The organism is Gluconobacter albidus, from assembly GCF_002723915.1.
In the GTDB taxonomy this organism is placed as follows: domain Bacteria; phylum Pseudomonadota; class Alphaproteobacteria; order Acetobacterales; family Acetobacteraceae; genus Gluconobacter; species Gluconobacter albidus.
In genome coordinates this window covers 114,025-168,941 of the sequence record NZ_BEWL01000006.1, presented here as the reverse complement: position 1 = coordinate 168,941, position 54,917 = coordinate 114,025, and the positions used below count along the sequence as shown (strand labels likewise).

Below are 54,917 nucleotides of genomic sequence, written 5' to 3'. Positions count from 1 at the left end.
TAGATACCAGCAGCCCCAAAGCCGCCACCGATACCCGCCTTCATGACGCCACTGGCACCTTGGGTGCAGTAGAAGCCGTTATTAATGACTGAACAGTTGTTGGGAGATGCAAGCCAGATGCCAACACCCAACGCGCTGGCACTTCCACAATCGCCAATGATGTTGTTCTGGATCGTCACAAACGACGAAACACCATCTACGAAAATTGAATAAGACGGGTCTGTTCCGGTGCCGTTAGACCCGTCGCCAAAGATCATATTTCCATCGATCAATACGCCCTGAGCGCCAACAATGCCAATGGAACCACCCCCGCTACGGCCACCCGTATTGTTGTTGGCAAGAATATTTCCAGCCACAATGACCCGCTGCTGGAGCAATACGGGATTGCTTCCGCCAGTCGTGAGGCCGATCCCACTGTCCCGGTTATTGTAGACAATATTGCCTTGGATAGTGACGAACATATCTGCCGACATCTGGTCGTTGTCGCAGTACACGCCAATACCGTCATGACAGTCATGGATAATGTTTCCGGTCGCTCCGCAGTGACGATTGCCCTGATAAAAAACAAAGCCACCGTCTGTGATATCGTAGACGTGGTTGTGATTAAACCAGCAGTTGTCTGCGCTGAAAATAAACTGTGGAGATGACATGCTGTCATAGAACGTGCAGCCCTCCACCCGGCAGTCAGAAATAAACCCCAGACTGATCGGCCAGTTGAAGACGCTTTTGATTTTCAAATTTCGGATGCGGATACTGCTGATCGCAATGGGGTCGGCAGGAGGCAGGGGCATTGCGGCGCTGGTAGTTGTGCAGTTTGCCGTTATACCTGCCAGAGCAGTGCCTACACCACCAACCTGTCCGGTACGATTGCCATCAAGAATACCAGTCCCAAGGCCATCAATCACAATGTTACTGGATTGAAGCTCGATGATGGAGGCGTTCGTGTCGCGTGCCAGCATGATTGTCCCCGCCAGTTCCAGATGGATCGGAACCTTGAAGATCATGGGGTTCAGCACGGCGGTGATATTCTGTGGGTGATGAAGTCGCGCCTGCCCGCTGGTCATGGTGATGGCGCTGAGATAAGCGATCGAATTTGCGGTGACATTCTCTCCGTTCGGGTCATGCACGACACCGAAGTCTGTCACCATGACAAGCTGCTTCATCTTGCCGGCCAGGGTGACGTTCAGCCCCAGAGACGGGACAAGCGCGCTCAAGCTGCCGTCGGCATTGATCTGAAGCGACGACTTGCCCTGGCTGACTATGGAAATCGAGCCATCTTCGTTCCGGCACAAACCAGATGATTGGTCATTCGCAAACGCCACTCCGGGAGCAGACAATACCCCATCGGGAGCATTTTGCAGCAGAACGTTTAGGAAGGATTTTAGCGACGGAAGAGATACAATCTTCTCCAGAGCGGGGAGTGTCATAGTCTCTGGATCTCCAGACCGGGCCAATAAAATGGATTGTTGATTGGAGTGAGGATTGAGGGCATCCCGAGCGTCGGTACTTGAGTGTTTGACGCTCTGATCGTGGTGAGTGCAGCTTTGGCATTCGCTACCACTGTCGGACTGGCTTCCTGCCCATAAGACGGAGCCATTCTCGCCGCGAGCGTCCACATAATCGCGTCCCAATATTCAGGAGGCAGATTAATGGCGTCCGTGAGCGCGACACTTGAAGGCAAAGGAGACTTGAAGACGATATGGAATTCCCAAATATCTGGCGCAGAAATAGGCCAGGGTCTGAACTCACCCATTGGAAACGCGGGATTATAATAGGCGTAGTTGGGCCATGATCTGAGTGCCTTGAGGCCGAGACCAGCATAATCCTCGTAGGACTGGATGATTTCTAAGCCGTAATCGATGGGCTGGACGCCTGCATTCAGACCGTCTTCAGAAACGAGAAAATCTCCGTCGAAGTCTGATTGACTAAACTGCCCACTTACGGATTGTGGGGCGCCATTCAGCAAGCGCGCATAAGCCGCTTCGATCTTGTCTGGCCGTACCGGAATATCGAGGTCGCCACCAGGCCCAACGTAATAGACGCTTTTGCCAGTCGACATGAACGCCCGATCGATGAGGTTGGGTACCAGCCAGCGTTTCCGCTGCCACTGGGCCAACATCATGTTCAGATGCATGACACCGTCACTGAGATCGGGAGCGCTGGCGGTTGTGCCCATTGCGCCTATGCCAATCTGACGAAGGGACATGCTGATAAGATCGGAAACGAGGTAGCCTGAAGCTCCGGGCGTCCCGTTAAGACTTCCTGACATTGGGGGTACGCCCTTTGCGTCTCATAACGGGCTTGGGCGGAGCGTCTTTGCCTTCCGGTTCAGATTGCCCCGCAAAACGGGCACGAACCCGCGCCTCCTGTTCCTCGTTCTGGACAGTCACTGTCGTGTAGCCGTTTGGATCAAGGAGAGTGCGCGGGTAGTGCTTCATTAGCCGACCAGCTCAGGCACGATGACGGCCCAGTCAGGGCGCAGCATTCCGATACCGTACAGCACGTCGAGACGCGTTGCGCGGGTATCATCCGAGCCGTTGTAGTACGTCAGCGTACGCAGGCTAATGCCGTCGAGCGATGCGCGGCCGCAGTCCACAACACCACGGTCCACCATTTCCAGATCAACAGTCGCGAGCGTCATAGCCCGCTTGCTGTAGAGCATGTTGCGGCGAATGATGGAGTTTGCCGGGGCCACGAGCGTAATGGCCGCATCAGCAGCAGGAGCTGCGTCAACGGTCTGATACGGGACCGGACCATTCGCACCGGGCGGGATGATCGCCGGAGAGAGCGGGATCGACGTTGCATCCGACGCGCAATCAGCCAGAACAACGAACTGCTGCGGAATGTGCAGGCTCTTCTTATTGATGCGATTGATGCGGTTCACACCGGCAATCGTGATGATGTCGCCCGCCTTGAGCGTGCCGTTGATGGCGGAGACAGTCAGAACGGACGAATGCGGGGATGCGCTGGACGAGATCGTCGTAACGGGCGCGCCATTCGGTGTGTAGTTGCCGTATGTGCCCGTCGCCGTGGCCTTTCCGTCATACGAGCCAGTCTGGCTGATCGTGACGGTCTGGTCCTGCATCCATTCTCGAACGCCAAGGATCTTGGAGCCCATCTGGCCATCAGTCGTCTGCCGGGAGACAGTATTGCCAGGGTTGAACATGCCCATCATACCCGAAACCGTGTTGGCGTCGGTCATAGGGTCCAGAACGGCGAAGCGGTCATCAAGCGGCGCGTTGCATGCCGTCAGGATTGCTTTGGCCTGAAGCCACGTCTGCGAGGAGGGCGCGATCAGATTGCCGTTGTCGTCGGTATTGACCACCATGTTCGACGCCTGAAGAGCGAGCGTCATGGCGTCAGATGCGACCTGACCGACGAGAGCGTTCACCGCAGGCGCGATGTAGCGGCCCGAGAAATCGTCCATGTTCAAGGTCCGCTCCTGCGTGGAGAAGGACATCGGGACGTTCTTGCGGAAGTTGATCGTCAGCGGAATTGAGCGCTCAGCGGTCGCTTCCGGGTTCACGGTCGGGCCGTCCTGAACGACATAATCGTTCGGCAGGCGGACGTTGATCGTGTCGCCAATCTTGGCGCCACGCTGCGCGAACTGATCCTGATATTCGCGCGAGACGTTCTGAATGAAATCGTTGGTGTTACGGCGGAGCATGAGCGCTTCGCGCGTGATCATGCTGTTGTTGATCAGATTGTTTGCCACGGGTAGGGCTTTCACACATGGCGCTCTTGCGCCTCATGACCCGCTCTCGGCATTGCCAGAACGTGTGCCGGTTACGACCGGAAACCACCCGTGGCTATCGCGCCAGTCAGCGCCCGGTTATGTGACACCGGGAAACGCCAGCTTAGAGCCCTTCGGCTTACTTCTTGGATCTCAGCTTGATGTAGTCTTCCATGCTGAGATCGCCATCATAAATCGAGCGGCTTGAGGTCGCCCGTCCAGAACCAGACGTTGCAGCGACAGGAGGTGGCGCTCTCGAGATGGCCGGTGCGGTCCGAGGAGCAGGTTGTGCAGCCTGTTCCTGTTCCTTTGCGGGCACCTTGTCAGCAAACCTCTGGAGCATGGCGAACTGCTTGCGCTCGGGAGCTTCGAGTAGTTCACTTGCGGCATCTGGATCGTTGGCGAGAGCATAATACACCGCGCCACTGTTCGGCAACTCCGATATGTCGCGAATGATCTGCTGGTGTGACTTATTATCGAAGTCGAGACCGGCGCGCTCAACAAGGGACTTCGTAGCTGTTTGGATCGCGCCCGTTCCATGTATTTCCGTCAGGGATTGCGCGACCCGCTGCGTTGCTGTGCCAAACTCCTGCGCTTCGGCTTGCTGCGCTTGCTGACGTGCAAAGCCATCACGCTCCTGCTGACGGATCTGGTCAGGCGTTAACTCTGGTGGGCGCTCTTCTTCACCGCGAGAGGCGGCGAGGGCGCGCTTGTATTCTGCAAGCTCCTGCTCGGCGCGGGATGCGCGTTCCTCGGCCTCTTTACGCTTAGCCGTGACGCTGCCGATGCGCTTGACGTACCAGGTCGGCTCTTGAGGCTCGGCTTTTTCTTCCGGCTCAGGCTTCGACTGTTCACCCCCTGGCAGCTCCGCGGGCAGGGTTGGCGCGTCGGTCTTCGTCTCGCTGCCGAAATCCACGCCCGCAAAACGGTCAGCAGGAGCGTCGTTCGTCTCGACAACGGGGGCTTCGATGGTGTCGCTCACTTGCCGGTCTCCAGATAGATTTCGATGCACTGCGCCGCTTTGATCAATTCATCCACGCCACCACACCAGTCGTTCTGTCGGAACAGCTCTAAAGCTCGATCAACAGAAAACTGGCGCCGTTCTTCCACTCTGGCTTTGACTCGATCCGTATGCGCTTCTTCTCGGATTTCGTTCTTCAGTCGTTCGGTCTTGCTCATGCGTCAACGGCTCCTGTCACTGGATTGGGGGCGTGGATAGGGCCGCCCGGGGGATTGGTGGAGGGAAGGCGGCGCAGGTCTTCTGGCGCTGCGTTCGGCTGTGCTGCGGGGCCGTGATAGCCCTGCTCCTGAAGGACCTGCCGGACGAGTGCGGCCAGCACTGGCTTAAGCTCGTCTGGTGCAATGGAGCCAAGAGCGGCCATGCGGTCCGTGTCGGCCTTGTCGCGGTCGGAATGCGCGTCCATCAGGTCAATGACCTGCTCGTGTCGCTGTTTGCTGGCCCGCAGATCGAAGTCCTGCTGCTTGTCGTTCAGCCTCTGCGTGAGCTGCTGCAACTGACCCTGCAATTGCTGGATCATCTGCTCCGCCTGTCCAAGACGCGGATCATCAGATGCGGGTTTGAGGCGATCAGCGATCTCATCAGCAAGCGGGAAGTCCGCAGCCTTGAAGAACAGATCCCCGATCTGCCCCATGATGGCGGGATTAGCCTGCAACACCTGCATCAGGGAATTGAACGTGTCCTGCCGACGCGTTGCAAAGGCGGGGCCAACGTCTGCTTCGACATCATAGCGCCCAATCGTCGGGTTGACCGCAAGGATCGCGCCGGCCTGTGCAAGCTGCTGCTCGAATGTCAGGTTCTGCTGGGGTTGAGTGGGCTGCCCATCTGGCCCGGGCGGCAGAACAACCTGAGCGGCCTGAGGTGATTGCGGATCAATAATCGCGCTCGACTGCTGGCCATCCATACCGAGGACCTGAACAGCGCGGGCCGTGTCGTACACAAGCGGAATGGCGGCAATCAGGATGCGGCCCAAGAGACGGAGCGCCATGCCCTGATTGTCGGTGTAATGATAGTTCGCTGTGTCGGATTGTCGCTGGCGTTCGTTAATGGCGCGGCCTGATCGCTCATTCCCCGGCGCGCCCATCTCAGCCTGATATTGACCCGTGACCATCTGCATTTGCAGATCGGCGTTCTGCATGGCCTGCATGTGGCCCGTGCTGCCGGTCGGAGGGTCAAGACGCTGCGGTGGCTGCAATGCTTCTGATGTATCCGGATCTATGGAGCGATACGGCAACCATGCCTGATTGGACGTGTTCGCGTTGGCCCACTGGTTCTCGTAGCCCTCAATAGACCGCTCATCGACCAGCCAGGGCGATTTCGTCTGTATGGCGATACTCTCCACGAACGCCGACGCGCTGTAGTTGAACATGCGCTGTGGATCGATGAGGGAGCGGACCAAGCCACAGCGGTCAAGGCGGCCATCGATCACGCTTTCGACGCCGACGAACGGCACCAACGGAATATGCTGGAACACGGTCAGGCCGGAAGAAATGACCTCATTCCCTGCGATCAAGAAGAACTCAACCTGCGGGCGCGTGATGGAACGTGACTGCGCCTTCAACCCCCGGCACATTTCCACCATTTCAGGCGGCATCTCGCTCTCGCGCATCGGCTGCGTGACGACGGAGCCATCCGGCCGCGGGATCGGACAGGCCCAGAGCGTGTCTTTCTCTTCGCTCTTTCGATAGTAGCGAGACACCCGCACAACATCGCGCTCGATCGCATCCGTCCGGTCATCGCTGTCCGTCGCGATGGAGAGCGGAGCGCCCTTGATGTCGTCATGCCCGGGATACAGCCGCTCGAACTCAGCGCGCGGCATTTCCTCAACGATCATCGCCCACTGCATATCCGAGTGATCGGGCTCTTGCGTGTTGGGGTCTGAATAAACAGATCGCGGATCAGGCACGGACTTGATGAAGAAGTCTTGGTCGAAGCTGTCTTGCCCACGCACGTAGTCTGTGACGACATGGACCCAGCCCATGCCTTGGCGAACCTGCCCTTGAATGGCGCAGTTATAGGCGTTCTGCTGAGCATTCGACTGGTACTCGATATGGCGAATAATGCCTTCGATCACGTCAGCGGCTTTTTCGGTCGAGCCAAAGCCGGTCGCATTGACCTTCATGCCCATTTGCGACTGCCGCGCGTCGTTCTCGATTTGGAAGACGTGCTGCTGAACTTTGTTGATCGTCAGACATGGGCGAGGGGAGCCACCAAACGTGCCGGAACGCGCCTGATAAACGGCACTGTCCCATTGCGCGTGATTGTAAGCATCCGCATGGAAGAACCGCAGATCCTCAAGCGCACGCTTGCGCCACTGAGCCTCGAAATCGCGAGCTGCTTCAAACCGCTCTTGGACTTCGTGGAGAACGTCATTTGTTTCTTGGAGGCGTGCGCTCATGAGGTATTTAATTACCACATGAGATTCCGTCAGTACAACCAAATTTAATAGGCTAAGACGATTACATTCCCATCCATCCGCCAGAATTTCCTATAAACGATGGACGCGCGATCGGTTTGCGTTCTGCTCGTGGTTTCGGGTCATTGATCGCCACTGCCAACTGACGGAATGCGTCGGCCCCGTGGGACGCATCATCGTGCAGCGGCTTCTTGCTGAACTGCCCCGTCTGCTGGTCCACGTCATAGCGATAACGCCGCAGCGCGTTCATTCCGTCCGCTGTAGCTTGCTCATCAAACCACACGCGAGGGAACAGAGTTCGAGCCGCGCTTATTCCGGCTGAAATAGGGAGCTGAGGAAGAACTGTGATCGGCATGGAGCGCGCGCGCAGTTGGGCCGCAATCGTCTTACCGGCTGCTGACAACTGCCCTTGATTGGCGTCATGTGGAAGGAAATGCCGTTCGTACTTGTAGCCGCGCCTTTCCAGCACACTGACGTAATGATCAAGCCCCTCCATCCGGTTCTGATAGAAGTCGATCACTCGGATATCGAAACCAATCTTCTGCCAGAACCAAATGCTGGTCATGTCTGACCATCCCAGATCCCAAGCCGTGAAGACAGGTGCAGACGGGTCATATTCCACGCGGCAGATGCGCTGCTCGTCTGTGGCCTGCCGTATCTCGCTCGCATAGATCGCGCCCTCAAGAACCTGCTTCGGATTGCCTTGCCAGACGTTCAGCCAGGCATCGTAATCCGTGGCCTTGAGCTGCTCCATTTCTTCGCGCAGCACAGTAGGGAAGAACGGGTTCTGATCCCAGTTCACCTTCCGAACAATGGCATTGCGCGGTGGGTTCAGAACGAACCGTCGATAGACCTCATCCTCAGCAAGCTCTGGGTTGAAGCCAAGCCAGATCTCAGAGCCTTCCTTACGGATCGTCGGGATAAGGACGTCGAGGCTACCCTTGGTGATCGTCTGAGCTTCTTCGATCCAGCAGCGGTCTATACCTTCGATGGACTTGATCGATGCGATGTTATGGCGAAGGCCTGCGAAGATGAACTCCGTCCCGTTGCGCCCGATGATCGTAGTGTTCTGGACCGTGTAGAAACTCGCCAGGGCGGGATTACGCGCAATATGGTCAGCTAGCAGCGAGTGAACAGAGTCAGAAATGGACTTCTGAAACTCACGCGCACACAGAACGCGGATCGGTTTCTCAGCACCTTGAATCAGCAGAGCCAGCGCCATGCCCCAAGACTTGCCCGACCCTCGGCCACCATACGCGACCTTGTAGCGCGCAGGCTCGAACAGGAAGGCGAGGCTCTCAGGGAACTGGACCTCACTCACTCGGTCGAACCACGGTCACGACAAGGCCGAGCGGGGCGCCATCCTGTCCGCTGATCTCGACAGTCTCTTTCGCTTTGCCCCATGCCCGATCAAGCAGAGCATTGGCAGCGGATACACGGGCACTTTCAGGAGAGGCGGGACTGCCCGCAATTTCCGCCAGCGCTTCGATGGCAGTGACGGTGTGAGAGCGAGCGAGGGCAATGACTTCGCGGAGGTCTTTTGGAGTTCCTCCGGGGTTGCCGCTTTGCCCTTTTTTGAATGGTCGGCCAACAGGCATTTTTTTTCGCTGAAGGCCGCTGCTCTGAGGGGCTTTTGTCATAACCCCAACCTATCATCAGCCCCCGATCAGTACAAGCAAAACCGGTAACGGGATACCACCATGAAGAAATCAACAGCCTTACGCTGACGATCGAAAATCTTAGCTTTGTCTGGAATGAATGCCGTTTTTTGGAGTGGAAAGTCGGCAGATGGTGTCGCCGAGTCCGGCGCGGGATTTAGCGGGTCTGGGCATTGGGGAATGTTAGTAAGAGAAGAAATTTGTACAACGAAAAAGATATGGATATGTAATGAATAACAAAGATAAGGGCGGGCAATGAGCATCGGCACAACATTTCATTCGATTTACGAAAATTCTCTGCATCTTGGAGCAATAATTTCGGGAGTTATTGGACCCACTGCTTTGGTGTATTATGCTGGAAGTGACTGCTGGGAACGGTCGAAAAAACTTGATAATAATGGGCGTATATATAAAATATTTTCAATATGTTTAGTGTTTGCTGCAATGGTGTATGGTCTAGGGTTATATATATCTAGTATATCTAGATCTGTGAGTCTTAAACATAGCTTAATTATTTCGATTTTTTACTTCATATCCATGGGTTCACTATTTTTATTTTACCGCTATGAGACACGGCCATACGAACCAATTCAGATCTCACACCTCCCAATTCAGTCCGATGAGCCTGCGCAGAGCAATACGGCCGCTGCTCCTTCTAATTGCGCAGGATGGAATGACTGGCTGGCTGTATTGCTTTGCGCGGGCTCTATTATCGTTGCTTTTCATGAAGCCTCGGAGCTTGTTGCGGAGCCAATTCCAAATCTTGTAGCTAAGGTAATGCCTCCACCACAAATATCATCCCCCACGCTCCCTCATTCGAAGTGAAGTCGTAATAGGCCGTCAACATTTTAGCAGGCCAAAAAATTTTCTGCAGGTTGTTAGATAATCTGCGGGCCTGCTTTAAAAATGCAATTGCCACTAGAATCTCTGCACCCCCGCCCAAGGGTTCAGCCACCAGAAGCGGGTCATGCCGTCGTCTCCAATTTTGACATTTCTTCCACTCGCTTGAGCCATTTTTCTTGGCGCATATCACGCACTTCTTTCCGTAGGTCATAAATCTCTGCCATCTGAGCGCGGACCGTTCCTTCCGCCGTGCGCAGACGGGTATTCATCGCGCCCGGGTCGCCAAGACGATGCAGGAGATTGGCCAGCATCAGCGTTTCGCGGAAGGTGTCATGCTCATGCGCATAGTCTGCCAGTGCGTTCTCATAAGCCGATCCCCATGCGGGTTTGATGAATGCTGGTCCAGCCAAAGGCGTAACACAATTGCGGGCGCCAACGTGCAAGAGCCCCCACTTGTCTGGCAGTTCGTCCGGAGAAATCAGTCCTTCCGGGCACATGAAGTATCGCCACTTCCCCATGCCGCCAGTCTGGCGGTGAGGCTTTTTGCGGTCAGCGAGGAAGTCTGATCGACTAACCTTGCATTCCACGATAGTTGAACCGCCGTTAATCATGTCTGAAACGCGGTAGCCGATAGCGTCCGGGCTTTCGCCCCTCATGAAGCTGATCCGAGGTTCGATGAATGACACTTGGCAACCCATACCGCGCTTTTGCGTCGATCGTTTGAGCCAGTGTGCCGCGATCGTGCAAAGGGAAGCATGATCCATCCCCCTCACTCCCCACTCAACCCGAGATCGCCCTCGGTGTTTATTGTTCCACAATTATCGAACAAAGACGCAGAGGCATTGCCATCCCCGCCAGACGTTTCCATCTCATTGTGTATGGTCTGACATTCCGCACCGCACTCAGCGATCAACGGTGATACCTCTCCGCGCATGTCTGCGAGCAAGGCGCGACCGTGAGTGCCGATATCGCATCCAAGCCGCGCCTGAGTGGCTGCACAGGCTGCTGCCCAATTCCTGGGCTGGGCCAGTCCCGCCGCATGTTCGCCGATGCAGTCAGGCCAGTTGTTGGATTGGTCGGTCACGGGTTCATCCCCTCGGCAGTTGCGGCTTTCAATTCCCGGATCACGGCATCGGCCAGAGCACCGGCACGGGCCAGTTCCGAAGCATCAGGCCGCTTGCGTTCCGGCGCACCCGGCTTTTCAGCCATGGCGAGGATTTCCCGCAGGCCAGTGACCTCGCTCCGGATCTGCTCGGCATAGGACCGGAGATGCGCGTAGAGCTCGCCCGGTGCGGGCCAGCGAGAGCCGACGGGATAGCCGTTGCGGTCAGGCTGCCGGGTCCATGCGATGCGGGTCTGAGGCGTCCAGGCGCCAACCGGAATGTCCGAACAAACCTCAGCGAAGATCGCCGCCTGAGCTGATCGCGCTTCCGGAGCGGGGGCATTGGTGACGAACTGCGCCAAGTGGCCGAGCCAAGTCTTCACGCCGAGCAACGGGCATGGCATGGCGGCCGCCTCGGCTGCTGCGAGTTGCTGGCGCACGGCTACGATCCGATCGGAAGTCAGGTCACTGCGCCAGAGATACCCTTCGCGCTTGGCCGAGATCAGGGCCCGGATGTCGCCGCTTGCCGGGGTGTATTCCGCGTCGGGGCGCTTCGAAGCAACGGCGGATGTGCGGTGAACGATCTGGTTCATGATCAAAATCCTTCCAGCATTTCGCCTTCGAGCCATGCGGCCTTGTTTCGAGTGCGTTCGGCATCTCGGGGCGATCGACCGCTGTGCTGCCCAACAGCGGCTTCGATCCATGCCACTGGCTCAGCCGGTCGCAGATCGGCGGCATCGAGGATGACCCGGTTCAGGATCGAGGCGTCGTCGCCGCAGGCCTTGAGCCATTTCCCGATCAGGCTCCGAGACTGCGCCTCGGATTTCCCGGTCAGGCCGCGAACGGCCTTGAGCCCGAGCTGGAACAGCGCAGTCCGGGCATCGGGCGGCGATGGACGGGCAGGGAGGGTCTCAGCGACGGTCTCTGCCGGCTCGACTTCGGACGCCGACGGCTCGGCCGGCGGCACGAACGAAGTGAGTGTTTCTTTCTTTTTACTCTCCCTCTCCCTCTCCCTCTCTAAGGCATTGCCGTGGGACGTGCCGTCGCTATGCCGTGGCATGTCGTTTTCCGATGCCGTGGCATTGCCAGTATCCTCGTCTTTTTTCTGCCAGCGCTTTGCCGCGCGCTCGCGCTGAGCAGTGCGGGCTTTCCATGCGTGGAGCGCTTTCTCCGCTACCGTGGGATGGTACAGGCGGCCGTCCGCACACTTGATCCACCCGCGCAAAGCAAGGGATTTTACCTTTTTCCAGCGTGATCCAGCGGCTGATAAATGCGCGAGAACGCGATCATCATCCGGCAGGCTTGCCGCAGGAACTTGCAGCCAACTCTTGCACCAGAGTGCAACAGCCGCCTTGAATTCTTCACCAGTCGAGAGCGCAAAAAGATCGCTATCGATCAAACGAACCACGTCCAACTGCATGAATGGCAATCCGCGCAAATCGCAATCGTTTGGCGTCATTGGTTCAGGAATGCTCATGCCATCACCTCTGCGCGCACTGACATGCCGACTGAGCGCAGGAAATCGATAACCTCATCGAGAGACCGGCAGACGCCAACCTTTGCGCCAGCCGCGCGAAGCTCAGCATGCTTCGCCTTCTGCTCCGGAGACAGGCGCCCTTTCGGCGCCTTGAGCTCGATGTAGTAGGTCCGCTCATTCCAGACGATGCCGAGATCCGGCCAGCCTGGGAGGCAACCGCGCGCCTTTCGACGCGCGCCCTCTCTGACTCCGTTCTGGCGGTTCTCGAAAGATTGGGGGACCGCCCCCACGGGCAGGATGAACTGGAGAGCGTTCCAGATATGCCGGTGCAGGCGGTCTTCAATGTGTGCATTCATGCCTGATCTCCCATTCTCTGGGGAGGCCAGGACATTGCGCTGAGGCCTTTGACGGTATCGGCATTCCGCCAGAGCTTCGGCACTTCCATCTCGGGAGGCGGCATGGTCGCCGAAAGCACCGACGCGAAGATCGTGCAGGGGTCATCGATCGGCAGATTCATGCGCGGCCGCACCACGAGTGTCCGCTTCACGCCTTCCATCAACTCCCGCAGGAGCGCGGGAGAAGCGCCATCAGTGGCTTCGGCAAGAAGGTCGAGGTCATCATCATCAAAAGCGAACGGCATCCCGTAACGCTTGATGATGGCGAAGCGCTCCTGGAAGCCCGGCAAGGCAATGCCGATCTGCATATTGAACCGACGCCAGAAGGCCGGGTCGATACCATCGGGCAGGTTCGTGGCAGCCATGAAGTAGCCGACATTGAACTCTTCCATCTTTCGGAGAAGGACGGTCAGAGCGCTGTTCTTCTCATCGTCGCACTGGCCACCTGTTCGACCTGAGCGGCTTGCGCCGACGGCCTCCACTTCATCCATGAACAGCACGACAGGCGTTTCAGCGGCAGCAAGTCCGTCGAACAGCTTGGCCACGTTCTGACCACTCGCACCAAGAATACCGGCGATCAGATGCTCAGACCCCACAACGACCATCGGCAAGCCCAGACGCGCCGCAAAGTGATGGGCCAGCGTCGTCTTGCCGCAGCCAGGCGGGCCAAAGAGTAACGCATTGGTTCGAGGCTTTACGCCAACCGATTTGAGTTCCTCGGCCGCGCGGATCTCTGCCATCCACTGGAAGAGAGATGCGCGGACCGAGGCGTCGAGGATGGGTTCTTCCGCATCTTTGGGAGACCGAACGTCAGCAGTCTTTCCGAGGCATGCCTTCAGACGCTCAATCGGATCCTCTGCGGGTTTCCGCTGGATCCTTGTCGGCTGCATGTGCTGCTCGCGTCTCATGCCTCGTCCCCTTTCTCAGCCTTTTTCGGTGAGCGGCGCCACTCAGGAGGAATGTCCATGCCGTCGCTGCCAGCCTCCGAGCACCAACCTTCATCCCAAGACGCACGGGCCGGATCACCAGCAGGGAAAGGATTTTCGGTGACGCGCTTGCCCGATCGAAAGGCTTCCGCGCCCTGGCCTCGCGCCTCGGCCGGAGATGCTGCCGGTTCGGGCTCCGGTGTCGGGTCGAACATGTCATCGACGCCAGCTTCCCGGTCATCCTTTTCGTCGCGGGACATGTGCCGGCGAGCGTTATCGCTCATCGGCGTCCCGTCCAGCATACCAAGCGTGGCCCGATACAGCTCGCAGAGAGACTGCCATTCTTCACGCTCGGCCTGGGACATGGCGCGCTCACGGATCATCTGCATAATGACCTTGTTATCGAAGCCTGCCGACTTGGCCTCAGTCTTGATATCCGAGATGCCTTCGTTGATCCCCTTGCGTTCTTCCAAAAGCGTTTCGATACGCTGCACGAAAGAGAAGAGGCGGGCCTGGGAGTTGTTGAGCGTCATTTCCGGAGTTCCTTTCGTGCAGCGCGGACGTCATCCACCAATTCAAGAATTGAAGTGGCAAAAGCCTCATTCGCAGCCATTAATTGGATGACCGAATCAGCGTTTGGCATATTGGTTTGCGCGAGCCAGTTCTTGGCAGTGCGCGGCAAAGTGCATGCATCCTTAGCGATGCGATCACTTGCTTTGCGCAAGTCTGCATATTCATCAGATATCGCCTCGTAGATACGCTGCTGAATATTTATTCCATGGCCCTGAATTGCCGATTTTGTGGTCTTGTCTACTTCTAGCCCATCAGGAATTTTCACCGTTTCCATGAGCGGCGAGTACTTGAACCACTCCCCATGACAGCGGTTCTCCTTGAATTGGGCATGAAACCACTGCTCAAGAATTCGATTTCCAGGGACGGCTCGCAGCAGCTTCAACTCATCAGAGCCGGTCGAAGATAACCGCCGAATGCGCTCGCACGTCTGACGAGAGTATCCGATCTTCACAAGCCCAGTTTCTTTGCCTTGAGCAAGGTACACCGTCATGGCTGTCCCCCGATATCTGCTATGCGGCGCTCGAGCCGGTCTGCGATGGCCGTGAGGCGGTCTCCAAGATGCTTGAGGGCAATGGCTGCACGGATCGCATATTCTGCTCTCCATCGGAGGCAGTTAATGCGCAGGCGTAGGTATCCTGTGCGCATAGTTCATCCCATTCATGGCTAAGAGCGCGGTAGATGGCGGCTCTGTGCTCTGCCTGTCGTGCAGCGCGCTCTAGGTTGCTTCGGTATGCCTCGGTCAGCCGCAGATAGACGTAGGCCGGCAGCCTCTCCCACTCCCCGTAAAACAGGGACTTGGCCTGACGTTCCGTGATCTTCAGCAGCCGAGCGAGGCGGTGCAGGACTTCCTTGACGCACAGGCCGGGGCCGAACGTCTGAGAAAGGGTTCGGGCCATCGACTGGGCATCGCGGGTCACGCTCTCAGGAGAGGCGGTCATGCGGTTTTCCAATCTGGCGGAATACTTTTCCGGTATTTTGGACACGGGTTTCTCCATTCTCTGCCGTGTCAGCGAGCAGAGAAGGAGCAACCACGATGGAAGGAGACGCGCCCCGGACACCACAATTCGAGATCGATGCGGACACGCCGCACCTTGCCGTCGCACTGTGTCGGGATGCCCAGATCTGGGGCGCCCTGCACAGGCGGCAGCCGCAGGAGGTCAAGGACCACCTGGCGCTCAAACTGGCGATGTTGATTGGAGCGGACATCTGGGGCTGACGCTCAGTGCAATCCGCGATCCCGACCGAACGCACAGTCCGGAACGGGCGGGGGATTGCCGTCGAACAGAGCACGCCACGACACGTCCGAGAACGGTTCAAGCGGCAGACGCAGGATCGGCGGCGTGCGCTCCTTCTTGGGGTGCGTCGCCTCCTGTCGGGCCTTCTTCCATTTGGTGCGGATGGCTTTCGGAACCTGCCGCTCCATCGCAGCGGACAGCGAAGCCGGTGAGACACCAAGCTTCTTTGCGATGACGGTCGCACTTTCGACGCGCTCCATCATTTCAAGAAGAGCAGGCATCAGCGGCGCCCAGTCGATGCGGTTATGCGTGTTCTGCGGAGACGAGCCACCCGTTGCGCTCCCGTTCGGCGACAGGCCTGCAAGGCCCTGACGGCCGATCATCGAAGAGAGGGACGTTTCCTTCACCCCAAGGTGCGTAGCGATCTCACGGCGGGTCTTTCCAGCCCGCAGCATCGTCTCGACCTCGGGGGTGTATGGGGTCCAGTCGTGGCGGGCGGTCATTGTGCGACCCTCCCGGCAAAATGCGCCCGGATGAACGCGGCAAAGGACAGGGCGCAGAAGGCAATAGAAGCGAAATCAAACATCGTCCCAGACTCCCTTCTCGGAAGTATCGGGCGTAGCGTCATTGCGGGGATCGGCGGCAACCGAGTCCCCGATTTTGTTTTCCATTACATTGGATGAATTTGATGTCTGTTCGTAAAATTGTTTCCCTACAAACTCAGCCTGTTCAGAACCAAATTCTTGGTCGCTCCGAACACGAAGTGCGCGTCGTACTAAATGTCTCAGGCGTGAATACACCCGGTCAACCTGTGTACCCCGACAATGCGTTGATAACTTTGGAGTTCCGCGTTCAGGATCTTCCTGCTGTTGCGTTCTCTGATGTGGAGAAGTGGGTTTCGTCTGTACTGCAATTAACTGCTCAATAGCCTGCCTGCCTGTTTGCCACATAAAGGGGCGAACAATCCCCTCGATGCCGGGCACGATGCGATCCAGCCTGGCATTGAGGGTTCTAAGCTCAGCCAAGATGAGGCGATTAGTTTCGTCTCCCATCACGCCACCTCCTTCCGCTTGGCGCGGGTGGGGAGGGCGGCCGCGGCAATACGCTCCACAACGTCAATACGGGGAGAAGTCGTGCCTCGTTTCCATCGTGTCCAAGTGCTGACCGCAACTCCGGCGTTGGTGCAAACATCTCTCATCGACCTGCCGGAGGATTTCGCAGCAGCTTCGATTTCCGTGGGTGTGGGTATTTTGGTCATGCCGGATCATATGCGCAATAATGCGCAATCTACAAGCGCAAAAGTGCGCAGGGACGTTTTTATATTGATGTGCGAAAATGCGCATATGAATAGTAAGCCCACCATTCCTGATGTGCGCGAAAAGCAGCGCGCCTGGATCAATCAGATCCGCGACAGGTTTGGTGAGACCTATGCGGGAATTGCGCGGAAGAGTGGGATGGCCCCCTCAACTGTCGTTCGGTTTATGAATGATGAAACCGCCACCCATAGCCTATCTGCAAAAACGGAAGCCAAAATAGCGGCAGCTTTCAATGTGGAGCCTGCTGCTAAGCCTGCCCTTGAGCCGATTTCTGACTTTAATCGCGTACCCGTGATTGGTTACGTTCAAGCAGGCGTGTTTCAGCACGGGTTCTCGCAAGACTATTCATCGGAATATGTCTCCGTTTCTCCGGATCATAGATACCCCAACCTCCCACGCGTGGCCTTTCGCGTGCGCGGAGATTCCATGGACCTTCTGTACCCAGAAGGAACGATTGTGCTGGCGGTCCGGATCAACGATTTAGCGAGAGCGCCGAAGACCGGAGAAAAGGTCGTCGTGATCCGCCAGACCAACGGCGACCAGGAAGCGACAATCAAGCAAATCGAGATCAAGGAAGACGGTAAGGTCGTGCTTTGGCCTCGCAGTTCAAATCCTGAATTTTCGGCAGCTATCGTACTCCCGTCGATGGCCGATCTTGTTGAGATGCCAGACAACGGATGCCGACCGGAATACTGGATCGAAGGCGTGATCATTCAAAGCATTCGCCCTGAATGATCAGCGTCGTTGGGAAGTGGACTTGGAAGTGAGGATTTGAATCGTGGCAAAAGATATTTCTAAAATTCCCGATGAGAAACAGGAAGAATTGATTTTGGCGCACTATGAAACACCAGAGTGCACCACAGACTTCCATATAGGCGAGGACGGAGAGACAGTTTGGGCAACGCAAAGCCAAATTGCTGAAGCCTTTGATGTATCTGTCAGAAATGTGAGCGAGCATCTTCAACACATCTTCCGCGATGGAGAACTAGAAGAAAATTCAGTTGTCCGGAAATTCCGGATAACTGCCAAAGATGGAAAGAATTACAACACCTTACACTACAACCTCGATGCAATCCTAAGCGTGGGATATCGCGTTAGTGGACCCAAAGCGACGGCATTTCGCAAATGGGCAACGCAGGTTCTCAAAAGCTACATCACGCAAGGCTTTGCTCTTGATGAATCTCGTTTAAAACATGATCCGAATGCCCTTCAGGAATTAGCTGCAAAAGTTCGAGGGCTTCGCTCCGACGAGCAGAATATTTATCGGAGTGTGAGAGATGTTTTTGCATTCGGATCCAGTGATTATGACAGTAAAAGTCCTATCGTAAGATCCTTTTATGCGCGTCTTCAGGATAAATTTTTGTATGCAGTCACAGGCCAGACTGCTGCTCAAGTAATCCTTGAAAGAGCCAATGCAAAATCTCCAAACATGGGGCTAACCAGTTTTTCCGGAAGCAAAGTTAGAAAAGTAGATATAAACACTGGGAAAAATTATCTTCAGGATGATGAGTTATATCTTCTCCATATACTGTGTGAGCAATTTCTTCTTTTTGTGGAATCATCTGCCCTTCGCGGTAAGAAACTTACAATGTCAGAGCTTGATAAGAAGTTCGATGAGCTTCTTCGGGTGCAAGATCAAAAAGTTCTGACTACTTATGATGGCTTCTTCAAGGGAAGAGCTAATCAGCATGCCGAACGAGAATGGGCCCGTTGGCAAACAGAACGGCTTACAAAATAATAATCCACCCGGCTCCGGCCGGGTTTCTTTTTGCCCAGACCGAACCCCCTACGTCAGACAGGCATTGAATAATCGTCACCCGTCAACGGAGATGATCATGCTTCATACTTATGCCACCTGCGGACTGCCTACGCCTTATCCACCGCCACCTGTTCAGCCTCCTCCGCTTCCACCCCTGAGTGACGAGCCAGAGCCCATACAAGAGCCCCTGAACCGCTGAACTGACAGAGATCCGGTGAGAGCAGGGCTTTTTTATTAATTGTGCGCATTTTTGCGCTTGAAGAATGCGCAATAGTGCGCATATATTCTCCCTACACCGCACAAAGCGGCGAGGGAGAACCACAATGGCGAACCTGCCTGACAATTTCTCACAGAGCGCACGCGACAACGCTGAGCCTCTGTTGAGCGACTTCGGATTTCCACTTGTCCGGACCATCAATTTCGAGAAGTGGATCGCGTTGTATCCTGGCCCATTCGGCACGGTCCGCGAGCTCCACGACACACCCCACTTTGCAGTGTTCGAAGAACAGACGGGCCTCGGAATTTACGAGAAGATGGCAGACGGCCAACTCCGCCGAGGCCAGATTGCACGTCATAGCAACAGCGATGCGCGGGCCCTGGAGTGGTGCAAAGATTGGGTCGCAAAATATGAGGCAGTGATGTGATGCCTCATATCACCGCCCATGATCTGTCCACGGCTGCGGCCCTACTGCTGAAGGTTCAGGAAATCGCATATCGGATCAGTGACGATCCGGGGGCGGCAGAAGAACTGAGGCGACTTTCATTTCAATGCGGGGAAGTAGCGCGAACGCTGAAATATCCTCTGCATCAGATCAACCTACCCATCGCTGCCTGACCGGCAAGTAAACGACAGGAATTTCTGAAATGCGTGAAACAGCAAACGCCCGAAGTGCGTCTGGCGAACTGGAGTTCTTTCTGCCTGCGGTGCGGCGAGAGATCATGAACCTTGAGAGCCTGATCACCTACCACAGCAATCAGGCGATCATCGCACCGATGGAGAATGACCGGCGCGTAGCTCGGGACGTGAAGACGTCTGCACTGACCCGGCTGAACGAGATCTACGAGCGCCCCGACGTGAAGCAGATCATGCGGACGCTCGGCGCGGTGCAGGCCGGTCTGGCCTTCATCATGATGGAAACGCGGGGGGTAGCATGAGCGATAAAGAAATTACTACAGCAGCGCGTTACGGTCGTCTTAATTCATACGACTTGCGGCGCGCGCTTATGTGTCTTCCCAAGGATGTCCTAAATGTCATCAAGGATGGGAAGTTATTCTTGGCTGGCGGATACCTTCGTGCCTGCGTTGCCGGGGAGCCGATTTCAGATATTGATATTTTGTCGCCTAACCGCACAACAGCTGAAAAGTGGGCACAATATCTCTCAGGAAGCCGGGGAGGACGCGAACCGTGGCGCACCAAGAATGCTATTACTCTCTCCGAGGTTGGCAAGACCCCAGTTCAGTTCATCCACAGATGGACCTTCAACGCTCCAGAAGAGATCATAGAGAGCTTTGATTTCACGGTTGCGCAAGCCGTCATTTGGTATGATGGCGCGATATGGAAATCTCTTGTCTCTTCTGATTTTTATCAGGATCTAGCGGCAAAGAGGCTTCGATATACCTTCCCAAATCGCCACGAAGATGCGGGCGGAAGCCTTCTGCGCGTCCAGAAATTTCTAAAGCGCGGCTATGATATTTCGCCCGAAAATCTAGCCAAGGTTATTTCGCGCCTGATTGGTGGTGTCAGGGAAGATGCGCCGTTTTGGCAGGGCACCGAGGAGGATAAGGCTACGATTTTAGCCTCTCTCCTCCGCCAAGTTGACCCGCTTCACATTATTGACGGGGTCCCGTCAGACGATTGCCTTGAGGATCCAAGGACGCCCGAACCTACTGAGTTTGATGCGACAGGAGTGCCGCTGTGAGCGCCCGCATAGAGAAGCCCGGCATCTACGATATGCCAGAGGCTGTTTATCACTCAGACCCATGCTTGGAGCCGAGCCTTTCAAACTCGATCGCTCGCGTCCTGCTGGATCAGAGCCCGATGCACGCCCGCTACGCGCATCCGCGCCTCAATCTCAAACGTGAACCGTTTGAGGTCACGGCAGCGATGGACTTCGGGACGGCTCTGCACAAGCTACTTCTCGGCAAGGGGGCCGCAATCGTCGAAGTGAAGGCGGACGCCTATCGTTCGGCTGCGGCGAAAGAGGCTCGGGACGCCGCGAGAGAAAGCGGCTTCGTACCGCTTCTCACGGAAGCTCATGATCGCGTTTACGAGTGTGCCGGCGCAGTTCTTGAGCAGATGAAGCAACGCGAGGATTGCGCTGAGTTCTTTGCGCCAGGTCGCTCGGAAGCCGTGATGATTTGGAAGAAGGGCGACATCTGGTGCCGGGGAATGGTCGATCGGCTCCCAGATGACCCGAAGGCTCCAATCTTCGACGTGAAGAGCACCGGCATGAGTGCGAACCCGACCGAATGGGATCGGCGCATGGTCAAAGCGTATCGCACACAGGATCGGTTCTATGCCCAAGGAGCAAAGATCCTTCGCGGCGTTGAGCCTCAGCCGATGCGCTTCATCGTTGCAGAAATGAAAGCGCCGTTTGCTGTCTCCGTTCTGACGCCAGCGCCAACGCTGCGCAGTTTGGCCGAAGACGACGTGTCTCGCGCTCAAGGCATGTGGAGCAATTGCCTCAAGCGCAATGAATGGCCCGGCTATCCGCACACCGCACACATCGAAGCCCCGAACTGGCTGCTTCGCGAGGCTGAAGAACAGGCCATGCGCGATGATGCCCTGGAGTACGCACAATGACTTTCACTATTCGCCCCGCTGTTCGCAGCAAGATTGGCCTCCTGTTCGGGATCGCTGGCGCATCGGGCTCTGGCAAGACCTTCTCAGCGCTGACGCTTGCGGAGGGGATCAAGGGCAAAGACGGGAAGATTGCCGTCATTGATACTGAGGCCGGCCGTGCGCTGCACTATGCACCCAAGCCCGGAGATAAAGCGAACCCGGCCAAGGGCACATTTGAATTCCTGCATTTGGATTTCCCGGCTCCTTTCACGCCGTCGCGGTACGTCGAAGCAATCAAGGCTGCTGAGGATGCGGGCGCGACAGTGATCGTCATCGACAGCATGTCGCATGAATGGGACGGGGAGGGCGGCTGTTCCGATATGGCTGAACAAGCCGCCATCGCTGCGGCGACGGATCGGAATGGCATTGTTCAGGCCTGGAAGGTCGATGCGATGACCGCGCCAAGCTGGAAAAAGCCCAAGCAGTTGCACAAGCGTATGATGGCCAAGCTGATCCAGACGCGCACGCATCTGATTTTCTGCCTCCGCGCTCAGGAGAAAATCAAGTTCGAGAAGGTTCGCAACGAGCAGACAGGCAAAGAGCGTAATGAGATCCGCCAGCTTGGCTTTATGCCGATCTGCGAGAAGTCATTCATGTTCGAGCTTTCCGGATCCATGACGATGCACCCGGAGACACCGGGCCAGCCGCGTTATGATCTGCAACGCAAGCTGAACCACGATCTCCAACAGATTTTTCCGCACGGCGAACAGATCACCATCGAGAAGGGCGAACGTCTGCGGTGCTGGGCCGACACCGGAGAGGATCGACCGCCCGTTGATCAAGACGCGGAGGATGCAGCAGGGCTGATTGGTTACATCCAAGACGCCCACAATGAGGAGCGTTTGCAGACCATCACAGGTTCACCGAAGACAGTTCGATTTCGAAAGCATCTCGCAGAAAATCGTCCAGATCTTGCAGATCGTGTCACCGACGCCGTGAACGAAGCCTTGGCAATTTTCAACCAAGAGGTCGCGGACGAGGGAGAGGCGGCATGACCCACCCCCGCGAGATCAACGAAGACCTGAGCGACGTGATTGCGCGCTCACTCCTCATGGAGCGGATCGAGCGTGCAGCGGCCCTGCCGTGCCTTTCCGACCTCCGCCATGACGACAACGAAATCCGCCGTGAGAGCGGCCTGCTGAATGCTGAGAAGTGGAGCGCGTAATGGCTGATTTTATTCTGATTTACCCTGTTCATAAAAATGGATCCGCTGAGGCAATTCTGCTGCCCGTCATTGAAGTAGGGCCTGCATTTCCAGTTATGGGCAGCGGGGACATGCGTGGGATTGGATCGTGGCTTCATGTGGCCGAATACATCAGCCCATCCGGCCGCATGTTGGTCCACGGCACGCCCATGGAAATTGCTGAGGCGATTGCTGCTGACGGCCGTGTCGCCGCTCTGACACCCAAAGAGCAGACGTCCGAAGAGGTCGCAGCATGACCGCCCAAATTCCCACCCTGATCGAGGCGCTGGCCCTCGTGATCCTGCTCCACCTTGCGGCCGGTTCGCGGCCGGGGAGTGTTTGAGATGATCCGGCTTCTCAAGAAAATCCGCCGGTTCTTCACAGAGCCAGACGCGGGCCATGACGAAAATTTCGACGATTGGGCACAGAGGATTACGTGGTGATGACCCAGAAAGACCCGACCAATCACCTCGGCCTGAACGATGGCCGCTGGCACGAAGTCCAGTCCCACCATGCCGGGCTATCCGCACCGGACTACGAATTCCGCTGGTCAGGCACCGGACGGCAGATCCGTGACGTGGCAGCCAGCCGGAGTGCAGCAGAATGACGCAGGAACAGAACGTGCGGACGCGGGATGAGCAGGTGATAGCCTTGGCTAAGGCTATTGGTCCGGAAAGGATTTTCCATCTGCTTAACCAATCCTATCAAGAAGAAATCTGCCAAAGGGCTTGGGCCCACATTGAGGAAGCCGAAGCCCGAGGCGCGGAAGAAGCGCGGCGGGTGGATGCGGAACTGTCACGGGCACAGATGTTTTGCCGGGACCAGAAGGACGCCTCTGACCGTATGCCGGAACGGGAAGACGTGGTGCAATGGCAGAAGGACCAGAACGAGTTCTTCCTTTCCACGGTGCTTGAGGTTGTTACCGAGTATGCCGTTTGGCGGGACCGAAAGGATGCGGAGAGGCAAGAACCGGTTGCGTGGCGCTGGACTTGGAAGGCCGATACGGCCGCCTGTAAATTGTGGCGCTTCGACGCTGATTTACCAACGGGACCGGGGTTAATTGAACACTTCGATGCCCTCTACACCCACCCCGCCAACGTCGCCGCGCTGGAGGCGAGGGTGAAGGAGTTGGAAGATGCCATGTCTGGGATTTCGCAATACTGCGAAGACACCCTTGATGGCCCGGTTAAGGGTGATGCGGATATGGCTTGGCATCGTGAAGGTGTTGAGGAAATCCAGAAGCGCGCCCGCGCCGCCCTCACACACGAGGGAGGGGAGTGATGGTCGAGGAAACAACGCCGGACGGGTACCACACCGGGACTATTTCTATTCGTAAGAAGATGCCCGGTTTCGTGGATATTGAGGGGAAGTCTTTCTCTATCCGCCTTTCCGATGAACAGGCCATGGATGTCGCATTTGCGATTTCGTATCAGGCAGCTTTGTTGAAACCCGCAGGAGATCCGGCATGAGCGGGTGGACGGATACGGAGCGGCTGGATTGGATGTCGATGGATACGGCACCGCAAGATGGGTCTTCTTTTCAGGCACGAATACCGGGACATGGAGAAGACAATGTAATTCGATGGGATTGTTCCATAGAACATGTGGACGGCAATGAATGTGGGACATGGGCTTTCGCATCAGAGCAAGAGCCGCCCGATTGCTGGACAGATGGATGGTGCTGGAAGTCTAACGAATACGGCGAACAGTCGGTCCTACCAACGCACTGGAAGCCCCTTCCGGACGCCGCCATGGACGCGGAGGAACGGGGATGAGTGAGGCGTCGCAGCTTTTGACCGTAAAGGAAGTGCAGTCACGCCTCGGCTGGAGCCGGGCGACGATCTACCGGCACATGAGCGCAGGCCAATTTCCGAAGCCGCACCGTTTGTCAGCCGGCTCGGTCCGGTGGGATCAGCACGATATTGAGGAACTGATCCGCATCGGAACGGATGCGTGGCGCAAACAGCACGAGGGAGCCCTATAAGGAGCGGGCCTTGCGGCTCGTGCTCACCAATTCTTTGAGGCTGGCCTGCTTCTCCAAAATAAGGTCGGCCCAGATCTGCGCCAACTCACGGCGGCGCGAAAGGAACAGGGCGCGGTTGTATGCGCCCTCCACTTTGTCTTTCATGACATGGGCAAGCATCAGGTCAATGGCCTGCCGGTCTTCCGGGAACCGTTCATTCATCGAGCTTGAGAAGGTAGCCCGGAACCCATGCGGAACGTGACGTTGATGGTATCCAGCCCGGTTCAGCAGATATCCGATCGCGTTCTCACTCATGACTTGCTTCGGGCGGCGAGCATTCGGAAATAGATGCGGCCAGCGCCCGGACAGAGGGCGCAACGCTTCGAGCAGTTCAACCGCCTGGCGTGAGAGCGGTACCAGATGCTCCCGTTTCTTCTTCATTCGAATTGCCGGGATACGCCACAGCGGCTCGGGGCCGTCCAGGTCCTCGAACTCGTCCCACATCGCATAGCGCAGTTCACCCGGCCTGACGGCGGTCAGGTACAGCAGCCGCAACGCGAGGAGCGTGACCGGGTGCGCGTCTTCGCCTTCGGTCTTGCGGATCATGGCGCGGGCCTCATCCAGATCCGTGATGGCCGGCTGCCTGCCGCGAACCACGGGACGCAGGGCAGGGGCCACAATGGCAGCCGGGTCTGCTGCTCCATAGCCGCAGGCAATGGCATGGACGAAAATGTCTGACATACGCTGGCGGGTGCGATGAGCAGACTCTACCGCCCCGCGCGTTTCGATCTCTCGCAGGACAGCAAGCACGATCGGGGGCGTCAGGTCATTGACCGGCATGTGACCCACAAAAGGCAGCACATCGCGCTCCAAGCTGCGCCACACATCCGCAGCATGTCGATCGGTCCAGAGATCCTTCCTCTGAGCGAACCAGTCCCGGGCGGTCGCAATGAAGGTCTGGGCGGGATCGACCTTGCCAATCGCCCTGAGCAATTTCTTCTCTTTTGCCGGGTCCCGACCGGCCTGCAGGACCTTGCGTGCCTCATCCCGCTCCGACCGGGCATCAGGCAGCCGAACGTCCGGGTATGATCCGATCGTGTAGGTCTTTTCCTTGCCCTCAATCTCATAGCGCCAACGCCAGTGTTTTCCTCCCGAGGGCGTCACCTGGAGATACAGGCCCCCGCCGTCCGTGAGCTTGAAGGCTTTGTCTTTTGGCTTGGCCGCACGGACCTGCGAGTCTGTCAGCATTTGGCTCTACCCGGTCTCTTCCCAAATTATACCCGCCGTCTACCCGGTCCGGAACGAGACAGGATGAGACAAAACGAGAACGAATGAGGCAAGAGAATGGCGCAAAACACTGGATATACCAAGGCTTTGAGACAACATGAGACTGATTGGGAAGGGGATCTGGCGGAGAGAGTGGGATTCGAACCCACGGTACGCTATTAACGTACACACGCTTTCCAAGCGTGCGCCTTAAGCCGCTCGGCCATCTCTCCTGTCGAGCGAGACGGTGTTTACGAAAGGTTTGACGTCAGATCAAGTCCCTTTCGGGCATTTGCGACAAATTTTTCAATCAGTTCAGCAGATTTGCAGCCGGGGGACGATTCAACCCCTGAAGAAACGTCTACTGCCGGGGACTGACTTTCCTGAATCGCGTTCTGGACATTCCGGGGGGTCAGGCCGCCGGCGAGCATCCAGAATGAAGGAGGCGTCCAATTCTGTGTCAACGACCAGTCAAAGGTGCGGCCGAGCCCGCCCGGACGGCAATCCTGTGGCTGTTTCGGGGCTTCAATAACATATCCTGACAGTTTCGGATCTGTCGGCAGGTCAGAACGTGAGGCAATACCGCAGGCCCGCCAGACAGGACATCCGAAGCGGGACTGGATTTCGAGCGCGCGGTCAGCAGTATCGTAAATCTGAAGGATATCGAGTGGAACCGCCTGAAGAACATGTTCGATCAATCCGTCATCTGCCTTGACGAAAAGGCCCACTCGCAGCGGACCGTTTTCCTTCGCAGATGGTACACTTTGATGCAATCGTGATGCCTGATCGGCAGTCACAATTCTGGGGGAGGTTTCGCAGAACACGAATCCGACCCAGTCCACTTTCAGACGGGTACAGAGTTCCATCGTCTGGACATCACGGATGCCACAGATCTTGATGCCCGTCATGCGCTGGCGAGGTCTGCCATGATGGCTCTGGCGGCCAGAACGGGATCGGCGGCTTTCGTGATGGGCCTGCCTACGACAATCCAGTCAGCTCCTGCTTTGGCGGCCTGAACGGGCGTCATGATCCGTTTCTGATCGTCCGCTGCGCTACCCGCAGGACGAATGCCGGGGACAACGAGGATGGGGTCATCACCCAGGGCATCGCGCAGAGGGGCTATTTCGTGTGCGGAGCAGATCAGGCCATCTGCTCCGGCCTGAATAGCCAGTTTACCGAGCCTGAGCACCTGTTCCTGAGGCGTCGCATCTACGCCGGTCTCAAGCAGACCTGCGGCATTCATGCTGGTTAGGACGGTGACCGCGAGCAGTCTGGGGCGCTGTGCCTGTTCGTGAAAGGCGGCTTCCAGAGCGTCTCTGGAACGCGAAATCATTTCCACCCCACCACTGGCATGGATGGTCGTCAGGGTCGGTTTCAATGGAGCAAGTGCGGAAAGGCCTGACGCGACCGTATGAGGAATATCGTGCAGCTTCAGGTCCAGAAACAGCCGATGTCCCTCGGACACTGCCTTTACGGCGTCCAGCCCGCAGGCATAGGTGAATTCGAGACCGAGCTTGATGGCGTCGACGTCATTTTTCAGGGTATCTGCCCAGTGCTGGGCCTGAGTGCGCGAGGCGGTATCGAGGGCTGCGATCAGTCGTGTGCGGCGTGACATGCTGGAGATCAGACCTTTGGCTCTGAAGAAACGGCAGAAGCGCCGGAAGAGGAGAGGGGGGCTGTCGGGTTCTGCAGACGGTCGAGACGCTGATGAAGCTCAACCAGCTGGCTTTCCAGTGTGCGGACATGCTGCTCGGCCCGACGCGCGCGTGAACGCTGCTGCATGTCGCCGATAAGGCCAATCAGGAAGCCGAACAGAAGCGCGATTACGCCTACTCCGAGGACCAGCGTTCCGATCGACAGATGCCAGCCAAAAGAGACCAGCCAGATGGGTTCCAGATCCGTATTGCTCAGGGCAAAGACGATCAGGACCGCAAGAAGAATAACGAGAATGAGCAATCTGAGCATGAACATGGTCCTATCGTGCTGTCTGCAGCGCAACAAGGCGTGCGGGCTGGAAGAATGTTTCCCTGTCAGCAGTCATGATGTCCTGTCGCGGCGTGCATCATGCGCCAGTGCTGACCTTGTGCAGGATGGCGATATCATTCCCAGCATATCGCAGAAGATCCATGACTGCACGAGTGAGGAAAGAAGGCCTTCCACTTTTTCCGGAAACCCGGTGTTTTTCTGGAAAGAATACTCTACTCGAAAGGCGCCTCTAAAATCGCCCCGCTGGTCAAAACTGAAACATCGTGACAGAGTGCCGGGTGCCACATTTCATTGCATTTCAGTGCAATACGGAATGAATCAGATGATGACCGCATGAGGATGCAAGCCAATGGATCAGACATACACCGATACCGTGACGGGCAGTCCGGCTAGCCTTGATGTATCGGATTCCCTGCCTTCTTCCTCATCCCTGATTGTTGGATCGCAGTATCTTCGCACTCTGACCATTGATGTCCAGAACACCCCGGATGTCTACCGCGACCTTCCGTCCCAGCCCCATATCGGCATGACGGTGGATGTCACGGGACGCCAGCTTGGAGATCAGCCGACATTTGAAGTCAGCCTGGTCATTCGGGCGCAGGGTTTCGAGAATGCGCCGACACAGGACGCACCTACCTCCAGAGTACTTTACGAAATCAGTCTGGCTTACGCGGGTCTGTTCGGCCTGACGGGACGCATTCCGCAGGATGCGATCGAGCCCCTGCTGCTGGTTGAGGCACCGCGTTTCCTGTTCCCTCCCGCACGAAGCGTTCTGCTGAATACGATCCGCGAGGCGGGATTTCCCTCACCGAACATCCAGCCCATAGATTTTCATTCGCTCTGGCAGAGCCGGCGCGCCCAGCAGCGATAAAGGTGGGATAACGGCGTTCAGCGGGTGACTCCAGAGGGTTCAGCGTCAATGAAAGATCATATTCTTGAATCCCCGGCTTTTGCTGGAGACCGCCCCCCGCTCTGGGCTGCATTTGACCCAGAATGGTATCGGACGCGCTATGGACAGCGGCTGCGGCAGGAGGCCAGGGACGGAGCGGATGCGTCCGAGCTAGATCTGAGCGACGAAGGGCTGGAACGTCACTGGAAACAGTATGGTGCCAGAGCTGGATTTTCTCCCAACCGGTTCTTCGATGAAGAATGGTATCTCCGCCAGAACCCGGACGTCCGTGAAGGGATCCGTCTGGGGATTTTTGACAGCGGTTTCCTTCATTATTGCGAAAGTGGGTTTCGGAGCCGCTCTCCACACTGGCTGTTTTCTGAAGAGAACTACTTCAGCTGCAATCCGGATCTGAGTCCGCATGTTCTCAAGTCACAGGGGTTCTGTAACGGTTACGATCATTACCTTGCGATAGGCGATCAGGAGCACCGCAAATCCCACGCGTTTTTTGATCCCGAAGTTTTCCGTGCCGCCAGCATGACCGAGCGGCAGCACTATGATTTCGCAATTGGGGATTTCGTCCAGTTCATCAGGTTTTCGTCTGCCGGGCGTCGACGCAGCTCATGGTATTTTGACCCGCAATGGTATCTGAGCCGTTATCCGGACGTAATCGAAGATCTGAAGAACAACCGCTACCAGAGCCCACTCCATCATTACCTGACGAATGGAAACCCGACAGCCTTCGATCCCAATCCGTGGTTCAGTGAAGCTTTCTATGCCGAACATTATCCCGATGTTGGCGAAGTTGTGACCCAAGGGAGATTCCGAAACGGTTACGAACACTTTATCCGGTTCGGAATTTCAGAAAAACGTCAGCCGCAGGCGGGGGTCGATCTCGCGGGCTTCCTGAGGCAGAGCGGAATACAGCGCCTGTTGCGCCAGCCTCATATCCCGGACATTTTTGCCCTCTGGGTCCAGTCTCAAGGGAGCCCCACTCCGGACGAAGCGCTGGAGGCATCGGAAGAACAGTACCAGTTACTTGATCTTCAGCGGGCTCAGACCCTCATTCCATCGCTGGTCCGTGCACCACTGGATTTTCAACCGGTCACGGCGCCGGACATCACAGTTATCCTGACTGTTTCAAACCAGTTTCAGGAAACACTCTCTACTCTTGCGGCACTCCATGCGAATAATGACCGCAATCTTCAGGTCATTCTGGTCGATGCCGGCTCTACGGACGAAACCGCACAGATCGAAAGATTTGTGCGCGGGGTCCACATCGTCCGCCCTCCTTACCGTACCACTCACGCTGAACAGAGGGGGCTTGGTCTTGAACTTGCCCGGGCGGAGATCGTCCTGCTGGTTTCCGCCGGTGTCCAGCCTTTCCCCGGAGCCCTGAAGATCGCGCTTGAAGCCTTTGCAGACCCACAGGTCTGGGCGGTAGGCGGACAGTCCCTGGGGCTGGATGGACGGGTCCGGGAGGCTGGAAGCGTCATCTGGAGAAATGCGGGCTTTACGCCTTTCGGGATTGGTATGCGGGCCAACGAGCCTGAAATTGCCTTCCGACGGTGGGTAGACGGTTTTACCGGCGGCCTTCTGTTCTGCCGACGGTCTGCTTTGCGGACCCATAATCACCTCACTCTGGGAGGTATCGGCCCAGAAGCGGAGATGCTGGCGATCTGTCTCTCCCTGCGACAGGCAGGTGGGAAAATCCTTTATGATCCGGATGTGATCGACAGATCGCCGCCTGAACCCGCAATCGCGGCGGACTTGCGCGCGCGCAATGAATCCTGGCTGAAACGCCGCTTTTCCGGGTTACTCTCCAGACAGCCACTGCCCGGAACCAGCCTCATGCGGGCACGCTCGGCATTTGGAACGTCAGGGATCCTGTTCCTGTGCCAGCAATTGCCTCATCCCGTATTGGGAACACCTAGTCTGCGTCATCGGGATATGATGATCGGCCTCAGCCGGCTCGGATATCGGGTAACCGTCTTTCCGCTGGACGGCACACTTCACGACGGTGTGGCAACGGCTTTGGACTTTCCGCCTGAAATTGAACTGATGGATGACTGCGACCTGTCCGAACTTCCGGGCTTTCTGCGAGACCGCGCGGACTGTTTCGATGCTGTCTGGATCGGCGGGGTGCAGACACTCCAGCAGGCAGCCCCGGTCCTGCAACAGCATTCCCGGTCATTACCAAAACTCGGAATTGTGGCGGATATTCACGCAGGCCCTGCCAGAGAGAGGCATCTGCGCAGGCGCGTCGGCGCTCTCAATGACCGCGACCTGTTTCTGGACGATCTGGAACTGGATACCGATCAGGTCTGGCTGACACAGGCTGTCGTTGTCGGAAACGAGGAAGAGAAAGCGGATCTGGAAGCCCTCGGCCTGACCAGTATACGCGTCATTGGGCACCCCCCAATTTCGTCAATGCTCTCTCCGTCCTTTGAAGAACGCTCGGGCATCCTTCTGGCCCTTCCGGTCCATACAAGCGGCGATGCAGTTCATGACGGTCTGCATTTCTTTATTCATGATGTCCTTTCAAAACTGGACCGTGACCTTCCGCCGGAGGCCACCGTTCTCCTGGCAGGGTACCGGTCCGAGCAGATCGACCTTTCAGCCTTTACAAGATATCGTCGGCTGGAAGCCTTTCCCGAAGAAGCCGATCTGACGGCGCTCTACAGATCCCGTCGTATTCTCGTGGAGCCCGCGCGCGTGCTGGCAGCCGCCCCACGGGAAGTTCTGGATGCCGCCGCTGCCGGGTTGCCTTCAGTCCTTTCGGAGAGCGTCTGCCATACACTGGGATGGGAAGACGGCCAAACATGCCTGTCAGGCGGATTTTGTGACCCCGACCGCTTCGCCAAGGCCGTCATCCGGCTGTATACGGACGTGGGTCTGTGGAATACGATAAGCCGACAGGCGCAATCCGTAATGGACGCAGATGCCGCCCATTCGAGCTTCTACGAGGATCTGAAAGACGTTCTTTCGGTCGCGGCAGGCACTACGCCCCTGATACCGTCAACCGCCCCCCTGCGTCCGCAGAAAGTCCCTGAAGTTCAGGCAGCTTTTGCTCCGGCCCCGATCCGGCTACAGCCACGTCGACTAACTACGGGCAACGTCTGAAGACACGACGCTGCCGCCCGACTTCATGGAAATCTACCAGCCTGAACATGGATAACACGATGACTGCCTATTCCGAGAAACTTGATGCCGTTCTTCAGAATGTCGACACCAATCTGGATGCATCGGTCTCACGTCTTTTCGAGATCCTGCGTATCCCGAGCATTTCCACTCAGCCCTCACATGCCGCCGATTGCCGCAAGGCTGCAAACTGGATGCAGCGCGAACTCGAACAGCTGGGCATGAAAGCGGATGTTCGGGATGTTCAGTGGTCAGTTCCCGGTCATCCAATGGTTGTCGGGCACGATCAGCGATCGGCAGCGGATGACAGCCTCCCGCATGTCCTGTTCTATGGTCACTATGATGTTCAGCCGACAGATCCGGAATCGCTCTGGACTGCGCCTCCCTTCGAGCCTCGTCTGGTCGAGGAACCTTCCGGCCGCCAGGTGATCGTTGCCCGTGGTGCAAGCGATGACAAAGGTCAGGTCATGACCTTCCTTGAGGCGTGCCGGGCATGGAAACAGGTCACGGGGTCGCTTCCGGTCCGGGTGAGCGTCCTGCTGGAAGGCGAGGAAGAATGTGGCGGTGCAAACCTGCTCCCGTTCCTCAAGGAAAACGCCGCAGAGCTGAAAGCGGACGTCGCACTTGTCTGCGATACCTCCATGGCCGACCGGAAAACACCGGGGATCACCACGTCCCTGCGCGGCATGATGGCGGATGAAGTGGTCATCCAGTGCGCCAGCCATGATCTGCATTCCGGTCTGTATGGCAACGCTGCGGCCAACCCGATTGCCGTTCTGTGTCAGGCTCTCGCTACACTGCGGAACGCGGATGGCGGTGTGACGCTTGCAGGGTTCTATGACGGCATTCAGGATCCTGCCCCCGCAACTCGTGCGCAGTGGAGCAGGCTCTTTCCTGGCGACAGCTCCCTGCTAGAGGAAGCAGGCCTGTCGGTTGCAGCGGGCGAGAAAAACTACAGCGCCATCGAGCAGACATGGTGCCGCCCCAGCTGCGAGATTAATGGAATTTCGGGCGGTTATGAAGGCGAGGGGTTCAAGACCGTCCTGCCTGCCAAGGCTATGGCAAAGGTTTCGTTCCGTCTGGTTCCGGGGCAGGACCCGGATCGCATCCGCGAAGCATTCCGCGCCCATATCCGTGCAGCCCTGCCTGCAGACGCACACGTGACCTTTACGGCGCATGGCGGATCTCCGGGTTTCGAAGTCTCCCGTGACAGCCGGTTTCTGAACCCGGCGCTGCAGGCTCTGACGGATGAATGGGGCGTTCCCGCCGCCATGGTCGGATCGGGTGGCTCCATCCCCGTGGCCGGTGAAGTGCGGGATGCACTCGGGTTGGATGCCCTCATGATCGGCTTTGCCCAGAATGACGACCGGATCCATTCCCCAAACGAACAGTACGGGCTGGACTCTTTTCACAAGGGAATCCGCTCCTGGGTTCGGGTTCTGGCCGCGCTCGCTGAAGCAGGCTGATGATGCGCCCTTCCAGACCACTCGCACTGACACTGGGCGACCCTGCGGGCATTGGTCCCCAGCTTACGGCGCAAGCCTGGCGCAGCCTCAGGCATTCAGGGGAGGGGACGTTCTTCTGGCTGGGCGATCCCCGTCTGATAGAGGTCGCAGTACCCGTCACCCGGATTGAAACGCCGGAAGAAGCGGACGCGGTTTTCGCCGTCAGCCTGCCCGTTTTGCCGGTCCTGTGTGATGCAGCCGTGATTCCGGGCCAGCCTCATCCACGCAATGCCGCAGCCACGATCAGCAGTATTCGTCTGGCCGTTGAATACGTGCTTGCAGGCCGGGCGGGCGGCGTCGTGACCAACCCGATCGCCAAACATGTTCTGGCAGCGGCAGGCTTTCCATATCCGGGACATACGGAGTTTCTGGCAGCTCTGTGCGACATGCCGGGGGAGGAGATCATGATGCTGGTCTCGCCCCAGCTCAGGGTCGTGCCGGTCACGGTGCATGTTTCGCTGCGAAAGGCTCTGGAAATGCTGACGACCGATCGCATCGTAAGCGTAGCGGAGACCGCAAACGCAGCCCTAAAACGTGATTTCGGGATCTTGACCCCACGTCTGGCGATTGCGGGCCTCAACCCTCATGCCGGTGAACAGGGGTTGATGGGAGAAGAAGAAATTACGATCATCCGGCCTGCGATCGAGAAACTTCGCGCGCGGGGGATCGACTGTCTGGGGCCGTTCCCGCCTGATACGATGTTCAGCAATACGGCCCGGCCAACCTATGATGTCGCCATCTGCATGTACCACGATCAGGCGCTTATCCCGCTCAAAACGCTCGATATGGCGCACGGCGTAAATGTGACACTGGGACTGCCTCTTATCCGCACATCGCCCGATCACGGCACGGCATTCGATATCGCAGGCCCCGTGACGGAGACGTGCCGCGCCGACGTCTCAAGTCTTCTGGCCGCCATCCGTCTGGCGGACGGGATGAGTGCTTATCGGGAAGGAAAAAAATCATGATCCGGCTTGGTGTGAATATTGATCACGTCGCGACATTGCGAAACGCACGAGGCGGTACGTTTCCTGATCCAGTCGCGGCGGCAGACCTAGCCATTGCGTCAGGCGCAGATGGGATCACGGCACATCTGCGGGAGGACCGTCGCCACATCCGTGACGCCGACATGCCGCGCCTGAGAGCACTATCCGCACCGCTGAACTTCGAGATGGCTGCGACAGACGAAATGGTCCGGATCGCCTGTGAGCTTCGTCCCCATGCGTGCTGTCTGGTTCCGGAAAGCCGACAGGAAGTCACAACCGAAGGTGGGCTTGATGTCGTCGGACAGCGTGAAGCCCTGACGCCCCGCATTGTCCGACTTAAAGAAGCCGGGATACGGGTTTCCCTGTTCATTGATCCCGATACGCGACAGATCGAGACGGCAGCAGCACTCGGAGCGCCCGTCGTCGAGCTTCATACGGGAGCTTATGCACTGGGCGGCGGGCACGAGCTGGAGCGTCTGCAGAAGGCCGCAGAGACGGCTGCCGCCTGCGGACTGGAGCTTCATGCCGGACATGGGCTGACTTATGACAACGTCGAAGCAATTGCGGCCCTGAAGGGCGTTGCCGAGCTCAATATCGGCCATTTTCTGATCGGGCAGGCCATTTTTGACGGCCTGGGGCCAGCCGTTCAGAGAATGAAGCGTCTGATAAACTCCTGAACAAAAAAAGGGGCCGGGACAAAGACTGTCCCGGCCCTTTTCAGGCTCACTTGACCGGCTGGATAACCGGCTGAGTGTCGTCCTTGCTGAATTTGGGGACGTATTTTCCAGACTGATCGGAATAGGTGGCCGTACCGCTCTGGGGTGGGGTACGCGGCGGATGGAAAGCCGACACAGGCCCGAACGGCCCTGCATTCACACGGCGCATCGTCGATTCACGCTGGCGGGCACAGCCTCGCGTGATGATGGAGCAGATGCCGTCCGTTCCGATATATTCATCGTCATTGCCGGTGTAATGGACTTCCGAAACCCGGTCATGATCCACGCGGACCAGCATCCGGCAGGTCGTCCCGCCGCCGCCCAGAGCAGACTGGTAAATGCTGATTGCGGACTGGACAGGAATAAATCCCGAATCAGCAGGCATGGTCGGCAGCGCCATGCTTCCGTCATACTGCCAGAGTTCGGTCGTATCGTTCAGCTTCTTCGTGCTGGCCGGAATACCCGCGCAGGACTGAAGGTCGTAGCTGGTCATCCCGATCATTTCATACTGCGCCTTGTGGGCGTTCCGGGAATCAAAATACCCACATCCCGAAAGGGCGGCAGTGGAGGTCAGGGCAACGATCATTCGAAGGAAAACCGGGCGCATCATGTCTCCTTTGCGCGTAAGGGGGAGCAGACTGCGGACCCTGAACGATTCATGACGAACAGGTCACAATCACATGTGAAGTGCCCGGTTTCTACAACAGCATCCCTGACGGGGATAGAGGAGGCGGGTTCCTTTGTGCGTGTCGATGGGTTACAGGGCAGTTCCCTTGCAGCACAGGAATGCCACCAATGGCCGATATGACCCTATCCGAGGTGACACGCCTCCAGACCACGCTCCAGCGCCTGCTGGGCTCTCCGAAACTGACTGTCAACAAGCCGAGCCGCAAGGGCGTGAGCGTTGAACTGGCCGTGTCCGGAGAAGTTATCGGAACGGTTCATCGCGATGAAGACGAGGGCGAGGTTTCCTACGCCATTCACATCACGGTTCTGGAAGAAGATCTTCCGGCGGCCTGAATTTTCAGGCCGCGTGCGCCGGGGCCGGCATTTCGAATCGTGTGATCTTCCAGCCCCAGTGCTCGAATTTCATATGCAGGACGAAAGGTGTCTGCCCCGGCTGATCGAGGCTGGCCTCGAATTTTCCGGGGCTTACGAAATGGGCATGCACGGCATGCCACGTCCCGAGCCAGCCTGAGGTCGACGCCTCATGCGGCATCACCTGATGGGCTGTTGTCATCAGCGTCGCGGGTGTCAGACGGGTATCAATCGCATTGGATGCAACCTGCCCGGCAAAGGAACTGCCGAAGCCAGGCAGGTCATCATCGGCAGGAACAGCTGGTGTGAACTGTTCCTTCAGACAGTGGCTTAGCGACGACCAGTCCACATGCGGCGCCAGACGCGACGCATTGTTTCCGTGCAGGGCCCGGTCGATATCCCACAGAGCAAGATAAGGGGACACGGCATAGGCGGCCAGAACGGCACCGGCCGTAACGCCCAGCCCCTGCCATGCACGGGGCATGGCGCTGCGAAATCCTTTTCTCATGATATTCCCCTGTCTCGGGTCCCGCAGGCACAACCTGCGCGGTGAAGGACGATAATGACGCTAACGTCTTTCAAGAGTGAAAGTCAGCAATTATCATCATTGCATGGACATGAATTTTTCCGACCAGGAACTGGAACGGTATTCCCGCCACATCCTGCTGCCGCAGGTTGGCGCGACAGGACAGGCACGGCTTCGACAGGCCTCCGTGCTCGTGGTCGGTGCAGGCGGCCTCGGAGCCCCGTTGCTTCAGCAGCTTGCCGCTTCGGGCATTGGACATATCGGGATCATGGACCATGACCATCTGGAACTGAGCAACCTGCAGCGGCAGGTTCTTTATGGGACGGATGATCTTGGGCTGTTCAAGGTCGAGGCCGCAGCCCGAAACCTGAGGGCGCTCAATCCGTTGGTCAAAATCAGTTCCTACCCGGTACGTGCGACGGAAGCGACGCTTGATGACCTCGTCCCGCAATATGATCTCGTCTGTGACGGGACCGACAATTTCCCCACACGGCTTGCAGTTTCCGATGCCTGCGTCAGGCACAGGCGCTCTCTGGTTTCGGGGGCTGTACAGGGGTTTTCAGGCCAACTCGCCGTATTCAGGCCTCAGAAGGGTGGTCCCTGTTATCGCTGTCTGTTCCCCGAAGCCGAACAGACAGCTGCGCCGGATTGTGGAATGTCCGGTGTGCTGGGCGCCGCCCCGGGAGTTATGGGCAGTTTGATGGCGGTCGAGGTCATGCGCGAAATCATGGACCTTGAGGGATGTGATGAAACGCGGGTGAGCATGTGGGACGCGCTGTCAGGAACGATGAACGGTTTTACGCTCAATCGCGATCCCCATTGCCTCGCACATCCTGAGGATAATGTGAAAGCATGAGCCGCCCTATGTTTCTGACGCTGGCGGATGATTCGTGGCAGCGTGCCCATTACGCGATGATTGTCGCAGCAGGGGCGCTTTCGCTGGGTCGTCATGTCACGCTTTTCGCGGGCGGCCGCAGCGTTCTGGCCCTGACGACGGATTGCTCAGGACTTCAGGGCACCATTGCCGATAACGTGCTTGAGGCCAAGGGGATTGCAGGGTTCGGCGAACTCCGGGAGGCGGTGCTCGGCTTTGGCGCGACCGTTATGGCCTGTGAAACCGGCCTCATAATGGCCGGACTGACTACGAAAGACCTTCTGGCGGGGGTGGAAGTAAGAGGAATTGTCAGCTTTCTCGAACTGGCGGGAGACAATCCGCTCCTTGCGCTGTAAGTTTTCCTTAAAGATTACGGGTTCAGGATGTCTTTCCCGTTTTGATGACTTGCCCAAACCGTCGGCCCTTGGCAGGGATGCGCTCATGAGAATGTCAGTCTTCCTTCCGCGTTCCTCCACAGGCCCGTCCACTGTTCTTTGCGCGCTTATGGCCGGTACGATCCTGCTCGCTGCTCCCGGCGCGCAGGCGGCGCATCATCACAAAAAGCACGCAGAGCGCGCAGCAAAGCCTGCGGACAAACACGCCTCTGCGAAAAAGCACCACAAGGCCGACGTAGCAAAGCCGTCATCTTCGGCCCCGCGACACAAGGCGGCCCATCATGCGGCACTGAAACATGCTGCTCCTGTGGCCGCTGGTGCCGCTGCCGCAGGAGCAGCGGCTTCCACGGCAGCAGCTGCGGATCAGGCGGCGACCCCGGCTGTTCCTCCTGGGCCCGAAAACACGGACAAAGGCAGCAATACAGGCCTGCCCCTGCCGCGCTACGCCGCGCTCCGGGCTGACAAGGTCTATATGCGTCGTGGGCCCGGAGACCGTTATCCGATCGACTGGGTCTATCATCGGCGCGGCCTTCCTGTGCAGATCGAACGGGAGTTCGATGTCTGGCGCCTTGTGGAGGACTCCGACGGCCAGAAAGGCTGGGTCCATCAGGCAACGCTGTATGGAAGCCGCACATTCGTGATCCCAGGCCTTCCTCCCGAAGGTGTGAAAGCCCAGACCGGCGAGGCGAGCGCACAGGAAGGCGACCATATCGGCAAGGCCGATGCACGGATCCTTGCCCGTGTCGCAACACAGGACGAGGCGAGGGCACACAAAAATGATGTGCTTCTCATGAGCCATCCGGAAGAAGATAGCACCGTGGTCGCGGTTCTGGAGCAGGGAACGGTGGGCAACATCAAGTTGTGCCCGCAGAACTCCCAATGGTGCCATGTCAGCGTGAAGGGCTACGACGGCTGGCTGCCACGCCGTCTTTTCTGGGGCCTGCTCCCGGGCGAGACGATTCAACCAAACTGATTTTTTCGATCGAGGACGCCGTATATGACATCGAGTTCCCATCACCGCCGCACGCGGATCGTCGCTACACTGGGGCCGGCTTCATCGTCCCCCGAGATGATCCTTTCTCTGGCGCAGGCCGGTGTGAATGTCTTCCGGCTCAATTTCTCCCATGGCGCCCATGAAGATCATGGCGAGCGTCATGCCGCTATCCGGGCCGCCGAGCAGAAGGTCGGGCATCCGCTGGCAATCCTTGCGGATCTTCAGGGCCCAAAACTGCGCGTTGGCGTGTTTGAAAATGGCCCAGTGATCCTGGAGGAAGGCAAGCCGTTCCGGCTGGATCTGGACCGTACGCCGGGCACGATTTCGCGGGTCTGCCTGCCGCATCCGGAAATTATTTCCGCTGCGAAGCCGGGAAGCCACCTTCTGCTGGATGACGGCAAGCTCAAACTGCGTGTCGTGACGGTCGGAGAAGGCTTTCTCGAAACGGTCGTGGTGGTCGGCGGCAAACTGTCCGAGCGCAAGGGCGTCAACGTTCCCGACGTGACACTCCCCATTCCGGCGCTCACCGAAAAAGACCGCCGCGACTTCGATTTCGCTCTGTCGCTTGGTGTCGATTTCGTGGCTCTCTCCTTTGTGCAGCGCCCGGAAGACGTTCAGGAAGCACGCGATATTGCGAACGGCCGCGCAGCGATCGTTACCAAGCTCGAAAAGCCTCAGGCGATGGATAACCTTGAAGCCATCGTACATCTTTCAGATGCGCTCATGGTGGCGCGCGGTGATCTCGGTGTCGAACTCCCGCCCGAGGAAGTCCCTGTTGCCCAGAAGCGCGCAATTGCCGAAGCCCGCAGACAATGCCGTCCTGTGATCGTGGCGACGCAGATGCTCGAGAGCATGATCGAAAGCCCGACCCCGACACGCGCCGAAGTCTCTGACGTCTCCAATGCCGTTTATGACGGGGCGGATGCGGTCATGCTGTCTGCGGAAAGTGCCGCTGGCAAATATCCGCTTGAGGCCGTGTCAATGATGGTGCGGATCGCCGAGCGGGTCGAGCAGGATCACGAATGGCGCATCCGCATGGACCGTCTGCGTCCCACACCGGACGAGACCGTCCAGTGCGCGATTGTTCAGGCTGCCTGGCAGGTCAGCCGCACACTCCATGCCGGTGTGATTGCATCCCATACCCGTGGCGGCGGCGGAGCAATGCGCATGGCGCGTGAGCGGCCGCATTGCCCGATCATTGCTCTGACGCCAGAACTGGACGTCGCGCGTCGCCTCTGCATCGTATGGGGGACATTCCCGCATGTTGTGGATCGGGAACAGACAGCTCATGGCATTGAGGATCTCGCAGGACCGGCCGCAGATCTCGCACGGAGCCTGAACTTCTGCAAAGCCGGAGACCGGGTTCTGGTTCTCGCTGGTCTGCCTTATGGCCATTCCGGAAGCACTAACACTCTGCGTGTTGTCACGGCCTGATGTAACAACCTGCTGCCGGACATACGCCCGGCAGCAGACCTATCCCGAATAATCTCAGGCTTGACGGTTTTCGATCAGGGTTCGGCGGATGGCGCGCCCACGTTCAATCCTGCCGGTTATGGCTGCCTCATCGCCGTTGCGGATCGCGTCCGCCATGGACTGCGTATCGGCCATAAACCTGTCCAGCGTACCCAGAAGCGCCTCGCGATTGGCAAGGAAAATATCCCGCCACATGACCGGGTCTGACGCGGCAATCCGTGTAAAATCACGAAACCCTGACGCCGCATAATCCAGCACGGCAGCGCGGATTTCGTCAGACAGGTTGTCGGCGGTATCACAGATCGTGAAGGCCAGAAGATGCGGCAGATGGCTCACCATGGCGCAGATCTGATCGTGTTGTTCGTCAGACAGGGTTTTCGTCCGGGCGCCACACAGGTTCCAGAGGGCCTCGATTTTTGCGATCGCTTCCGGATCGGAGCCTTCAGGTGGCACAAGCAGCGCCCATCGGTCTTCAAACAGGGTTGAAAAACCAGCGTCCGGCCCGGAATGCTCTGTCCCAGCCATAGGGTGGCCCGGAATATAGGATATGCCTTCGGGCAGTATCGCGTGAATCGTTGGTCCGAGTTGCCCCCGCACTGAAGCTACATCCGTGAGGATGCTTCCGGGCTTCATATAAAGCAAAACCTGCCGCGCGACTTCTTCAACAGCACCGACGGGAACACAGATCATGACGCAGTCTGCCTGTGCCGCAACGGCGGGGTCAGACGTTATGACATCGGCAATATCAAGCTCACGCACCCGTTCGAGAACAGGCGGACTCGTATCCGCTGCGATCAGGGTTCCGGCAATCGTGCCAGTCTCCTTGGCGCGACGAAGGACGGAAGAGCCAATCAGTCCCGGACCAACGACGCAAAGGGATTTGAAAAGCGGCGTCATAAAACGCGTGGCGCTGTGGCGAAAGAGCTGTCTTCTGACGTTTTACCATCCCGGGAGGCCGTCTCTTTCTTGATGTTTCCTGCAAGAGCGGTCACGGCTGGCGCAATGACCTTTTTGCGAAGAGAGGGCGAGGTCGGTTCGTTTTCCGGTCTTGCCTTCGGGCGTTCATGACGAAGACGCCGCATCTCAACGACCTGCCAGATCAACAGAACCGGAATACCGATCAGAATATCCCGACCGCGTCGCAGCAGCGAAAGGCTGAGCGACACTTCCGCATCGACACCGAAAATCATGCCAAGTGCGACATAAGCGGCTTCCTGAACGCCCAGCGCCCCCGGGACCAGAAACCCTGCCGACATGATGCCGCAAACCACACCCTCAATGGCGACAGACGAGAAAAATCCGACATGTACGCCAAGGAGCTGAAGTCCCAGCCACGTCATGGCAGCACTGCCTGTCCAGCATACCAGATGACAGAGCGCACCCAGAGAAATCCGGTCAGGGCGGCTCCAGAGTCCTTCCAGACGAGACTGAAAAGCCTCGGTATTTCCGATGAGTGAGTCACGCCACTCCGCAGCGATATGCCGCCCCAGGAATGTGGCGACCTTGCGGACCGTCGCGCCGCCACGCTGCTGCGTCCAGATGAAACCGGCAATTCCGAGGCTGAGCAGCGCCATCCCGCCAACGAGCGGCCAGACAAATCTGGCTGCGTCGTGATGACCGATAAGGCAGAGCAGGGCGATCAGCACGAAGGCGATCTGTCCGAGCACTTCCGTCGTGATATCCACGAGATTGGCCGCCACGGCTTCGGGCCAGTGAAGATTTTCGCCCTGCTCCGTCTTGGGATCAATGCCCGCCATCGTTGCGCGAACACCAATTACCATCCCGCCAAGCTGGGAGAAGGGCAGGCACGCTCCGGCGCTGTCCCGGACAAGACGCGCACCCATCAGGCGCTTGACGCCCAGAATGGGGACCGCAGCGTGCCAGGCGATCCCGAGCCCGACGTCCACTACAAGCTGGCAGGCCGCCAGAAGCAGAAAGCCACCAAGCCCGACTTTGGAGAGCGCTTCCATGACAGGATGGATACCGGCTCTGGCCGCAATAAAGGTGAACAGGGCCACCCCGAGAAGGGAAAGGAGAACAGGGAGAGTTTTTTTCAACGTCTTCGTCACATGCCGTTTGCACACGATCTATCGCAGGTATCGTTAATATTCCACCCTCGCAGACGCTTTCCCCGAAAAGCCGGGAGGATTATGCTGTCATAAATTGCAACCATCAGCTGATAACCCAAGGAGACACTGCCACCATGAACGATGTCACACTCGTGACGGGGGCTACGGGGTTTGTCGGCTCTGCCGTCGCCCGCGTCCTTGAAGAACGCGGACACCGCCTGAGACTTTTCGTCCGCCCGACATCAGACCGTTCAAATATTGCGGAGCTTGATGCGGAAATTGCCGTAGGAGACCTCTCCGATCCGCAGACGCTCGCTCCGGCACTGAAGAACGTCAAAACCCTTTTCCACGTTGCTGCCGATTACCGACTCTGGGTTCCTGATCCGGAAAGCATGATGAAGGCGAATGTGGAGGGCACACGCAATCTGATGCTTGCCGCCCTTGAGGCCGGGGTGGAAAAAATCATCTATTGCTCGTCGGTGGCGGCACTTGGCCTGGGCAAGAACGGCGAATCAGCTGACGAAAACACGCCGGTTTCGGAAAGTCAGGTTATCGGGATCTACAAACTCTCAAAATATCGCGCGGAACAGGAAGTTCTGCGGCTCGTTCGGGAAAAAAACCTACCCGCGATCATCGTCAATCCTTCCACCCCCGTCGGCCCGCGGGATATCAAGCCGACACCCACAGGGCAGATGGTTCTCGACTGCGCCAGCGGAAACATGCCGGCCTATGTCGAGACGGGTTTGAACATCGTGCATGTCGATGACGTCGCGGAAGGACATGCTCTGGCTCTGGAACGGGGCAGGATCGGCGAGAAATATATCCTTGGCGGCGAAAACATCATGCTGGGGGATCTTTTCCGCATGGTCAGTCAGATTGCTGGGGTGAAGCCACCAGCAATCAAACTCAAGCAGTCTTGGCTCTATCCCGTAGCCCTTGTGTCCGAATGGCTGGCACGCGGGTTCGGCATTGAACCGCGGGTCACGCGCGAAACGCTCGCCATGTCCAAAAAGCTGATGTTCTTCTCGTCCGACAAGGCCAGACGGGAACTCGGATACACCCCACGCCCGGCCCGCGATGCCGTGACAGATGCGATCGTCTGGTTCCGTCAGCATGGACGGATGAAATAATGCTGTTTGGAACCGCACTGACCAGTCTGGGAGCCTGGGTCTATCTTTCGCTGTTCCATGGGAATTTCTGGCAGAAAGGCCCTATTCTCGACCCTAAGCCCATGCCGGCTGCCGCCCCGGATGTTGCGATCGTCATTCCTGCACGGGACGAGGCCGAGTCCATCGGAGCCTGCCTGACGTCTCTTCTGGAACAGGACTATGACGGCAAGGTGTCCGTTATCCTCATTGATGACGAGAGCACGGATGACACGGGCGACATCGCCCGCGCATTGCCTGATCCGCACGGGCGGCTGACGGTCATAACGGGCGCCAAGCGCCCTGCGGGATGGAGCGGCAAGCTCTGGGCCGTCCACCAGGGAGAACAGGAGGCGCTGACGCGGATTGGCCCTTATGGGTATGTCCTCCTGACCGATGCCGATATCATGCATGCGCCAGAGCATCTCGCCTCTCTGGTGGCCAAGGCGCGCGAAGACGATCTGGATCTTGTCTCGGAAATGGTAGCGCTGAACTGCGAAAGCAGTGCGGAACGCTTTCTTGTTCCCGCTTTCGTCTATTTCTTTGCCATGCTTTATCCGTTTTCGCGCATTGCCAGCGAACGTTCCCGTATTGCGGGGGCTGCTGGAGGAACCATTCTCCTGCGTCGCCGGGCACTGGAACGGATCGGAGGCATCAAGGCACTCCGTGGCGCACTAATTGATGACTGTACTCTGGCCGCTCATATCAAGCGATCGGGAGGGCGGCTCTATCTGGGACACAGTGCGCTGGCATGGTCCGTCAGGCCGTATCGCGGCATGAAGGATGTCTGGCATATGATTGCCCGCACGGCCTATGTGCAGCTGCGATATTCTCCGGCTCTACTCCTGGCGACGATCGTTGGTCTGGCGATGATCTGGCTGCTTCCTATCGGGCTGGCACTGTTTGGCAAGGGGCGGGAACGGCGGATCGGACTTCTGACCTATCTCGTATCGTGCCTAACATTCGTGCCCACGCTTCGCCGCTTTGGCCTGCCGTTGTGGCGTGCTATTCCCCTTCCGCTTGTTGCGGCCTTCTACATGGCAGCAACCATCGGCTCGGCCATCGACCATCATCGTGGTGTTGGTGTGCGCTGGAAAAATCGTTCCTACACGGATGAAACATCGTGACAGACAACATCTGGGGGACGAAAGACGTCACCTCCGCCAAAGGCAAATCCGACGAAAATTTTCCCGTTGGTTCATTCCTGATCGCCCCGCGTCTCCGGCCTTACGTTCACACCTATTATAACTTCGCGCGTGTCGCGGATGACATGGTGGACACGACCGAGCTGACGCCGCCCGAAAAAATTGCGCGGCTTCGGGGCATGGCAGCCGTTATCCGCGGGGAAATCACAGCTCCTCAGCGCGCAGACGCGCAGACAGCAGTCAAACTTCGCGACGTTCTGCTCCAGACCGGTGTCCCTCTGGAAACGGCGACGGATCTTCTCGAAGCCTTCTGCATGGATGCCGAAAAGAACCGTTACGAAAGCTGGGACGAACTGCTACATTACTGCAGGTATTCCGCCAACCCTGTGGGGCGATTTCTGCTCCTGCTGCATGGCGAGGCGGAGGAAACACTCGCACCATCCGATGCACTCTGCTCTTCACTGCAGGTCATCAATCATCTTCAGGATGTCGCCGGGGACCTGAAAGATCTGGACCGGTGCTATGTCCCGCTACCATGGCTGGAAGAAGAAGGCGTCTGTCTGGATGATCTGCGTCTGGTCCGCAGCAAACCGGGCATCCGTCGCGTATTCAACCGGATGCTGGACGGTGTGGATGTCCTCAACAGAAACGCCAGGATTCTGCCGCTACTCGTCCGAGATCGGCGGATGCGGCTGGAATCTGCAGTCATTGTGGAACTATGCCACATCCTGACGGCGCGTCTGCGCCGTCAGGACCCGTTGCTGGAACGTGTCGCCCTGACGAAAGCGGATGGTGCAAAAGCCCTGTTCCGGGCCCTGCGCTATTTCCCTGCCGTCGGCTGAACCGTCATGGCAGGGCTTTTCGAAGCGGATCAGGTATAAATCTGGTCCAGTACGGTACAGAAGGTCTTCATTTCATCCATGGAGCCGACCGTAATCCGCGAAGCATTTGGCCAGACGGGCCATGAGCGCCCGATCAGGACATTCTGCTTCAGGAAAGCATCCTTGATGGGCGCGGCCGGCTTCTTCCAGTCGATGATGAACATGTTCGCATCGGAGGGGATGAAGTGGATGCCGCGCTTGCGCAGGTGCTGGAACGTCATGTTGCGGGCGGCAATCATTTCTTCCCGGCGGGCTGCAATGGCCGATTTCATGGTCAGGCTCATCGTGCCGCAGGCCATGGCCGGGACCGGAAGCATCGCGGTGGCACTTTTGCCATCATAACGCATCATGCTCTCATGCAGGTCAGGTCGGGCAAATGTCAGGCCAAGACGCATTCCCGCCATGGCAAACATTTTTGAGAACGTCCTGAGGACAACAACGTCCTTGTTCTTTGCAACCAGTTCAACCGCGCTCGGGGCATTCGAGAAATGGATGTAAGCCTCATCCACCAGCACAACCGAACCCTTGGGCTTGTTCTCGACCAGCCACGCAATATCGCGCAGCGGCGTCAGCGTGCCGGTCGGATTGTTGGGAGAGCAGATATAGTAGACGCCCGCATTGGGATCAGCGGCCAGCATGGCGCGGACATCCGTCTTGTACCCGTTCTTTGCGGACAGAGGGACGCGTGCCAGAGGGATTTTCAGCCAGTCCGCGGCGACCCATCCGGCTTCATAGCTTGGGTCCGCCGTCACAAGCCCGCGGGTGGGGGAGCAGAACGTGACGATGGCACGTGCCAGCGGATCGGACGAGCCACACCATGTCATGACATGGGTCTGGGGAATCCCTTCGACATCCGAAGCCGCCTTGATGAGATCATCACGCATATGACCGGTCGGATCGTAGCGGTTACTCTGGAAAACCGAGGATGCACCAGCCTGCGCGGCTTCCGGGAAGGGACCCGTCCAGCATTCATTACTGCCAAGGCGCGTGACGCCCTCGAAATTGACCCCGGACGGAAGAATGTCCGCGCGGGCAGAGCCTGTCAGGGCCTTTACGGTCGCGCCTGCGGCCAGAAGCGTGGCAATGCGTCCGAAGCTGCGCCGGGAATACCCCCGGGCAAGAAGGTCGCTGCGGGCGGCGGGAGAGAGGGGACTGGTCATTAGGGGCCATACTCCAGACTAGGGCCGGAACATGTTAGTTCCGAAACGTTTTCCCTGTCAAAGCACGCCGGAAGATATTTTCAGTATTCTTTCTGCTGGCCGGGCAGGGGAATGGACGTCGGCTTTCCGGGAGAGCCGGCATAGGTCAACAGAAGGACCGTCTGGCTGTCACCCGTTACGCCACGGTGAACATCGTTGACCGATTCCGCAAAGGCTTCGCCCTGATGGAACGTCCGCTTTTTGCCACTCTGCCGATCCTCGATCGTGAGCGTTCCCTCCAGCACATACCCCGCATTAGGATATGGATGAACATGCCAGGGAAGGGCGGAATGCGCGGGAATGGTCAGCCGGATCATGCTGAGCATCGGACGCGTCGTCGGATAATGCTCATAGGGCGTGCCATTCCAGGAATGATCGTCAGCCAGAAGGTGGTCGGCGTGCCCGCTTGCCGTTGTGGGCGACGATGTCTGGGCGGCAGCGATGGACATGGAAAATCCGCCTCCAGCGAGCACTCCGGCAAGAAGGACGAAGCTTTTCAGGAAAGGGAAACGCATGGCGCAAGACTCCTTTTGGGGTGTTGCCTTTTGGCATCACCTTAACGCAGGGCAATCCTTTCCGTTCAGGTCATCTTTGTGTTGATGGGATTTGGGGCTAGAACCCTGATCTTCTGAAACGAGACAGGGGACAGACATGGTTTTCAGCAGGATGCGCGCTTCTTCAGGTCTTCCCTGCGCGCAGGCCGATCTGGATCATGTCGAACGGATCGTCACCGCTTCGGGGACGTCCTTTGCCCGGGGGATGCGCATTCTCCCGGCAGACCGTCGTCAGGCGATGTTCGCAGTCTATGCCTTCTGTCGTCAGGTGGACGACATCGCCGATGGCGATGCAGGCGTTGCAGACCCCATGGCCGCCCTTCAGGACTGGCATCGCCGTGTTGACGGCCTCTATGAAGGCTTGGCGACAGATGCACTGGATCGGGTGCTGATCGTGGCGATCCACCGTTACCAGCTTCAGCCTCAAGATTTCCATGACGTCATCGACGGAATGGCGATGGATTGTGGGGCACCGATCGTGGCACCGGACGAAGCGACGCTGGATCTGTATTGCGACCGCGTGGCATCGGCTGTCGGACGCTTGTCCGTCTGTGTGTTCGGAGATTCGTCAGACAATGCCCGGCGTGTTGCCTATCATCTGGGACGCGCCCTTCAGCTCACCAATATTCTGCGCGATATCGCCGAAGATGCAGGCCGGGACAGGCTGTATCTTCCCTCCGAACTCCTGACCCGGTTCGATGTCCCGAAAAATCCGCAAGAAGCTCTGTACGCTCATGGGCTGGATCAGGTTGGGCGCATCCTTGCCCAGCGGGCACGGGACCATTTTCGGGAAGCGCGGAAGGCCATGCAGCTGTGCAACAGCACCGCAATGCGTCCGGCACGCATGATGGCCGCTTCCTACGCGCCCATCCTGTTGGCCCTGCAAAAGCGCGGCTGGAAAACACCGGATATCGCCCCGAAAGTCTCCAAACCTTTGAGACAGCTTCGTACCCTCGCAGCGTATGTGAAGTAACCCATGAGCCACGTCCACATCATCGGCGGTGGTCTGGCAGGCCTCTCCGCCGCAATCGAACTCGCGGCACAGGCCCGCGTCACCGTTTACGAATCAGGGCCGGCCTGCGGCGGTCGGGCGCGTTCCTTTCACGACCGTTCCCTTGATGCCCGCATTGATAACGGCAACCACCTGATCCTGTCGTCGAACGACCTGACGTTCCGCTATCTGGACATCATCGGCGCACGCCACACCCTGACCGGTCCGGGACTGCCAATCTTTCCGTATTACGATCTGGAAGACAGCCTCGCCTGGACGCTGCGCCTGTCGAAAGGAAAGCTCCCCTTCTGGGCTCTTCCGGGTGGGCGGCGTGTTCCGGGCATGAAACTGTCCGAACTCACCGCTTTGGGACGCTTTTTGCGTGCGGGTGACAGGACGACCGTGGACACCTGTCTCAGTTCCGGGCAACTCAGTCGCCGGCTGCTAATCCCCTTTGCCATCTCGGTTCTCAATACGGATATCCATACCGGTAGTGCGAAACTGCTCGGCAACGTGATCCGCAAATCTCTCGCCAAAGGTGGCATGGCCTGCTGCCCGTGGTTCCCGGCGGTCGGCCTGTCCGAAACCTTGATTGATCCGGCAGTAGCCTATCTCAGGCGCTTTCACGGTGATGTGCGCACAGGCGTCCGCATCAGCGCCATCGAACAGCAGAACGGGCGCGCCACGGCGTTGGAAACCGGTGAAGGGCGGATTGAACTCGGTCCCGAAGATCAGGTCATCATGGCTGTTCCGGGACCTGTAGCACAGTCCCTGCTTCCGGGACTGATTGCTCCGGATGCTTTTGAGAGCATTGCCAACGCCCATTTCCGTCTTCCGGCAAAAGTTGAAGCCCGGGGCGTCGTTGCGCAGGCAGGCTTTGTGGGACTGGTCGGTGGTATTTCGGAATGGATCTTCCTGAAAGGGGATATCCTGTCCGTCACCGTCAGTGCCGCCAACCGCTACGCCGACCGCAGCAACAGCGAACTTCTGGCCACGATCTGGTCGGAAATCCGACGCGCTCTCGATCCCGTCCTGTCGCAGTCACTACCGGTCGCCATGCCACCCTCGCGTCTGGTGTGGGAAAAGCGCGCAACATTCGCTGCAACACCGGAACAGAACCTCCTGCGTCCGGGAGCGAGAACCGATCTCGTCAATCTGGCGCTGGCCGGAGACTGGACGGATACCGGACTGCCCTCCACGATCGAAGGCTCCATCCAGTCCGGACTTCAGGCTGTCGCCGCTCTGGGCTTCCGTTCCGCTGCAGAGAACACGGGATCGTGATGAGCGATCATCCTGTCATGATTGTAACACAGCTCCCGACTTTGAGGACTGCCTGCGTCGGAAGAGCCGAACAATGCTGATCTATTCTGATATTCTGGAAAAGGAGGATCGCGTGAGCGAAACCTTGTCCCGTCAATCGGTCGAACCCGATGAGATCAACTATGCCATCGAAGGCGCGCAGACCGCGCTGGGCGGGAAGCAGAAATCAGACGGACACTGGGTCTACGAACTCGAAGCGGATGCAACGATCCCCGCCGAGTATGTCCTGCTCGAACACTATCTCGACCGGATAGATCCGGAAAAACAGGCCAAGATCGGCGTATATCTGCGCCGCATCCAAGGCGATCATGGCGGATGGCCGCTTTATCATGATGGCGGCTTCGACCTCTCGGCGACCGTAAAAGCCTATTTCGCCCTCAAGGCAATCGGCGATGACATCAATGCACCCCATATGCGGATTGCCCGTGAGGCCATTCTCGACCACGGCGGCGCGGCGCGGACGAATGTGTTCACGCGGATCCAGCTTGCCCTGTTCGGGGAAGTCCCCTGGGAAGCAACGCCCGTGATGCCGGTTGAGCTCATGCTCTTGCCACGCAAGGCGTTTTTCTCGGTCTGGAACATGTCTTACTGGTCGCGGGCCGTGATTGCGCCGCTTCTGGTTCTCAATGCGCTCCGCCCCAAAGCCATCAATCCGCATGGCATCCATGTGCAGGAACTCTTCGTCAAGCCGCCTTCAGAAGTCACGGACTGGATCCGCGGTCCGTACCGTTCGGTATGGGGGCGCTTTTTCAAGCATCTGGACTCCGCCCTGCGTCCTGTTCTGCCACTCATTCCACAGAGCGTGCATAAAAAAGCCCTGAAAGCCGCCAGCGACTTCATAGAGCCGCGTCTGAGCCGGGGAGGGCTGGGTGCCATTTATCCCGCCATGGCGAATGTCGTGATGATGTACCGCGCGCAGGGTGTCCCCGATAGCGATCCACGCGCCATGACCGCATGGGAGGCCGTTCAGGATCTTCTGGTGGATCATGGCGATGAAATCTATTGCCAGCCCTGCGTCTCGCCCGTCTGGGATACCGGCCTGTCTGGCCTTGCGATGATTGAAGCCGCGTCCGGTCCCGCCGGGACAAAGCATGAAGAAACGCTTGCGGCCCTGAAAAAGAGTGCCGAATGGCTTCGGGAGCGCCAGATCCTGAACGTCAAGGGCGACTGGGCCATCAACACACCTGACCTGCGCCCCGGTGGCTGGGCGTTCCAGTACGAGAACGACTACTACCCTGACGTCGATGATACCGCCGTCGTCGGCATGCTGCTGCATCGTGTTGATCCCGAAGGCAGCCGCGAGGCGATCGCGCGCGCTCGGGAATGGATCATCGGCATGCAGAGCACCAATGGTGGCTGGGGTGCGTTCGATATCGACAACGATCTTGAACTGCTCAACCACATCCCGTTCTCGGATCACGGCGCCCTTCTGGACCCGCCGACGGCCGACGTCTCGGCCCGCTGCATTTCCTTTCTAGCCCAGCTCGGCGATCCGGACGACCGTCCTGTCATTCTCAAGGCACTGGAGTATCTGCGCTCTGAACAGGAACCGGAAGGCTGCTGGTTCGGCCGTTGGGGCACGAACTACATCTATGGGACCTGGTCTGTCCTGTGCGCGCTGAACATCGCCGGTGTGCCACATGACGATCCGATGGTTCTGCGCGCTGTAAACTGGCTCGAAAGCGTCCAGCGTCCTGATGGCGGCTGGGGTGAAGACTGTGCGACCTATGAAGGCGGCACGGCAGGCATGTACAACAAGAGCCTGCCCTCCCAGACAGCCTGGGCCGTTCTGGCGCTTATGGCGGTCGGGCGCCGCGAGAGCGAAGCCGTCAAGCGCGGTGTAGCGTATCTCGTGTCCCAGCAGGACGACAAGGGAGAGTGGCAGGAAGACGCCTATAATGCCGTCGGTTTCCCGAAGGTATTCTACCTGCGTTATCATGGCTACAAGCAGTTTTTCCCACTCACCGCGCTGGCCCGCTACCGTAACCTCGGCGCGAGCAACAGCGGCAAGGTGGAGTTCGGGTTCTGATGCTGGGCATCCTCGCAGGCCTGAAACAGGAAGCCCGTGTGATCCGGCGCTTTCTGCCGGGTGTTCCTCTGGCCCTGAGCAATGCCACACCTGAAGGCGCACGGCTGGGCGTGGAGCGCCTGCTCCGCGCAGGGGCAACGGAACTCCTGTCCTTCGGATGTGCAGGGAGTTTGTCGCCGGAAGCTCCTCCAGGCACTGTCATCGTGGCTGATCATGTTCATCATGAAGGCCGGAATATTCCTTCCGATCCCGCTTTGAGCATGAGATTTGGCTCTGCCTGTGCGCGCCGGGGGGGCATCCTGCATAGCGATTCACTGGTTGAATTTGCTTTTGAAAAGACGCGGTATTTTTCTGAAACGCACTGCATCGCGGTGGATATGGAAAGCGGTTTCATTGCGCAGAGCGGCGTGCCGTTTGCTGTCCTCAGGGTCGTGTGCGACGACGCCACGCGGGATCTGCCCCCTGCGGTCAAGACCAGCGTGAAGGACGGCGCCGTATATATTCCTGGGTTGGTCGGGTCCCTTGTCCGGCACCCGTTGCAGATCGGCGGGTTGATCCGCCTTGGAAAAGAAGCAGCCCTCGCACAGCGCGCCATGGCGTCATTTCTTCAGGCCAATCCTCCCCAGATCTGAACAGACTTCTCCCCCTTCGCAGGTATGGAAAATTCCGGACATAAAAAAGGGAGGCTTCTGCCTCCCTTTTCATCTTCCTGTTCGTATCCGTCAGATTGGATCGGCAGCGGCCGTCAGGCGTTCGGGACGGAAACCCGTCGCCACGACATAAAGCTCGCTTGATTCTTTGCGGGACGCCGGGGGTTTGACATGCCTGACGCTGGCAAATGCGGTTTTCATTGTCGCCAGCATGTCTTTTTCCGAGCCGCCCTGAAAGACCTTGGCAATGAAACTGCCGCCTTCGGCCAGAACCTGAAACGCAAAATCCAGTGCGCCCTCCGCAAGGCCCATGATCCGCATATGATCGGTTGCAGCATGACCGGTCGTATTGGGCGCCATGTCAGACATAACCAGATCGGCCGGACCGCCCAGCATCTCTTTCAGACGATCCGGCATATCGGGGTCCGTAAAATCTCCCTCAATGATCTCGGCACCAGCAACAGGATCAACTGGAAGCAGGTCCAGCCCTACAACGTGCTTAGCGCCCCGCTTGACGGCGACCTGCGTCCAGCCGCCCGGAGCAGCACCCAGATCAATAATGCGGGTCCCTTCTTCAATCAGCTTGAAGCGATCATCAATCTCGATCAGCTTGAAAGCCGCGCGTGACCGCCAGCCCTGCTTGCGCGCGGCTGCGACATAGGGATCGTTGAGCTGACGGTTCAGCCAGCGCTGCTGTGCCGTGGTGCGTCCACGGGCCGTTTTAAGCGAGACCGTCTTGTTACGGGCGGTTTTTGACGTTGCTGAATCACGTGTGGCGTCGTTTTCACCGGGATTGGAGGCACTTTTCAGAGCCTTGCCCGGGATACGCTTCGGTCCCGTATCCTTACTGGAACCGGAGCGGGATCTTGGCGGCTTCATATCGTGGCATATGTCCCGAATGGGCCCCGTGACCGGGGCGTGGCATGGCGACTGGTCGTATGACGCCCCTTGCCGGAACGCTGACCATGATCGCGGGCCATACGCAGCAACATCCCGTCGCGCAACCCCCGGTCTGCAATCGTGACGTCTTCAACCGGCCACAAACGATGGATTGCCTCGAAGATTGCACAGCCCGGAAGGACGAATTTCATGCGCTCAGCCCCCACGCAGGGATGATCCGCCAGTTCATCATGATCCAGACGGCGCAGGCTTCCGATAGCATCCATCATGCTATGGCCCGGAAGTGTCAGCCCATCAATCGCTGCGCGGTTGTAGCGGGGCAGGGACAATGCCACCCCGGCCAACGTCGTCACGGTTCCCGACGTGCCGATCAGGCGTGTCTTTCCATGCGTGACCTCACGACGGATACGGTGCACATTCTCGAAACCTTGCAGATAATCCTGAACATGGCTGACCATCGTCTCATAAGAGGGGCCATGGCCTTCACCGAACATTTCCTGAAGGGTGATGACGCCGACGGGGACGCTTGTCGTGCCGATCAAGGTTTGGGTCTGACGCTCAGGGTCAATCCGGACCCATGCGACCTCAGTGGACCCGCCACCAATATCGAAAAGGACACCGCGATCAGCGCGAACAGGTTTGTGTTCGGGCTGACGGAAGAGGGGGGAGCAGCTTTCAAGAGCCAGCTCAGCTTCCTCGCGAGCTGTGATGATGTCGATCGTAAGGCCCGTCTCGTGCTGCACACGCGCCAGAAACTCGCGGCCATTGGCAGCCTGACGGCAGGCTTCCGTCGCAACCGCACGAACATGCACCAGCGGCCACTGTCTCATGCGCTCCGCACAGACCCGCAGGGCATCAAGCGCGCGCTTCATGGAGTCTTCGGCAAGCCGCCCACTGGCACGCAGGCCTTCTCCAAGACGGACGGAGCGGTTGAAACTGTCCACGACACGAAAACCGGTAGGCGTTCCCGCAGCAATCATGAGCCGGCAGTTGTTGGTGCCAAGATCAATGGCGCCAAAGAACGGACCCGTACGTCTTGCAGACGCATGAACAGGCATCGGGCCTGACAGGTTGTGATCCGTTCCGTACCTCATCATGTGTTTCGGCTCCCGCTTGCCCGTGATCTGGGACCTTGGAAAAGCAGCATGGGGCTCAGGGGACCCTGCTCGCAAGAAAAATATGTGTTTTTTCAAAAAAATGTCCGGATCGCTCTTGCGCCCTGCGAGGTCGGTTGATAAATACCCTCTCACCGCTTGGGAGATAGTTTAGCGGTAGAACTACCGGCTCTGACCCGGTCAGCCCTGGTTCGAATCCAGGTCTCCCAGCCAAGAAAATCCTCAGAAAATACCGCAAAAAAGAGACTTCCCCTCGGGGGGCAAAGTGCTCTATGAGGACCCGCCAACGGCCGGTCGGCCTTCTGGCCTCCGGTTCAAACACATCGCGTCTTTCACGACGCATGACGTAACGGGGGCACGCGGCTCATGACTTCATCTTCCCACGCAACAAATCTGAATGAGCGCATCCGCGAAGCGCTGGCTTTCGATGACGTTCTCGTCGAACCGGCAGAATCGTCGGTTCTGCCAGCTCAGACCTCCACGCGCACGCGCCTGACACGCTCCATCGAGCTGAACATCCCCCTGATGTCTTCCGCAATGGACACCGTCACAGAAGACGCCATGGCGATCGCCATGGCGCAGCAGGGCGGCATGGGCGTTATTCATAAAAATCTGTCGATTGAAGAACAGGCGGAACAGGTCCGTCGCGTCAAACGCTTCGAATCAGGCATGGTCGTCAATCCCGTTACCGT

The 54,917-nt window shown here is 58.0% G+C and carries 65 protein-coding genes and 2 tRNA genes (2 of these 67 only partly in view); 34 read left to right on the top strand and 33 right to left on the bottom strand.

The annotated features are described in order from the left end of the window. The 17 genes from GAL01_RS09225 to GAL01_RS15455 form a co-directional block, all read right to left on the bottom strand. Positions 1-1,427: the 5' portion of a right-handed parallel beta-helix repeat-containing protein gene (locus GAL01_RS09225; protein WP_082790600.1), read on the bottom strand. 499 nt of this gene lie to the left of the window's left edge; only the first 1,427 of its 1,926 coding nucleotides appear in the window; its start codon is at positions 1,425-1,427; its stop codon lies beyond the left edge, outside the window. Further along, positions 1,424-2,206: a hypothetical protein gene (locus GAL01_RS09220; protein WP_062027368.1), complete on the bottom strand. Its 783-nt coding sequence runs from the start codon at positions 2,204-2,206 to the stop codon at positions 1,424-1,426. Before GAL01_RS09220 ends, GAL01_RS09225 begins: the two co-directional genes overlap by 4 nt. A 231-nt stretch (positions 2,207-2,437) precedes the next feature. Then, positions 2,438-3,715, bottom strand: a complete 1,278-nt coding sequence (locus GAL01_RS09215; RefSeq protein ID WP_062027365.1) for a P22 phage major capsid protein family protein — start codon at positions 3,713-3,715, stop codon at positions 2,438-2,440. A gap of 157 nt (positions 3,716-3,872) precedes the next feature. Then, on the bottom strand, positions 3,873-4,715 hold the full coding sequence (locus GAL01_RS09210; RefSeq protein WP_099253206.1) for a hypothetical protein: 843 nt from the start codon (positions 4,713-4,715) through the stop codon (positions 3,873-3,875). After that, positions 4,712-4,912 carry a hypothetical protein gene (locus tag GAL01_RS09205; RefSeq protein WP_062027745.1) on the bottom strand — a complete coding sequence of 67 codons (201 nt, stop codon included), beginning with the start codon at positions 4,910-4,912 and terminating at the stop codon, positions 4,712-4,714. Before GAL01_RS09205 ends, GAL01_RS09210 begins: the two co-directional genes overlap by 4 nt. Then, positions 4,909-7,149, bottom strand: a complete 2,241-nt coding sequence (locus GAL01_RS09200) for a portal protein (RefSeq protein ID WP_062027747.1) — start codon at positions 7,147-7,149, stop codon at positions 4,909-4,911. The genes GAL01_RS09205 and GAL01_RS09200 overlap by 4 nt, the downstream gene beginning before the upstream one ends. 61 nt (positions 7,150-7,210) lie before the next feature. After that, entirely contained in the window at positions 7,211-8,488 is a 1,278-nt protein-coding gene (locus GAL01_RS09195; protein ID WP_062027749.1) for a PBSX family phage terminase large subunit, read from the bottom strand. After that, entirely contained in the window at positions 8,481-8,807 is a 327-nt protein-coding gene (locus GAL01_RS09190) for a DUF5681 domain-containing protein (protein WP_211505752.1), read from the bottom strand. The genes GAL01_RS09195 and GAL01_RS09190 overlap by 8 nt, the downstream gene beginning before the upstream one ends. 983 nt (positions 8,808-9,790) lie before the next feature. After that, positions 9,791-10,432, bottom strand: a complete 642-nt coding sequence (locus GAL01_RS15465) for an adenylosuccinate synthase (RefSeq protein ID WP_145995617.1) — start codon at positions 10,430-10,432, stop codon at positions 9,791-9,793. A gap of 5 nt (positions 10,433-10,437) precedes the next feature. Beyond that, positions 10,438-10,752, bottom strand: coding sequence for a hypothetical protein (locus tag GAL01_RS15460; RefSeq protein ID WP_145995616.1), 315 nt, complete (start codon positions 10,750-10,752; stop codon positions 10,438-10,440). Continuing rightward, positions 10,749-11,363: a hypothetical protein gene (locus GAL01_RS09180; protein WP_062027755.1), complete on the bottom strand. Its 615-nt coding sequence runs from the start codon at positions 11,361-11,363 to the stop codon at positions 10,749-10,751. The genes GAL01_RS15460 and GAL01_RS09180 overlap by 4 nt, the downstream gene beginning before the upstream one ends. Before the next feature lie 2 nt (positions 11,364-11,365). Further along, entirely contained in the window at positions 11,366-12,247 is an 882-nt protein-coding gene (locus GAL01_RS09175) for a DUF1376 domain-containing protein (protein WP_082790617.1), read from the bottom strand. Continuing rightward, positions 12,244-12,603: a VRR-NUC domain-containing protein gene (locus GAL01_RS09170; RefSeq protein WP_062027758.1), complete on the bottom strand. Its 360-nt coding sequence runs from the start codon at positions 12,601-12,603 to the stop codon at positions 12,244-12,246. The genes GAL01_RS09175 and GAL01_RS09170 overlap by 4 nt, the downstream gene beginning before the upstream one ends. Then, the gene (locus tag GAL01_RS09165; protein ID WP_082790618.1) at positions 12,600-13,550 is read right to left on the bottom strand and encodes an ATP-binding protein; all 951 of its coding nucleotides are present in this window, start codon (positions 13,548-13,550) and stop codon (positions 12,600-12,602) included. Before GAL01_RS09165 ends, GAL01_RS09170 begins: the two co-directional genes overlap by 4 nt. After that, a complete protein-coding gene (locus GAL01_RS09160) occupies positions 13,547-14,101 on the bottom strand; it encodes a DUF2312 domain-containing protein (RefSeq protein ID WP_082790619.1) in 555 nt (184 codons plus the stop codon). Before GAL01_RS09160 ends, GAL01_RS09165 begins: the two co-directional genes overlap by 4 nt. Then, a complete protein-coding gene (locus GAL01_RS09155; RefSeq protein ID WP_062027764.1) occupies positions 14,098-14,631 on the bottom strand; it encodes a GIY-YIG nuclease family protein in 534 nt (177 codons plus the stop codon). Before GAL01_RS09155 ends, GAL01_RS09160 begins: the two co-directional genes overlap by 4 nt. A 19-nt stretch (positions 14,632-14,650) precedes the next feature. Then, complete coding sequence (locus GAL01_RS15455) at positions 14,651-15,124, bottom strand: hypothetical protein (RefSeq protein ID WP_145995615.1); 474 nt, start codon at positions 15,122-15,124, stop codon at positions 14,651-14,653. Positions 15,125-15,174: 50 nt separating this feature from the next. Here GAL01_RS15455 and GAL01_RS09150 point away from each other — a divergent pair, with 50 nt between their 5' ends. Then, positions 15,175-15,357 (top strand): hypothetical protein, encoded by a 183-nt coding sequence (locus tag GAL01_RS09150; protein ID WP_062027767.1) that lies wholly within the window; start codon positions 15,175-15,177, stop codon positions 15,355-15,357. A gap of 3 nt (positions 15,358-15,360) precedes the next feature. Here the strand turns inward: GAL01_RS09150 and GAL01_RS09145 are convergent, their stop codons facing one another. From GAL01_RS09145 to GAL01_RS16175, 3 genes are all read right to left on the bottom strand, one after another. Next, positions 15,361-15,879 (bottom strand): hypothetical protein, encoded by a 519-nt coding sequence (locus GAL01_RS09145; RefSeq protein ID WP_099253204.1) that lies wholly within the window; start codon positions 15,877-15,879, stop codon positions 15,361-15,363. 75 nt (positions 15,880-15,954) lie between these two features. Continuing rightward, positions 15,955-16,428, bottom strand: a complete 474-nt coding sequence (locus GAL01_RS15450; RefSeq protein ID WP_145995614.1) for a hypothetical protein — start codon at positions 16,426-16,428, stop codon at positions 15,955-15,957. Next, complete coding sequence (locus GAL01_RS16175; RefSeq protein ID WP_369690451.1) at positions 16,428-16,574, bottom strand: helix-turn-helix domain-containing protein; 147 nt, start codon at positions 16,572-16,574, stop codon at positions 16,428-16,430. The genes GAL01_RS15450 and GAL01_RS16175 overlap by 1 nt, the downstream gene beginning before the upstream one ends. On the opposite strand from GAL01_RS16175, the gene GAL01_RS09140 reads away from it, so the two are divergent. The 14 genes from GAL01_RS09140 to GAL01_RS09085 all read left to right on the top strand — a co-directional run bounded on the left by GAL01_RS09140 (position 16,510) and on the right by GAL01_RS09085 (position 24,459). Continuing rightward, positions 16,510-17,427: a LexA family protein gene (locus GAL01_RS09140; protein WP_145995613.1), complete on the top strand. Its 918-nt coding sequence runs from the start codon at positions 16,510-16,512 to the stop codon at positions 17,425-17,427. The genes GAL01_RS16175 and GAL01_RS09140 overlap by 65 nt on opposite strands. A gap of 43 nt (positions 17,428-17,470) precedes the next feature. Continuing rightward, positions 17,471-18,430 (top strand): RhuM family protein, encoded by a 960-nt coding sequence (gene rhuM, locus GAL01_RS09135; RefSeq protein ID WP_062027775.1) that lies wholly within the window; start codon positions 17,471-17,473, stop codon positions 18,428-18,430. Between the two features lie 344 nt (positions 18,431-18,774). After that, positions 18,775-19,095, top strand: coding sequence for a hypothetical protein (locus GAL01_RS09130; protein WP_062027777.1), 321 nt, complete (start codon positions 18,775-18,777; stop codon positions 19,093-19,095). Then, positions 19,095-19,286 carry a hypothetical protein gene (locus tag GAL01_RS09125; protein WP_062027779.1) on the top strand — a complete coding sequence of 64 codons (192 nt, stop codon included), beginning with the start codon at positions 19,095-19,097 and terminating at the stop codon, positions 19,284-19,286. Before GAL01_RS09130 ends, GAL01_RS09125 begins: the two co-directional genes overlap by 1 nt. A gap of 29 nt (positions 19,287-19,315) precedes the next feature. Then, entirely contained in the window at positions 19,316-19,606 is a 291-nt protein-coding gene (locus GAL01_RS09120) for a hypothetical protein (RefSeq protein ID WP_062027781.1), read from the top strand. After that, positions 19,603-20,370 (top strand): hypothetical protein, encoded by a 768-nt coding sequence (locus GAL01_RS09115; RefSeq protein ID WP_062027783.1) that lies wholly within the window; start codon positions 19,603-19,605, stop codon positions 20,368-20,370. The genes GAL01_RS09120 and GAL01_RS09115 overlap by 4 nt, the downstream gene beginning before the upstream one ends. Continuing rightward, a complete protein-coding gene (locus GAL01_RS09110) occupies positions 20,367-21,254 on the top strand; it encodes a PD-(D/E)XK nuclease-like domain-containing protein (protein ID WP_169926416.1) in 888 nt (295 codons plus the stop codon). The genes GAL01_RS09115 and GAL01_RS09110 overlap by 4 nt, the downstream gene beginning before the upstream one ends. Then, positions 21,251-22,288 (top strand): AAA family ATPase, encoded by a 1,038-nt coding sequence (locus GAL01_RS09105; RefSeq protein ID WP_062027785.1) that lies wholly within the window; start codon positions 21,251-21,253, stop codon positions 22,286-22,288. Before GAL01_RS09110 ends, GAL01_RS09105 begins: the two co-directional genes overlap by 4 nt. Beyond that, positions 22,285-22,458 carry a hypothetical protein gene (locus GAL01_RS15695; RefSeq protein ID WP_156476367.1) on the top strand — a complete coding sequence of 58 codons (174 nt, stop codon included), beginning with the start codon at positions 22,285-22,287 and terminating at the stop codon, positions 22,456-22,458. Before GAL01_RS09105 ends, GAL01_RS15695 begins: the two co-directional genes overlap by 4 nt. After that, positions 22,458-22,733 (top strand): hypothetical protein, encoded by a 276-nt coding sequence (locus GAL01_RS09100; RefSeq protein ID WP_062027786.1) that lies wholly within the window; start codon positions 22,458-22,460, stop codon positions 22,731-22,733. Before GAL01_RS15695 ends, GAL01_RS09100 begins: the two co-directional genes overlap by 1 nt. A gap of 185 nt (positions 22,734-22,918) precedes the next feature. Beyond that, positions 22,919-23,083 (top strand): hypothetical protein, encoded by a 165-nt coding sequence (locus tag GAL01_RS15690; RefSeq protein WP_169926415.1) that lies wholly within the window; start codon positions 22,919-22,921, stop codon positions 23,081-23,083. Further along, positions 23,080-23,757 (top strand): hypothetical protein, encoded by a 678-nt coding sequence (locus tag GAL01_RS09095; protein WP_099253202.1) that lies wholly within the window; start codon positions 23,080-23,082, stop codon positions 23,755-23,757. Before GAL01_RS15690 ends, GAL01_RS09095 begins: the two co-directional genes overlap by 4 nt. Then, the gene (locus GAL01_RS09090; RefSeq protein ID WP_062031879.1) at positions 23,757-23,945 is read left to right on the top strand and encodes a hypothetical protein; all 189 of its coding nucleotides are present in this window, start codon (positions 23,757-23,759) and stop codon (positions 23,943-23,945) included. The genes GAL01_RS09095 and GAL01_RS09090 overlap by 1 nt, the downstream gene beginning before the upstream one ends. 301 nt (positions 23,946-24,246) lie before the next feature. Continuing rightward, entirely contained in the window at positions 24,247-24,459 is a 213-nt protein-coding gene (locus GAL01_RS09085) for a helix-turn-helix transcriptional regulator (RefSeq protein WP_062031886.1), read from the top strand. Here the strand turns inward: GAL01_RS09085 and GAL01_RS09080 are convergent. From GAL01_RS09080 to GAL01_RS09060, 5 genes are all read right to left on the bottom strand, one after another. Next, the gene (locus tag GAL01_RS09080; protein WP_062031890.1) at positions 24,454-25,686 is read right to left on the bottom strand and encodes a tyrosine-type recombinase/integrase; all 1,233 of its coding nucleotides are present in this window, start codon (positions 25,684-25,686) and stop codon (positions 24,454-24,456) included. The genes GAL01_RS09085 and GAL01_RS09080 overlap by 6 nt on opposite strands. A gap of 160 nt (positions 25,687-25,846) precedes the next feature. Continuing rightward, a tRNA-Ser gene (locus GAL01_RS09075) sits at positions 25,847-25,937 on the bottom strand. Between the two features lie 18 nt (positions 25,938-25,955). Beyond that, a complete protein-coding gene (locus GAL01_RS09070; protein ID WP_062031894.1) occupies positions 25,956-26,612 on the bottom strand; it encodes a phosphoribosylanthranilate isomerase in 657 nt (218 codons plus the stop codon). Continuing rightward, positions 26,609-27,319: an orotidine-5'-phosphate decarboxylase gene (gene pyrF / locus GAL01_RS09065; RefSeq protein WP_062031897.1), complete on the bottom strand. Its 711-nt coding sequence runs from the start codon at positions 27,317-27,319 to the stop codon at positions 26,609-26,611. Before pyrF ends, GAL01_RS09070 begins: the two co-directional genes overlap by 4 nt. 8 nt (positions 27,320-27,327) lie before the next feature. Further along, positions 27,328-27,669: a LapA family protein gene (locus tag GAL01_RS09060; protein ID WP_062032194.1), complete on the bottom strand. Its 342-nt coding sequence runs from the start codon at positions 27,667-27,669 to the stop codon at positions 27,328-27,330. Between the two features lie 370 nt (positions 27,670-28,039). Here GAL01_RS09060 and GAL01_RS09055 point away from each other — a divergent pair, with 370 nt between their 5' ends. The 5 genes from GAL01_RS09055 to GAL01_RS09035 are packed head-to-tail and all read left to right on the top strand — an operon-like array spanning position 28,040 to position 34,888. Further along, on the top strand, positions 28,040-28,561 hold the full coding sequence (locus GAL01_RS09055) for a protein-export chaperone SecB (protein WP_062031901.1): 522 nt from the start codon (positions 28,040-28,042) through the stop codon (positions 28,559-28,561). Positions 28,562-28,609: 48 nt separating this feature from the next. Next, positions 28,610-31,702, top strand: coding sequence for a glycosyltransferase (locus GAL01_RS09050; protein ID WP_062031906.1), 3,093 nt, complete (start codon positions 28,610-28,612; stop codon positions 31,700-31,702). A gap of 59 nt (positions 31,703-31,761) precedes the next feature. After that, positions 31,762-33,186 carry a M20/M25/M40 family metallo-hydrolase gene (locus GAL01_RS09045; protein WP_062032199.1) on the top strand — a complete coding sequence of 475 codons (1,425 nt, stop codon included), beginning with the start codon at positions 31,762-31,764 and terminating at the stop codon, positions 33,184-33,186. A 2-nt stretch (positions 33,187-33,188) separates the two neighbouring features. Next, complete coding sequence (gene pdxA, locus GAL01_RS09040) at positions 33,189-34,193, top strand: 4-hydroxythreonine-4-phosphate dehydrogenase PdxA (protein ID WP_373317682.1); 1,005 nt, start codon at positions 33,189-33,191, stop codon at positions 34,191-34,193. Then, positions 34,190-34,888, top strand: coding sequence for a pyridoxine 5'-phosphate synthase (locus tag GAL01_RS09035; RefSeq protein WP_062031912.1), 699 nt, complete (start codon positions 34,190-34,192; stop codon positions 34,886-34,888). Before pdxA ends, GAL01_RS09035 begins: the two co-directional genes overlap by 4 nt. A 46-nt stretch (positions 34,889-34,934) precedes the next feature. Here the strand turns inward: GAL01_RS09035 and GAL01_RS09030 are convergent, their stop codons facing one another. Continuing rightward, positions 34,935-35,534: a hypothetical protein gene (locus GAL01_RS09030; RefSeq protein ID WP_062031915.1), complete on the bottom strand. Its 600-nt coding sequence runs from the start codon at positions 35,532-35,534 to the stop codon at positions 34,935-34,937. A gap of 188 nt (positions 35,535-35,722) precedes the next feature. On the opposite strand from GAL01_RS09030, the gene GAL01_RS09025 reads away from it, so the two are divergent. Continuing rightward, positions 35,723-35,947, top strand: coding sequence for a DUF3126 family protein (locus GAL01_RS09025; RefSeq protein ID WP_062031919.1), 225 nt, complete (start codon positions 35,723-35,725; stop codon positions 35,945-35,947). Between the two features lie 4 nt (positions 35,948-35,951). Here the strand turns inward: GAL01_RS09025 and GAL01_RS09020 are convergent, their stop codons facing one another. Beyond that, positions 35,952-36,473, bottom strand: coding sequence for a DUF2939 domain-containing protein (locus GAL01_RS09020; RefSeq protein ID WP_062031923.1), 522 nt, complete (start codon positions 36,471-36,473; stop codon positions 35,952-35,954). Positions 36,474-36,576: 103 nt separating this feature from the next. On the opposite strand from GAL01_RS09020, the gene GAL01_RS09015 reads away from it, so the two are divergent. The 4 genes from GAL01_RS09015 to pyk all read left to right on the top strand — a co-directional run bounded on the left by GAL01_RS09015 (position 36,577) and on the right by pyk (position 40,188). After that, the gene (locus GAL01_RS09015; protein WP_062031927.1) at positions 36,577-37,347 is read left to right on the top strand and encodes a HesA/MoeB/ThiF family protein; all 771 of its coding nucleotides are present in this window, start codon (positions 36,577-36,579) and stop codon (positions 37,345-37,347) included. Next, positions 37,344-37,721, top strand: a complete 378-nt coding sequence (locus tag GAL01_RS09010) for a DsrE family protein (protein ID WP_062031931.1) — start codon at positions 37,344-37,346, stop codon at positions 37,719-37,721. The genes GAL01_RS09015 and GAL01_RS09010 overlap by 4 nt, the downstream gene beginning before the upstream one ends. 85 nt (positions 37,722-37,806) lie before the next feature. Next, positions 37,807-38,733, top strand: coding sequence for an SH3 domain-containing protein (locus GAL01_RS09005; protein WP_174694470.1), 927 nt, complete (start codon positions 37,807-37,809; stop codon positions 38,731-38,733). A gap of 24 nt (positions 38,734-38,757) precedes the next feature. Next, the gene (pyk, locus tag GAL01_RS09000; protein ID WP_062031939.1) at positions 38,758-40,188 is read left to right on the top strand and encodes a pyruvate kinase; all 1,431 of its coding nucleotides are present in this window, start codon (positions 38,758-38,760) and stop codon (positions 40,186-40,188) included. Between the two features lie 54 nt (positions 40,189-40,242). On the opposite strand, the gene GAL01_RS08995 is transcribed toward pyk, so the two are convergent. Beyond that, positions 40,243-41,124: a prephenate dehydrogenase/arogenate dehydrogenase family protein gene (locus tag GAL01_RS08995; RefSeq protein ID WP_062031942.1), complete on the bottom strand. Its 882-nt coding sequence runs from the start codon at positions 41,122-41,124 to the stop codon at positions 40,243-40,245. Continuing rightward, positions 41,121-42,296, bottom strand: a complete 1,176-nt coding sequence (locus GAL01_RS08990) for an HpnL family protein (protein ID WP_062032202.1) — start codon at positions 42,294-42,296, stop codon at positions 41,121-41,123. The genes GAL01_RS08995 and GAL01_RS08990 overlap by 4 nt, the downstream gene beginning before the upstream one ends. 134 nt (positions 42,297-42,430) lie before the next feature. Here GAL01_RS08990 and hpnA point away from each other — a divergent pair, with 134 nt between their 5' ends. From hpnA to hpnC, 3 genes are read left to right on the top strand one after another with little or no spacing between them, the layout of a single operon-like run. Further along, positions 42,431-43,426, top strand: coding sequence for a hopanoid-associated sugar epimerase (hpnA, locus tag GAL01_RS08985; protein ID WP_062031948.1), 996 nt, complete (start codon positions 42,431-42,433; stop codon positions 43,424-43,426). Then, the gene (locus GAL01_RS08980; protein WP_062031952.1) at positions 43,426-44,568 is read left to right on the top strand and encodes a glycosyltransferase; all 1,143 of its coding nucleotides are present in this window, start codon (positions 43,426-43,428) and stop codon (positions 44,566-44,568) included. Before hpnA ends, GAL01_RS08980 begins: the two co-directional genes overlap by 1 nt. Continuing rightward, entirely contained in the window at positions 44,565-45,428 is an 864-nt protein-coding gene (gene hpnC / locus GAL01_RS08975; protein ID WP_082790776.1) for a squalene synthase HpnC, read from the top strand. The genes GAL01_RS08980 and hpnC overlap by 4 nt, the downstream gene beginning before the upstream one ends. A gap of 29 nt (positions 45,429-45,457) precedes the next feature. Here hpnC and GAL01_RS08970 read toward each other — a convergent pair whose 3' ends face one another. Continuing rightward, on the bottom strand, positions 45,458-46,627 hold the full coding sequence (locus tag GAL01_RS08970; RefSeq protein WP_062031961.1) for a pyridoxal phosphate-dependent aminotransferase: 1,170 nt from the start codon (positions 46,625-46,627) through the stop codon (positions 45,458-45,460). Between the two features lie 80 nt (positions 46,628-46,707). Then, complete coding sequence (locus GAL01_RS08965; protein WP_231865408.1) at positions 46,708-47,115, bottom strand: cupin domain-containing protein; 408 nt, start codon at positions 47,113-47,115, stop codon at positions 46,708-46,710. A 202-nt stretch (positions 47,116-47,317) separates the two neighbouring features. Between GAL01_RS08965 and hpnD the strand changes: the two genes are divergently transcribed. From hpnD to GAL01_RS08945, 4 genes are all read left to right on the top strand, one after another. After that, a complete protein-coding gene (hpnD, locus tag GAL01_RS08960) occupies positions 47,318-48,193 on the top strand; it encodes a presqualene diphosphate synthase HpnD (RefSeq protein ID WP_062031964.1) in 876 nt (291 codons plus the stop codon). Between the two features lie 3 nt (positions 48,194-48,196). After that, a complete protein-coding gene (gene hpnE / locus GAL01_RS08955; RefSeq protein ID WP_062031968.1) occupies positions 48,197-49,492 on the top strand; it encodes a hydroxysqualene dehydroxylase HpnE in 1,296 nt (431 codons plus the stop codon). A 73-nt stretch (positions 49,493-49,565) separates the two neighbouring features. Then, positions 49,566-51,560 (top strand): squalene--hopene cyclase, encoded by a 1,995-nt coding sequence (gene shc, locus GAL01_RS08950; RefSeq protein WP_082790777.1) that lies wholly within the window; start codon positions 49,566-49,568, stop codon positions 51,558-51,560. Further along, a complete protein-coding gene (locus GAL01_RS08945; protein WP_062031971.1) occupies positions 51,560-52,192 on the top strand; it encodes a phosphorylase family protein in 633 nt (210 codons plus the stop codon). Before shc ends, GAL01_RS08945 begins: the two co-directional genes overlap by 1 nt. Positions 52,193-52,282: 90 nt before the next feature. On the opposite strand, the gene GAL01_RS08940 is transcribed toward GAL01_RS08945, so the two are convergent. Together GAL01_RS08940 and GAL01_RS08935 are read right to left on the bottom strand one after the other, a co-directional pair. Then, entirely contained in the window at positions 52,283-53,089 is an 807-nt protein-coding gene (locus tag GAL01_RS08940; RefSeq protein WP_062031974.1) for an RlmE family RNA methyltransferase, read from the bottom strand. After that, entirely contained in the window at positions 53,086-54,207 is a 1,122-nt protein-coding gene (locus tag GAL01_RS08935; protein ID WP_062031977.1) for a Ppx/GppA phosphatase family protein, read from the bottom strand. The genes GAL01_RS08940 and GAL01_RS08935 overlap by 4 nt, the downstream gene beginning before the upstream one ends. 157 nt (positions 54,208-54,364) lie before the next feature. Between GAL01_RS08935 and GAL01_RS08930 the strand changes: the two genes are divergently transcribed. Continuing rightward, positions 54,365-54,438: transfer RNA gene (locus tag GAL01_RS08930), tRNA-Gln, on the top strand. Between the two features lie 153 nt (positions 54,439-54,591). Continuing rightward, a protein-coding gene (gene guaB, locus GAL01_RS08925) for an IMP dehydrogenase (RefSeq protein WP_062031980.1) crosses the window boundary here: on the top strand, positions 54,592-54,917 show its 5' portion. Its footprint extends 1,168 nt past the window's final position; 326 of the gene's 1,494 nt are visible here — the first part of the coding sequence; it begins with the start codon at positions 54,592-54,594; the stop codon falls past the right edge of the window.

Coding starts and splice junctions, on each gene's coding strand:
- GAL01_RS09125 (WP_062027779.1), top strand. CDS start 19,095: ATGCCTCATATCACCGCCCATGATCTGTCCACGGCTGCGGCCCTACTG.
- GAL01_RS08980 (WP_062031952.1), top strand. CDS start 43,426: ATGCTGTTTGGAACCGCACTGACCAGTCTGGGAGCCTGGGTCTATCTT.
- GAL01_RS09190 (WP_211505752.1), bottom strand. CDS start 8,807: ATGACAAAAGCCCCTCAGAGCAGCGGCCTTCAGCGAAAAAAAATGCCT.
- GAL01_RS09030 (WP_062031915.1), bottom strand. CDS start 35,534: ATGCGCCCGGTTTTCCTTCGAATGATCGTTGCCCTGACCTCCACTGCC.
- GAL01_RS15465 (WP_145995617.1), bottom strand. CDS start 10,432: ATGGATCATGCTTCCCTTTGCACGATCGCGGCACACTGGCTCAAACGA.
- GAL01_RS09095 (WP_099253202.1), top strand. CDS start 23,080: ATGACGCAGGAACAGAACGTGCGGACGCGGGATGAGCAGGTGATAGCC.
- hpnD (WP_062031964.1), top strand. CDS start 47,318: ATGGTTTTCAGCAGGATGCGCGCTTCTTCAGGTCTTCCCTGCGCGCAG.
- GAL01_RS09180 (WP_062027755.1), bottom strand. CDS start 11,363: ATGAACCAGATCGTTCACCGCACATCCGCCGTTGCTTCGAAGCGCCCC.
- GAL01_RS09115 (WP_062027783.1), top strand. CDS start 19,603: ATGAGCGATAAAGAAATTACTACAGCAGCGCGTTACGGTCGTCTTAAT.
- pdxA (WP_373317682.1), top strand. CDS start 33,189: ATGCGCCCTTCCAGACCACTCGCACTGACACTGGGCGACCCTGCGGGC.
- GAL01_RS09170 (WP_062027758.1), bottom strand. CDS start 12,603: ATGAATGCACACATTGAAGACCGCCTGCACCGGCATATCTGGAACGCT.
- GAL01_RS09050 (WP_062031906.1), top strand. CDS start 28,610: ATGAAAGATCATATTCTTGAATCCCCGGCTTTTGCTGGAGACCGCCCC.
- GAL01_RS09070 (WP_062031894.1), bottom strand. CDS start 26,612: ATGACGGGCATCAAGATCTGTGGCATCCGTGATGTCCAGACGATGGAA.
- GAL01_RS08940 (WP_062031974.1), bottom strand. CDS start 53,089: ATGAAGCCGCCAAGATCCCGCTCCGGTTCCAGTAAGGATACGGGACCG.
- GAL01_RS09005 (WP_174694470.1), top strand. CDS start 37,807: ATGAGAATGTCAGTCTTCCTTCCGCGTTCCTCCACAGGCCCGTCCACT.
- GAL01_RS15450 (WP_145995614.1), bottom strand. CDS start 16,428: ATGGGAGACGAAACTAATCGCCTCATCTTGGCTGAGCTTAGAACCCTC.
- GAL01_RS09015 (WP_062031927.1), top strand. CDS start 36,577: ATGGACATGAATTTTTCCGACCAGGAACTGGAACGGTATTCCCGCCAC.
- GAL01_RS09165 (WP_082790618.1), bottom strand. CDS start 13,550: ATGAGACGCGAGCAGCACATGCAGCCGACAAGGATCCAGCGGAAACCC.
- GAL01_RS08945 (WP_062031971.1), top strand. CDS start 51,560: ATGCTGGGCATCCTCGCAGGCCTGAAACAGGAAGCCCGTGTGATCCGG.
- GAL01_RS15690 (WP_169926415.1), top strand. CDS start 22,919: ATGACCCAGAAAGACCCGACCAATCACCTCGGCCTGAACGATGGCCGC.
- GAL01_RS09155 (WP_062027764.1), bottom strand. CDS start 14,631: ATGACGGTGTACCTTGCTCAAGGCAAAGAAACTGGGCTTGTGAAGATC.
- GAL01_RS09080 (WP_062031890.1), bottom strand. CDS start 25,686: ATGCTGACAGACTCGCAGGTCCGTGCGGCCAAGCCAAAAGACAAAGCC.
- GAL01_RS08935 (WP_062031977.1), bottom strand. CDS start 54,207: ATGATGAGGTACGGAACGGATCACAACCTGTCAGGCCCGATGCCTGTT.
- GAL01_RS08995 (WP_062031942.1), bottom strand. CDS start 41,124: ATGACGCCGCTTTTCAAATCCCTTTGCGTCGTTGGTCCGGGACTGATT.
- GAL01_RS09090 (WP_062031879.1), top strand. CDS start 23,757: ATGGTCGAGGAAACAACGCCGGACGGGTACCACACCGGGACTATTTCT.
- GAL01_RS15695 (WP_156476367.1), top strand. CDS start 22,285: ATGACCCACCCCCGCGAGATCAACGAAGACCTGAGCGACGTGATTGCG.
- GAL01_RS09035 (WP_062031912.1), top strand. CDS start 34,190: ATGATCCGGCTTGGTGTGAATATTGATCACGTCGCGACATTGCGAAAC.
- GAL01_RS09020 (WP_062031923.1), bottom strand. CDS start 36,473: ATGAGAAAAGGATTTCGCAGCGCCATGCCCCGTGCATGGCAGGGGCTG.
- GAL01_RS08965 (WP_231865408.1), bottom strand. CDS start 47,115: ATGTCCATCGCTGCCGCCCAGACATCGTCGCCCACAACGGCAAGCGGG.
- GAL01_RS08970 (WP_062031961.1), bottom strand. CDS start 46,627: ATGACCAGTCCCCTCTCTCCCGCCGCCCGCAGCGACCTTCTTGCCCGG.
- GAL01_RS09055 (WP_062031901.1), top strand. CDS start 28,040: ATGGATCAGACATACACCGATACCGTGACGGGCAGTCCGGCTAGCCTT.
- hpnA (WP_062031948.1), top strand. CDS start 42,431: ATGAACGATGTCACACTCGTGACGGGGGCTACGGGGTTTGTCGGCTCT.
- GAL01_RS09145 (WP_099253204.1), bottom strand. CDS start 15,879: ATGACCGCCCGCCACGACTGGACCCCATACACCCCCGAGGTCGAGACG.
- GAL01_RS09175 (WP_082790617.1), bottom strand. CDS start 12,247: ATGAGCATTCCTGAACCAATGACGCCAAACGATTGCGATTTGCGCGGA.
- shc (WP_082790777.1), top strand. CDS start 49,566: ATGCTGATCTATTCTGATATTCTGGAAAAGGAGGATCGCGTGAGCGAA.
- GAL01_RS09200 (WP_062027747.1), bottom strand. CDS start 7,149: ATGAGCGCACGCCTCCAAGAAACAAATGACGTTCTCCACGAAGTCCAA.
- hpnE (WP_062031968.1), top strand. CDS start 48,197: ATGAGCCACGTCCACATCATCGGCGGTGGTCTGGCAGGCCTCTCCGCC.
- GAL01_RS09150 (WP_062027767.1), top strand. CDS start 15,175: ATGGAAGGAGACGCGCCCCGGACACCACAATTCGAGATCGATGCGGAC.
- GAL01_RS09120 (WP_062027781.1), top strand. CDS start 19,316: ATGCGTGAAACAGCAAACGCCCGAAGTGCGTCTGGCGAACTGGAGTTC.
- GAL01_RS09060 (WP_062032194.1), bottom strand. CDS start 27,669: ATGCTCAGATTGCTCATTCTCGTTATTCTTCTTGCGGTCCTGATCGTC.
- GAL01_RS09220 (WP_062027368.1), bottom strand. CDS start 2,206: ATGTCCCTTCGTCAGATTGGCATAGGCGCAATGGGCACAACCGCCAGC.
- GAL01_RS09025 (WP_062031919.1), top strand. CDS start 35,723: ATGGCCGATATGACCCTATCCGAGGTGACACGCCTCCAGACCACGCTC.
- GAL01_RS09205 (WP_062027745.1), bottom strand. CDS start 4,912: ATGAGCAAGACCGAACGACTGAAGAACGAAATCCGAGAAGAAGCGCAT.
- pyk (WP_062031939.1), top strand. CDS start 38,758: ATGACATCGAGTTCCCATCACCGCCGCACGCGGATCGTCGCTACACTG.
- GAL01_RS09160 (WP_082790619.1), bottom strand. CDS start 14,101: ATGACGCTCAACAACTCCCAGGCCCGCCTCTTCTCTTTCGTGCAGCGT.
- GAL01_RS16175 (WP_369690451.1), bottom strand. CDS start 16,574: ATGAGAGATGTTTGCACCAACGCCGGAGTTGCGGTCAGCACTTGGACA.
- pyrF (WP_062031897.1), bottom strand. CDS start 27,319: ATGTCACGCCGCACACGACTGATCGCAGCCCTCGATACCGCCTCGCGC.
- GAL01_RS09130 (WP_062027777.1), top strand. CDS start 18,775: ATGGCGAACCTGCCTGACAATTTCTCACAGAGCGCACGCGACAACGCT.
- GAL01_RS09045 (WP_062032199.1), top strand. CDS start 31,762: ATGACTGCCTATTCCGAGAAACTTGATGCCGTTCTTCAGAATGTCGAC.
- GAL01_RS09010 (WP_062031931.1), top strand. CDS start 37,344: ATGAGCCGCCCTATGTTTCTGACGCTGGCGGATGATTCGTGGCAGCGT.
- GAL01_RS09105 (WP_062027785.1), top strand. CDS start 21,251: ATGACTTTCACTATTCGCCCCGCTGTTCGCAGCAAGATTGGCCTCCTG.
- GAL01_RS09100 (WP_062027786.1), top strand. CDS start 22,458: ATGGCTGATTTTATTCTGATTTACCCTGTTCATAAAAATGGATCCGCT.
- GAL01_RS09085 (WP_062031886.1), top strand. CDS start 24,247: ATGAGTGAGGCGTCGCAGCTTTTGACCGTAAAGGAAGTGCAGTCACGC.